The 57,671-nt window shown below is 62.4% G+C and carries 21 protein-coding genes (2 of these 21 cut by a window edge); 12 read left to right on the top strand and 9 right to left on the bottom strand.

The window, feature by feature from the left end; genetic code table 11:
- Nucleotides 1–162, top strand: the end of a protein-coding gene (gene paoC / locus ACM6IN_RS10535; RefSeq protein ID WP_414915942.1) for an aldehyde oxidoreductase molybdenum-binding subunit PaoC. It extends 2,049 nt beyond the left edge of the window; 162 of the gene's 2,211 nt are visible here — the last part of the coding sequence; the start codon falls outside the window, past its left edge; its stop codon occupies nucleotides 160–162.
- Nucleotides 163–174: 12 nt separating this feature from the next.
- On the opposite strand, the gene ACM6IN_RS10530 is transcribed toward paoC, so the two are convergent.
- Entirely contained in the window at nucleotides 175–885 is a 711-nt protein-coding gene (locus tag ACM6IN_RS10530) for a carboxymuconolactone decarboxylase family protein (RefSeq protein ID WP_414915941.1), read from the bottom strand.
- A 306-nt stretch (nucleotides 886–1,191) separates the two neighbouring features.
- On the opposite strand from ACM6IN_RS10530, the gene ACM6IN_RS10525 reads away from it, so the two are divergent.
- Both ACM6IN_RS10525 and ACM6IN_RS10520 read left to right on the top strand, forming a co-directional pair.
- Nucleotides 1,192–2,139: an NAD(P)-dependent alcohol dehydrogenase gene (locus ACM6IN_RS10525; protein WP_414915940.1), complete on the top strand. Its 948-nt coding sequence runs from the start codon at nucleotides 1,192–1,194 to the stop codon at nucleotides 2,137–2,139.
- Nucleotides 2,139–2,843, top strand: a complete 705-nt coding sequence (locus ACM6IN_RS10520) for a helix-turn-helix transcriptional regulator (RefSeq protein WP_102899148.1) — start codon at nucleotides 2,139–2,141, stop codon at nucleotides 2,841–2,843. Before ACM6IN_RS10525 ends, ACM6IN_RS10520 begins: the two co-directional genes overlap by 1 nt.
- 33 nt (nucleotides 2,844–2,876) lie before the next feature.
- Here the strand turns inward: ACM6IN_RS10520 and ACM6IN_RS10515 are convergent, their stop codons facing one another.
- Nucleotides 2,877–3,461 carry a TetR/AcrR family transcriptional regulator gene (locus tag ACM6IN_RS10515; protein ID WP_077572446.1) on the bottom strand — a complete coding sequence of 195 codons (585 nt, stop codon included), beginning with the start codon at nucleotides 3,459–3,461 and terminating at the stop codon, nucleotides 2,877–2,879.
- Between the two features lie 212 nt (nucleotides 3,462–3,673).
- Between ACM6IN_RS10515 and ACM6IN_RS10510 the strand changes: the two genes are divergently transcribed.
- The 4 genes from ACM6IN_RS10510 (at nucleotide 3,674) to ACM6IN_RS10495 (ending at nucleotide 9,991) form a co-directional block, all read left to right on the top strand.
- The gene (locus ACM6IN_RS10510) at nucleotides 3,674–4,351 is read left to right on the top strand and encodes a type 1 glutamine amidotransferase domain-containing protein (RefSeq protein ID WP_123376759.1); all 678 of its coding nucleotides are present in this window, start codon (nucleotides 3,674–3,676) and stop codon (nucleotides 4,349–4,351) included.
- A gap of 105 nt (nucleotides 4,352–4,456) precedes the next feature.
- Nucleotides 4,457–5,581, top strand: a complete 1,125-nt coding sequence (locus ACM6IN_RS10505; RefSeq protein ID WP_123376758.1) for an alkene reductase — start codon at nucleotides 4,457–4,459, stop codon at nucleotides 5,579–5,581.
- A 280-nt stretch (nucleotides 5,582–5,861) separates the two neighbouring features.
- A complete protein-coding gene (locus ACM6IN_RS10500; RefSeq protein ID WP_414915939.1) occupies nucleotides 5,862–7,400 on the top strand; it encodes a cryptochrome/photolyase family protein in 1,539 nt (512 codons plus the stop codon).
- A gap of 128 nt (nucleotides 7,401–7,528) precedes the next feature.
- Nucleotides 7,529–9,991 carry a PAS domain-containing protein gene (locus ACM6IN_RS10495; RefSeq protein ID WP_414915938.1) on the top strand — a complete coding sequence of 821 codons (2,463 nt, stop codon included), beginning with the start codon at nucleotides 7,529–7,531 and terminating at the stop codon, nucleotides 9,989–9,991.
- Here ACM6IN_RS10495 and ACM6IN_RS10490 read toward each other — a convergent pair.
- Nucleotides 9,953–11,500 carry a diguanylate cyclase gene (locus ACM6IN_RS10490; RefSeq protein WP_414915937.1) on the bottom strand — a complete coding sequence of 516 codons (1,548 nt, stop codon included), beginning with the start codon at nucleotides 11,498–11,500 and terminating at the stop codon, nucleotides 9,953–9,955. The two genes, ACM6IN_RS10495 and ACM6IN_RS10490, sit on opposite strands and share 39 nt — an antisense overlap.
- Before the next feature lie 265 nt (nucleotides 11,501–11,765).
- Here ACM6IN_RS10490 and ACM6IN_RS10485 point away from each other — a divergent pair, with 265 nt between their 5' ends.
- From ACM6IN_RS10485 to ACM6IN_RS10470, 4 genes are all read left to right on the top strand, one after another.
- Nucleotides 11,766–13,016, top strand: a complete 1,251-nt coding sequence (locus ACM6IN_RS10485) for an MFS transporter (protein ID WP_414915936.1) — start codon at nucleotides 11,766–11,768, stop codon at nucleotides 13,014–13,016.
- A 74-nt stretch (nucleotides 13,017–13,090) separates the two neighbouring features.
- Nucleotides 13,091–13,597: a sigma-70 family RNA polymerase sigma factor gene (locus ACM6IN_RS10480; RefSeq protein WP_134177817.1), complete on the top strand. Its 507-nt coding sequence runs from the start codon at nucleotides 13,091–13,093 to the stop codon at nucleotides 13,595–13,597.
- Complete coding sequence (locus tag ACM6IN_RS10475) at nucleotides 13,594–14,562, top strand: FecR family protein (protein ID WP_134177816.1); 969 nt, start codon at nucleotides 13,594–13,596, stop codon at nucleotides 14,560–14,562. The genes ACM6IN_RS10480 and ACM6IN_RS10475 overlap by 4 nt, the downstream gene beginning before the upstream one ends.
- A gap of 100 nt (nucleotides 14,563–14,662) precedes the next feature.
- Nucleotides 14,663–17,098 (top strand): TonB-dependent siderophore receptor, encoded by a 2,436-nt coding sequence (locus tag ACM6IN_RS10470; RefSeq protein ID WP_414915935.1) that lies wholly within the window; start codon nucleotides 14,663–14,665, stop codon nucleotides 17,096–17,098.
- A 70-nt stretch (nucleotides 17,099–17,168) separates the two neighbouring features.
- On the opposite strand, the gene ycaC is transcribed toward ACM6IN_RS10470, so the two are convergent.
- On the bottom strand, nucleotides 17,169–17,801 hold the full coding sequence (ycaC, locus tag ACM6IN_RS10465; RefSeq protein ID WP_007915995.1) for an isochorismate family cysteine hydrolase YcaC: 633 nt from the start codon (nucleotides 17,799–17,801) through the stop codon (nucleotides 17,169–17,171).
- Nucleotides 17,802–18,121: 320 nt separating this feature from the next.
- Here ycaC and ACM6IN_RS10460 point away from each other — a divergent pair, with 320 nt between their 5' ends.
- Entirely contained in the window at nucleotides 18,122–18,868 is a 747-nt protein-coding gene (locus ACM6IN_RS10460) for a response regulator transcription factor (RefSeq protein ID WP_414915934.1), read from the top strand.
- Between the two features lie 190 nt (nucleotides 18,869–19,058).
- Here ACM6IN_RS10460 and ACM6IN_RS10455 read toward each other — a convergent pair whose 3' ends face one another.
- The 5 genes from ACM6IN_RS10455 to ACM6IN_RS10435 form a co-directional block, all read right to left on the bottom strand.
- A complete protein-coding gene (locus tag ACM6IN_RS10455; protein WP_414915933.1) occupies nucleotides 19,059–21,017 on the bottom strand; it encodes a MacB family efflux pump subunit in 1,959 nt (652 codons plus the stop codon).
- Nucleotides 21,018–21,019: 2 nt separating this feature from the next.
- Nucleotides 21,020–22,168 carry a macrolide transporter subunit MacA gene (gene macA, locus ACM6IN_RS10450; protein ID WP_007915987.1) on the bottom strand — a complete coding sequence of 383 codons (1,149 nt, stop codon included), beginning with the start codon at nucleotides 22,166–22,168 and terminating at the stop codon, nucleotides 21,020–21,022.
- Nucleotides 22,169–22,234: 66 nt separating this feature from the next.
- The gene (locus tag ACM6IN_RS10445; RefSeq protein ID WP_414915932.1) at nucleotides 22,235–40,087 is read right to left on the bottom strand and encodes a non-ribosomal peptide synthase/polyketide synthase; all 17,853 of its coding nucleotides are present in this window, start codon (nucleotides 40,085–40,087) and stop codon (nucleotides 22,235–22,237) included.
- A complete protein-coding gene (locus tag ACM6IN_RS10440; RefSeq protein WP_414915931.1) occupies nucleotides 40,084–53,100 on the bottom strand; it encodes an amino acid adenylation domain-containing protein in 13,017 nt (4,338 codons plus the stop codon). Before ACM6IN_RS10440 ends, ACM6IN_RS10445 begins: the two co-directional genes overlap by 4 nt.
- Before the next feature lie 246 nt (nucleotides 53,101–53,346).
- Nucleotides 53,347–57,671: the 3' portion of an amino acid adenylation domain-containing protein gene (locus tag ACM6IN_RS10435; protein WP_414915930.1), read on the bottom strand. Its footprint extends 2,086 nt past the window's final position; 4,325 of the gene's 6,411 nt are visible here — the last part of the coding sequence; its start codon lies beyond the right edge, outside the window; it ends in the stop codon at nucleotides 53,347–53,349.

Raw genomic sequence — 57,671 nt, 5'->3', positions numbered from 1 at the left:
CCCTACGCCACGCCGCTCAAGGCCAAAGGCGTCGGCGAGTTGGGCATCAGTGGCGCCGCAGCGGCCATCGCCAATGCGATTTACAACGCCACCGGCGTGCGCGTGCGCGATTATCCGATCACGCTGGACAAACTTATCGCGCACTTGCCGGAGCAGATTTGACGCCCTGTTCAGTCAGCCCGGCGCGCGCTGGCTGAACACTTCCTTGAACACCGGCACGGCGGAAAACGCATTCGGCCATCCGGCATAGAAAGCCAGTTGGGTAATCATTTCCGCCGCTTCGGTCTGGCTCAAACCGTTGTCCATCGCCCGACCCAGGTGATAGCCGACCTGGCCGGTCTGCCCGTTGGCCACCAACGAACTGACCGTGATCAGGCTGCGATCGCGAGGCGCCAGACCTGGCCGCAACCACAGATCGCGGAACAGCGCTTTGGTGGTGAACTCGACCAGCCCCGGCGCCACTGATCCCACCGCCGCATTCACGCGTTCCACGCGATCAGCTTCGCGAGCCTGGTCCAGCGGCAACAACGACGGCGCAACCGGCGCCAGTTGCTCAGCACCGATGTTGCGCGCGGTGAACACCTCGCCGGCGATAGGCAGCGCCGCTGCCGCATTGCCCCAGCCGGAATAAAACGCCAGGTGATTGAGCGTTTCGGACAGTTCCAGCGGTGTGACACCGTTGTCCAGCGCAAGATTGAATTGCGCGGCCATCTCGGCGGTTTGTCCGCGTGCGATCAACACTGCAACGGTTACCAGACTGCGGTCACGGGGTGACAATCCGGGGCGCTTCCATACTTCGCCAAACAACATGGCATCGGTGTTATGAGCCAGTGCCGGGGATACGGCAGCCGCGGCATCGGAGGTCATTGCGGGTGAACGTTTCATGGAGGTCGAACCTTTTTCAGTTGAAGCACAGGCTGTCAGCAACAGTGCGATGGCCGTCAACAGAAGTCGGCGGGAATGGGTGACGTTTCGAACCGGGCGTGCTGCCATCGCTAAGCGCCTGCTGGCGGGATAATCAGCCGCTACGTTAAACCGACGAGGATCCTGCGACTATCGGCGCTGAGCTTCATGAAGTCATGAACACCGTTCATCAATCCGTCTTCTCGATAGAAAGCGAATGGTGCCAAAAACTGGCACTGCCCCGTTATAGAGTCGGCGTCATGTCCACTCTCGGAAGGCGAACCCGACATGTCAGCGAGCTATAAACGTATTCAGTACTCACGCTACGGCGGTCCGGAGGTGATGCACATTGAAGCATTCCCGTTGCCGGCACCCGGCAAGGATGAAGTGCTCGTGCAGGTCAAATGTGCAGCGATCAACCCCATCGACTGGAAGTTGCGCCAGGGCCGGATGAAGCTCATCACCGGCAGAACATTTCCGCGCGCGATGGGCATGGATTTCTCCGGCGTGGTTCTTGCGGTTGGGGCGAGCGTCAGCCGCTTCCGGGTCGGCGACGCGGTTTTCGGGCTATCCCGCTTCAAAGAAAGTGGCGCATTGGGCGAAGCCGTCGTGACCAGGGAGGACTTTCTGGCGAGCAAACCGGATACTCTTTCTTTCGCCGATGCGGCGTGCCTCGGCACACCGGGCATTACCGCGTGGAACGGGTTGATCGACAAGGCCAGGCTGCAAGCCGGTCAGCAGGTTTTCATCAATGGTTGCGCGGGGGCAGTCGGCGAAGCGGCGGTGCAGATCGCCCTGATGTCGGGGGCCACGGTATCGGGCAGTTGCAGCGCGTCGGACGTTGCCCGGGCACAGGCGCTGGGGGTATCAACCGTCTACGACTACCGGTTAACGGACCTGACAAGACTGCAGGCGCGCTTCGATGTGGTGTATGACACGGCCGCGACGATGACGGTCTCGACCGGTATCGGATTGCTGCGTCCGGGCGGCTGTTTGCTTGATCTCAATCCGGGTCCGGGTAAGTTCCTGCGTGGCTTGATTGATCGGCGACTGAAACTGGTCATTGGCACACCGCGACACGAAATCCTCGAAACACTGGCCAGTGCCGCCAGTGAGGCACGCTTGAAGATTCGGCTAGGAGAAGTGGTGCCGCTGGACGGCGCCATACAACTGATCCGCGAGCTCGAACAGGGCCGCAAACTCGGCGGCAAAGGTGTCGTCGCCATGGAGCGTTAATGGCCAGAAGTCATCGTCTGTTTGAGCTGATGCAAGCGCTGCGGCGTCATCGTCGTACGGTGTCCGGCAAAGCCTTGGCGGCTGAATTGGGCGTGTCGTTGCGCACGATTCGCCGCGACATCGTCACGCTGCAAGGCATGGGGGCCGAGATCGACGGCGAGCCGGGCCTTGGGTATGTGCTCAAGCCCGGTTTTGTCCTGCCGCCTTTATCGTTCAGCGCCGAGGAAATACAGGCCTTGGTCATCGGTGCGCAATGGGTCAGCCGGCAGACCGACAGCCAACTCGCGGGCGCCGTCAACAATGCCCTGGCGAAAATCAGTGCCGTGCTGCCCGCGCAGATGCGGCCGATCTTCGAAGACGAAACCTTTTACGTGGCCAAGCCGCACAAGCCCGGCACAACCATCGACCTCAGCGAGATTCGTCGGGCGCTGCGCGAGCAGAACAAGCTGCGCATCGCGCTAGCGCTCGAACATGCGGAGGCCGCCGAACACATCATCTGGCCGATCATGTTGGGCTTTATCGAAGGCAAGCGCTGCATCGCGGCGTGGTGCGAAGGCGACAGCCGGTTTCGCGTGATCGATATGGCTGACCTTGCGACGGTGCAGGTGCTTGTCGAACACTACGCGCCTGACCGCCGGCGCTTGATCAAACAATGGCGTGCCGAGGATGTGCGGCCCTGCAACAGTCAGGGCGAGGTGTGTTGAGTCATGTAACCTGGCCCACAACGGCCCCACCGCTCATACCGCCAGCAGTTGTCGGGTCATCGCCATCGAGGTCTGCAACGACTGCCCGGTACGCTGCAATTTGTTCAGCAAACTCGCGCCCAACCAAAGTTGATACAGGGTTTCCGCCAGATGCCGGGCATCGCCCTGGGGCAGGCTGTTTTCAGCCTGACCCTGCTCAATACACAGGGTGATGCGCGCCACCACTTGCTCGGCGCCATCGCGCAAGGTCAGGCGCATCGACTCCGACAGGTCGGCGACTTCGGCGCTGAGCTTGACTACCAGACACTCATCGCCATGCCCTTCGAGGGTGCAGCGGTTCTGCCAGCCCTGCCAGTAATCCATCAGCCGCTCATAGGCGCTCAGCCCCGGCAGCGTCAGGCGGCGTTCCATGTCGGCGAGGTAGCCGACGAAATAATCCGCGAGCAACGCCTGGCCGTACAACTCTTTGGATTTGAAGTAGTGATAGAACGAACCCTTGGGCACACCGGCGGTTTGCAGGATTTCGTTGAGGCCGACACTGGTGAAGCCCTTCTCGGCCATCATCCGGTGGCCGGTGTCGAGCAAGTGTTGGCGGGTGTCGTCGTAGGTCGCTTTCATGGGGCGCAAGTTACCAGGCAATAGACCAGTCGTATATTGGGAGGAACGGAAGTTTGCCACACCTGTCGATGAAAAACCGCAGGATAAAAAATTACTAGACGACTGGTCTAATTGGAATCTATGCTGCGCCCCGACAAACGTTTTCTGACCGGTGTGGCCGATGTGCGAATCCTTCGCTCAATCGAAGACACCTGATCGACTCAAGGTGCTCTATGAAAATCCTGATGGTTTTGACTTCCCACGATCAACTCGGCGACACCGGCAAGAAAACCGGTTTCTGGCTGGAAGAGTTCGCCGCGCCCTACTACGCCTTCAAGGACGCCGGCGCCGACGTCACGCTGGTCTCACCGGCCGGTGGCCAGCCGCCGCTGGACCCGAAAAGCGATGAGCCTGATGCCCAGACGGCCGAGACCGATCGCTTCCGCAAAGACTCTGCCGCGCAACAGGCACTCGCCAACACCGGTCGCTTGGCCGACGTCAGCGCAGATGATTTCGATGCGGTGTTTTACCCCGGCGGCCACGGCCCACTGTGGGACCTGGCCGAAGACAAGCAGTCGATCGCATTGATCGAAGCCTTCGACCGCGCCAACAAACCCCACGGTTTTGTCTGCCATGCACCGGGTGTGTTGCGTCACGCCCTCACCGCTGACGGCAAACCGCTGGTGCAGCACCGCCAGGTCACCGGTTTCACCAATGCCGAAGAAGCGGCCGTTGGCCTGACGGACGTGGTGCCGTTCCTGATCGAGGACGAGTTCCAGCGCCTCGGCGGCCATTATTCGAAAGTCGCTGACTGGCAGGTTCATGTAGTCGCCGACGGGCAACTGGTCACCGGCCAGAATCCAGCCAGCTCCGCCGCTGTCGCTGAAAAACTGCTGAAGATGCTGGGCTAAAACTTCGCTTCCAACCTTCCTAACGCCGAGTGCGTCTTGCTCGGCGTTATTTTTTCACCTAATCAATAGTCGACTGGTCTAATAAACACCAAGACAAGGTAATCCATGAATAGCAGCACGTTCTTCACACCCGCCAAACTCGGCAACCACACCCTGAAAAACCGTATCGTCCTGCCGCCTCTCACCCGCCAGCGCAGCACCCAACCGGGCAACATCGCCAATGAGTTGATGGCCGAGTATTACCAACAGCGCGCCGGCGCAGGTTTGCTGGTCACCGAAGGCACGCAGATCGAACCCCGTGGCCAGGGTTATGCGTGGACGCCGGGCATTCATACGCCTGAGCAAATCGCCGGTTGGCGCAAAGTCACCGAGGCCGTGCATGCCGTGGACGGGGTGATTTTCGCCCAACTGTGGCACGTCGGCCGCGTCTCCCACACCGCACTGCAGCCCGACGGCGCGGCGCCGGTTTCTGCCTCTGCCGTGGCCACCGACCGGGTCAGTGTGTTTATCGAAACTGCGCCCGGCGTCGGTGAACTGGTCACCCCGTCGGCACCTCGTGCGCTGAGCACCGATGAAGTTCAGGAGTTGGTTCAGCTGTACATTCAGGCGGCGCGCAACGCCATGGACGCCGGTTTCGACGGCATCGAATTGCACTGCGCCAACGGTTATCTGGTGAACCAGTTCATCTCTGCCCACAGCAATTTGCGCGAGGATCAGTACGGCGGTTCGCTGCAAAATCGTCTGCGCTTTCTCAAGGAAGTGGTCGCCGGTGTCGCCGAGTGCATCGGCAAGGAAAAAGTCGGCGTGCGGTTTGCGCCGCTGTTCACCACCACCGATGAAGCGCGGACCTATTTGGGCATGGTCGAAGAGGATCCGCACACCACTTACATCGAAGCGATCAAGGTGCTGCAGGACGTGGGCATCGCCTATCTGTCCATCGCCGAAGCCGACTGGGACAACGCGCCGGCGATGCCCCTCACGTTTCGTCAGGCCGTGCGCGACACCTTCAGCGGCGCGATCATTTATGCCGGGCGCTATACCGCAGAATCCGGTGCGCAACTGCTCGATTCCGGGCTGGCAGACTTGGTCGCTTTTGGCCGCCCGTTCATGGCCAACCCCGATCTGCCTGCGCGGATTGCCAATGACTGGCCGTTGAATGCGTTGAATCCGGCGACGGTGTATGGCGGCAACGCCGAGGGCTACACCGACTACCCCGTTTATCCCGGCTAAGCCTTTCCACGCGGCGGCAAGCGCTCCCGCAACAGCGGGAGCGTTCATCCGAGTCGGAGTGCAAGCCCTTGTGGGAGCGAGCCTGCTCGCGAATGCGGCGTGTCAGTCACTCACAATGTTGAATGTGACGACGCCTTCACGAGCAGGCTCGCTCCTACAGGGGGGATGTGAATATTCACCGCACAAAAACCTATACACAGACTACAATCTGTACAACTATCTGGACTTGAGTTTAAACGTCCACTCGGCAGCTTGCTGCTCATTACGCTGAATCCGTGAAATGAACAAAACCCATCGGCTGTGCCTCGTTCTGGGTGACCAGTTATCGTTTGATCTGGCTTCATTGGCAGGTCTGGATCGCGAACAGGATCGTGTGCTGCTGGTCGAGGTCATGGAGGAAGCCACCCATGTTGCCCATCATCCGCAGAAGATCGCGCTGATCTTCAGCGCCATGCGTCACTTCGCTAAAGCCCTGAAAGATCAGGGCATCCGTGTGCATTACGTGACCCTCGACGACCCGCAAAACAGCGGCTCGGTGCCCGGCGAGTTAAAGCGCTGGCAGGCACTGCTACAGGCCAACGAATTGCACCTGACCGAATGCGGCGACTGGCGTCTGGAGCAATCACTGAAGGATTGTGACTTGCCGATCCACTGGCATGCCGACAACCGGTTCCTGTGCAGCCGCGACGAATTCCGCGCGTGGGCCGCAGACAAAAAGCAACTGCGCATGGAATTTTTCTACCGCGAGATGCGCCGCAAAAGTCGCCTGTTGCTCAATGGCGATGGCACGCCCGTCGGCGGCGCGTGGAACTTTGATGCCGACAATCGCAAAGCCCTGCCCAAAACCGTCAAGGCGCCCTACCCGACGGGTTTTACCAACGATGCAATCACCCTCGATGTCCTCACACTGGTCAAGGATCGCTTCGCCAGTCACTACGGCAGCCTGGACGATTTCAACTATCCGGTGACGCACGCCGACGCCCAGGCATTGTGGGCCTACTTTCTCGACTATGGTCTGGCGGGCTTCGGCGATTATCAGGACGCCATGGCCCGCGACGAACCGTTTCTGTTCCATGCCCGCATCAGCGCTGCGCTCAATATTGGCTTGCTGGACCTGCGCCAACTCTGCAGTGATGTGGAGTCTGCCTACTGGTCCGGCAGCATTGCCCTGAACTCCGCCGAAGGTTTCATTCGCCAACTGATCGGCTGGCGCGAATACGTCCGTGGCGTTTACTGGCTGCACATGCCGGAGTACGCCGAGGGCAATGCCTTCGGTAATACGCGGCGGTTGCCAGAGTTTTACTGGACCGGCGCAACGCAGATGAACTGCATGCGCCAGGCCATCGGCCAAAGCCTCAAACACGCCTACGCCCATCACATTCAGCGCCTGATGGTGACAGGCAATTTCGCCCTGCTCGCCGGTATCGCGCCGAGCCAGATCTGTGAATGGTATCTGGCCATTTACATGGACGCGTTCGACTGGGTCGAGCTGCCCAACACCCTCGGCATGGTCATGCACGCCGATGGCGGTTACCTCGGCTCCAAGCCTTATTGCGCCAGCGGCCAGTACATCAACCGGATGTCCGACTACTGTCGCGACTGTGCCTACTCGGTGCGCGAAACCACGGCTGACAACGCGTGCCCGTTCAACGCGTTGTACTGGCATTTTCTGATGCGCCACGGCGACCTTCTGCGCGGCAATCAGCGCATGGGCATGATGTACAAAAACCTCGACCGCATGCCGCCGGAAAAGCAGCAGGCCTTGTGGCAGCGCGGGCAGAGCTTGCTCGACAGACTGGATCGCGGCGAATCGCTATGAAAACGCGGGCCCCCTTGGCTCGCGTGCAACTTAAACATGACACCCCGGGTCAATGGCTCACAAAGCTTGCAAAGTCGATGGCTTGAAACACGCCAATTAAACGCAGAGCAACAATAAAGGCATGAGGAGTGGATACCCTGAAACAGCTTACTCGCGAGGAGCTTGAGTCCGAAGTCACGCGCCTGCGTCTGGCCGTCAAAGCGACCTGCGACGCCGTCTGGGACTGGGATCTGAAAACCAATCAGGTCATCTGGAACGACTCGCTGCAACTGGCGTATGGCTACGCGTCAGCAGCCATCGAGCCGACGTGTGACTGGCGGTTTGCGCAGATTCACACGCAGGATCGCGCACGCGTGACGACCTCGATTCGCTCAGCAATTGACGGCTCCGGGACGACCTGGAGCGCTGAGTACCGCTTCCTCTGCCACGATGGTTCGTACGCCGAAGTGCTGGATCGCGGGCACCTGATTCGCAATGCCGATGGCCAGGCCGAACGCATGATCGGGGCGATGCTCGACCTGACCCGCTCGCGCAGTGCCGAAACTGCATTGCGTCGTAGCGAAGAACGTTTCAGCACCATTCTGGAAACCATCGAGGCCGCGTTCGCCATCGTCAAAGTCAAATTCGACGCCAACGACCACCCGATCGACTATTGCTTTGTCGAGGCCAACCCGGCGTTCGAGCGTCAGGCGGGGGTCAACCTGCGAGGCAAATGGGTCACCGAGTTTGCGCCCAACCTGGAGAAGTTCTGGTTCGAAACCTACGGCCATGTGGCCAAGACCGGCGAGCCGGCCAACTTCGAGAACTACGCCAATACCTTCGAACGCTGGTTCGATGTGCGTGCCGTGCGCGTCGGCGACCCGGCCGATCGGCAGATCGCGATCTTCTTCAGCGATGTCACCGAGCGCCGCGACGCGCAGGAGCGTTTGCGCATCAGCGAGGCGGTCGCTCGGGAGAACGTCGAACGCGTGCAACTGGCCCTCGCCGCTGGCGCCATTATCGGTACCTGGCATTGGCACCTGCCCAGCGATCGCTTCAGCGTCGATGAAGCCTTCGCGCGGGTGTTCGACCTCGATCCCGCCTGGGGGCTCGACGGTCTGAGCCTGGAACAAGTAGTGATGACCGTTCACCCGGACGACCGGGAGGGACTGATAACCGCCATCAACGAAGTCAAAGCCCGCGGCGGGGCCTATTCGCACCAGTACCGAGTGCGCGGCGCGGATGGCAAATACACCTGGATTGAAGCCAACGGCCGCGTCGAGTGCGCCGAAGACGGCACGCCTTTGCGCTTTCCCGGCGTGCTCATCGATGTCGAAGACCGGCGCAACGTCGAAGCCGAGCGCGACCGGGTCACCGCTGCGTTAAAGGCCCTCAATGACACACTGGAACAACGGGTCTCGGCGCGCACCGCAGAGCTGATGCAGGCCGAAGAAAAGTTGCGGCAATCGCAGAAAATGGAAGCGGTCGGGCAACTCACCGGCGGTCTGGCGCATGACTTCAACAACCTGCTGGCGGGTATCTGCGCATCCCTTGAGCTGATGGACAAACGCATCGCCCAAGGGCGTCTGAGCGACATCGACAAATACATGCTGATCGCACAAGACGCCGCCAAACGCGCAACGGCCCTGACCCATCGCCTGCTGGCCTTCTCCAGGCGGCAGACACTCGATCCCCGGCCAACGGAAGTCAACGCGCTGATTGCCGGCATGACCGAACTGATCCAGCGCACCGTCGGCCCGAGCATTCGCCTGAAGACGGTCGTCGCCGCCGACCTGTGGCCGGCGCTGGTCGATGCCAGTCAACTGGAAAACGCCCTGCTCAACCTGTGCATCAACGCTCGCGACGCGATGCCCGACGGCGGCAGCATCACCGTCGAAACCGCCAATCGCACCCTGGATGCTGAAGCGGCGCGCGTAAGGGAAATGCCCGAAGGGCAATACTTGTGCCTGTCTGTCGCCGACACCGGAACCGGTATGAGTGCGGAAGTGATGGCCAAGGCCTTCGACCCGTTTTTCACCACCAAACCGCTGGGCCAGGGCACGGGGCTCGGGCTGTCGATGATCTACGGTTTCACCAAGCAATCTGGCGGACAGGTGCGGGTGCAATCGACCGTGGGTCAAGGCACCACCATGTGCGTTTACCTGCCGCGCTACCTCGGCGAAACGCAGCGCAATCACGATGACGCGCAAAGCTTGGCAACGCCTCAAACCAAGGCCGGCGAGACCATCCTGATTGTCGACGACGAGCCCACCGTTCGCACGCTGCTCAAAGACGTGCTGAACGACCTTGGCTACAACCTGCTCGAAGCGTGCGACAGCGTTGAGGGCCTGGAAGTATTGCGCTCCAGCGCGCACATCGATTTGCTCATCACCGATGTCGGCTTGCCCGGCGGCATGAACGGCCGACAAATGGCCGATGCAGGCAGGCAGATCAGGCCGAAACTGAAGACGTTGTTTATCACCGGATATGCGGAAAGCTCAGTGATCGGCAACGGTCAACTCGGCCCGGGCATGCAGGTACTGACCAAACCCTTTGTCGTCGACACGCTGGTGTCACGCGTCAGTGGCCTGCTGTCCATCGACGTCGAGTAAGCGCTGCGCTCGGGATGCCATGAACCGGTTGCGCCCCGCTGTTTTCGCTTGATACAGCGCCTGATCGGCTGACTCGATCAAACCGTGCGCAGGGTCCAGGCGTGAAGCGCGCGCGGCGGCGATGCCGATGCTCAGGCTCACGCGGGCCACGGGACTGGAGGGGTGAGCAATGTTTGCTTGCTGTAAACGCTCAATGATCAACTGCGCTACCACGGCGGCACCGTCGATGTCGGTGGCGGGCATGATGACCGCGAACTCCTCGCCGCCGTAGCGCGCGACCAGGTCTGACGGTCGCCGCACACATTCATCCAGCACCCTGGCGACGGCTTGCAGACAGGCGTCGCCGGCAACGTGCCCGAGCGCATCATTGAAGCGCTTGAAATAGTCGATATCGATCATCAACAAGGCCAGCGACGAGCCGTCGCGCTGTGCCCGCCGCGCCTCTGTGGCCAGGGTCTGATCAAAGCAACGCCGATTCGCCAAACCGGTCAGCGCATCTTTCATGGCCAACAACTCCAACTGTCGGTTCGAGCCGAGCAATTGCTGCTGAGCGATGCGCAGTTCGCCTTCCACCTGGGTCCGGCGCCGGATATCGAGAATCAAGAACCAGCCAATCAGACCGGTAAGCCCCAACAGCCCCGCCACCACCACCGCCGACAGCAACGCCTCGGTTCGCCAGGCCGCGAGGGCTTCACGCTTGCCGATGGCGACCGTGGTGATCAGGGGCAATTTTTCACTTTTGCGGAAGGCGTAGAGGCGTTCGACGCCATCCAGGCTGGAGGTATAAGAGGCGGTGCCGACCGATTGATCGACCAGGTATTTGGCGTAGATCGGCGACTTGGAAAAGTTGCGGCCCATGTCCTGCTCGCGGAAGGGATAGCGCACCAGCAACGTACCGTCGGTATAGGACAGGCCGATGGCCCCGTCCTGGCCGATGTCGAGTTTGCCGAACAGACGCAGAAAGTTTTCCACGCCAAGGGTCACGGCCACGACCCCGGCAAACTCGCCGCGATCATCATTGAAACGGCGGCTGACGGTGATCACCCATTCCTGATTGGAACGGCTGCGGATCGGAGGCCCGATAAAGGGTTTGCGGCTCGGATCGTCGCGATGATGAATGAAGTAGGCTCGATCAACGCTGCTGGCACCCACCGGAATCGGCCGGTTCGACGACATCAGCCAATGACCATCGCGGTCATAGATAGTGATACCGCTCAGCTGTGGCATCAGCGGTTGCTGGCGGTTGACCAGCGCACTCAGGCGCTGGATCTGCGCGGGGCCACTGCCCTCGGTTTCCAGGCGCTCGACCAGCCCGAGCAACAGCAGCGAACTTTGCCGGACAATGCCTTCGGAATAGGTCTCGAGTGCCTGGGTCAGGTTCAACCCGTGCACGTTGACTTCCTCCAGCGCGCGATCGCGCGAAGACAGCACTTTCCAGATGGTCAGCGACGCCAGGGAGCAGCCGATGACCAGCAACAAGAGGATGACGAGGTGGGTATCACGCTTCACGAAAGTACCTAATGGAAAGTCCGGTTTCCGGTTCCGGCCGTTACTGATTCAAGGCAATAACAGCGGTCGTATGTCCTCGACCGGCGCAAGGATACAAGTAGCGCGTCGAACGTGCAGCAACCGTATGACGGAACGTCGTTTTCAGGCCTTAGGCGTTGTTTCGCAACGACACGGCAGCAGCTTGCAACTTATATTCACGGCCGCAGGTCATTAGGCTTGCTGAGGTTGAATCCATCCGCAAACCTCTAACATTGAAGACACCGCCGTGGCCGCTGACCTCGATCGCCGCAACAACCTGTCACTGGACAGCCTCAATTTTTTCCTCGCCGACGTGCGCGACGGTCTCGGTCCCTATCTGGCCATTTACTTACTGGCGGTGCATCACTGGGAGCCGGCCAGCATTGGCCTGGTGATGACCATTGCTGGGGTCGCTGCACTGATCACCCAGACGCCGGCCGGCGCCGGGGTCGACAACAGCCGGCGCAAACGTGCGTTGATTGCGATCGCCGCGCTGCTGGTGACCGGCAGTTGCCTGCTGCTGCCGTTCGTGACGTCCTTCACTTGGGTGGCGTTGACGCAAACCCTGAGTGCGATGGCCGCTTCGATATTCGCCCCGGCCATTTGCGCAATTACCCTGGGCATGACCGGGCCACGAGCGTTCACGCGGCGAACCGGGCGCAACGAAACCTTCAATCATGCCGGCAATGCCTGCGCCGCCCTGCTGGCCGGGGTGTTCGCGTATCTGTTCGGCCCGGTGGCGGTGTTTTATCTGATGGCGGCCATGGCCCTGGCCAGTGTCATTGCCATCGCCTGCGTTTCGCCAGCAGCCATCGACCATGATCTGGCCCGCGGACTGGATCCGGCCGACGCTGGGCATCGTCAGCCTTCCGGTTTGTCGGTGCTGCTGAGCAACCGGCCGCTGTTGCTGTTCGCCATTTGCTGTGCACTGTTCCATCTCGCCAATGCGGCGATGTTGCCGTTGGTGAGTCAAAAACTCGCGCAAGCCAATCTGCAGATGGCCACGCCGCTGACCTCGGCCTGCATCGTCGCGGCGCAACTGGTGATGGTGCCGGCGGCATTACTGGTCGGGGCCAAAGCCGACCTGTGGGGACGCAAACCGCTGCTGCTAGCCGGTTTTCTGATCCTGCCATTGCGCGGTGTGCTCTATACGCTGTCGGACGATGCTTATTGGCTGGTCGCGGTGCAAATGCTCGACGGCGTCGGCGCGGGTCTGTTCGGCGCTTTGTTTCCGATCATGGTCAAAGACCTCACGCAGGGCACCGGGCACTTCAACATTAGCCTTGGCGCACTGACCACGGCCTTCGGGCTGGGCGCGGCGTTGAGCAACGGCCTCGCCGGGTTCGTTGTGCAGGAGGCTGGTTACAGCGCGGCGTTTCTGACCCTGGCTGGGATTGCGGCGGTGGCGGTTGTGTTGCTTGGGGTCGGGGTGCCGGAAACCCAGCGCAATGGCCGTCAGCCTGAACGCGGCGCAGTCGTGGTCAATGCTGAATCCTGAGGCCCGATTGCACTGACTCTCTGCCCACGGGTACTATTGAGATGTATTCTCACTAACATCCGGAAAGCCCACCCGTGCACTCTCCTCCGTCCAGCAAGCTGGGATTCTTTTTCAGCGATCACCATCGTTGGCTGTTTCAGCACATCAATCGACATCTGCGCAACCACGCGGACGCCGAGGACACGGCTGCCGATACGTTTTGCCAGTTGCTGGTGGCGCGTGTCGATCCGGACAGCATCGAGCAACCGCGCGCTTATCTGTCGACCATTGCCCGACGGCTGATGTTCGATCGTCACCGCCGACGCAAGCTGGAACTGGCTTACCTCGAGCGCTTGTCGGCGCTGCCCGAGGCACTCGCGCCCTCGCCCGAGGAACAGCTGCAACTGATTGAAGCGCTGGTCGCCATCGACCGCGCCATCGACGGTTTGCCTTTGATCGTCAAAACCACCTTTCTCTACAGCCAGCTGGATGGCCTGAGCTATGTGGCGATTGCGCAGAAACTTGGGCTTTCGGAGCGCACGGTCAGCCGCTACATGAAACAGGCGTTGCGTCAGTGTTATCTGTGCGAGATGGCACCATGAGCAAGCCGCGCCTGGATGCGGTCAGCGAGCAAGCCATCGACTGGATGGTCAGACTTCGCGCCGGTACGCCTGATGCGGCGTTGCAAGAACGCTTCAATGCGTGGCTGGCGATGGACCGGGCGCACAGCCAGGCTTTCGAGAAATTGCAGGAACGTCTCGCTGGCTCGTTCAACACCGTACGCGCGCTGGATCGACGTTTGCCCGGGCAGGCCGGCGAAGCTCGCCAGGTGCTTTTGCAGCCACAGGCTTCGCGCCGCGACGCACTGCGCGCAATTGCCGGCCTCGGTCTGCTCGGTGGCAGCCTGTGGCTCGGTAGCAAAAGCCAGTTCGGCGAGTCGCTGCTGGCCGATCTGCATACCGGACGCGGCCAGCGGCAAAGCTTCAATCTGGCCGATGGCAGTCGCCTGAGCCTGAACGCTGACAGCGCCGTGGATCTGCGCTTCGATGGCCAGCAACGCGTGGTCATTCTGCGTCACGGTGAGTTGATCATCGATGTCGCCCCCGACCCGCGCCGGCCGCTGATCGTGCGCACCGCCGAGGGCGAATTGCGCGCGTTGGGCACACGCTTCCTCGTTGCTCAGGAACAACACGCCAGTCGTCTTGTAGTGTTGCAGCATTCGGTCGAAGCCCGACTGTTCGACGGCACCGCGCAAGTGGTCGGGGAAGGTCAGTCGGCGGTACTCTCTTCTCGCAGCATCACGTTTGCCAGCGCCGATGAGCAGCGCCGCGCCGACTGGTTGAACGGCCGATTGAACGTGCTCGATGAGTCGCTGGATCGTGTCGTTGACGCCCTACGCCCTTACAGTCGCGGTTTTGTGCGCGTCGCCCCCGAAGTACGGAACCTGCGCGTACAAGGTGTGTTCCCGCTCGACGACCCACAAAAAACCCTCGCGGCATTGGCCGAAACTCTACCGATTCGGGTTGATCACTACAGCCCGTGGCTGACGCTGATCGGCAAAAACTGATGCGCAAAAATTATTTTATGAAAACCATTCTTGTTTGTGTCCGGTTTTCATTTCTCATCCGACCTATCTCCTGACACTTTCACAAAAACAGGAGAACGTTGTGTTCAACTCGTGGCCCCGTACCCTTTCCGTCGCTGTTGCGCTGGCAACGCTGACGACCTCAGCGCTGGCGCAAGACCTCTTGTTCAACCTGCCGGCCGGCCCGCTCGCCAGCACACTCAACGCCATTGCCGGCCAGAGCGGGCAGATCATTTCGCTGGAGCCGGCGCTGGTGCAGGGCAAACGCGCGCCGGCGGTCATCGGGCAAATGCCGGCCGAGCAAGCGCTGCAAAAGGCGCTGGCGGGCAGTGGTTTGCAGCTACGCGTCACGGGGCAAGGCAACTTCAGTGTCGAGCCCGCCATCGACAGCAGTGCGGCGTTGCAACTGGATGCCACCAACATCGTTGAACGCAACTTCGACGCCACCACCGAAGGCTCCGGCTCTTACGCCGCGCGCGCCGTGACCATCGGCAAAGGCACGCACACGCTCAAGGAAATTCCGCAATCGGTCACGGTGATGACCCGCAAGCAGATGGACGACCAGGACCTCGTCGATCTCAAAGACGCGGTCAACAAGACCACCGGCCTGGTCGGCCTGCAGGGCGTGGGCAAAGGCATGATCATTACCTCGCGCGGTTTTCAGATCGACGACTGGCAGTACGACGGCGTGCCGATCCCGCGCAACACCTACGCGTTGGGCAACTGGGCCACACAGGACCTGATTTTCTTCGATCGCCTGGAAATTCTGCGCGGCGCCTCCGGCCTGCTGCAAGGCACTGGCAGCCCCGGCGGCGCGATCAATCTGGTGCGCAAGCGCGGCCAGAACAAGCCCACCGTGACCATCACCGGCAAGGCCGGCTCGTGGGATCACTACGGCCTGCAACTGGATGCCGGTGGCCCGCTGAACAGCAGCGGCACGGTACGTGGTCGTTTTGTCGCCGACGAAGACCAGAGCCAGTCGTTCGTCGATTACGAATGGAGTAAAACCCACTCGCTCTACGGCGCACTGGACTTCGATCTAAGCGACGACACCACCCTCGGTCTGGCCATCAGCAACTCCGATGGCGAGTCACGCCCGATGATTCGTGGCCTGCCCCGCTACGCCGACGGCAAGCCGCTGAATGTGCCGCGCTCGACCTACGGCGGCGCACGCTGGAACCATCTGGACATCGACGTCACCACGCTTTACGCCGATCTCGAGCACCGCTTCAACGACGATTGGGCGTTCAAGGTCGGCGCGGTGCGCATGGACGAAACCAACAAGGGCAAAAGCCAGCGCCTGCAAACCAGCGGCGACGGGATCAACGCCGATGGCAGCGGCATTCAGTACGCCGATTTCGTCACCGATTTCGACGCGACCAAGCTCGGTCTCGACATGAACGTCACCGGCCACTTCGAAGCCTTGTCCATGGCCCATGAAGTGATGCTCGGCGGCAACTACTCGAAATACACCAGCGACGACAAAATCGCCCGAACCTTCAATAACAACACCACCGATACCATTTTCGGCATCGATCACGATCGACCGGACATCAGCTACGAAGGGATTCTCAACACAGCGGGCGGTCAAGCCACGCCGAGCAGATACGAGATCCGCCAGAAAGGTTTGTATGGCAGTTGGCGGATCAAGCCGATCGATCCGCTGACCCTGGTGCTCGGCTCGCGCGTCAGCTGGTATGACTACAGCTATCAATACGCGACGCAAAGAGCCTTCAACGCGGCGATCCCACAACCGGAAAGCACCGTGACGGAAACCGGTGTGGTCACACCCTACGCCGGCATCGTCTACGACTTGAGCCGCGAGTGGGCGGTGTACGCCAGCTACACCGATGTGTTCGAGCCACAGACCAACCGTGACGCGAGCGGCGCCACGCTTAAGCCCGTGGTTGGCAGCAACTACGAGGTCGGCCTCAAGGGCGAATTGATGGATGGCCGGGTAAATACCTCGCTGGCGCTATTCCGCTATGACCAGGAAAACCGCGCCATCAACGACCTCGCGTCGGGCATGGTCTGCGACGGTTGGTATTGCTCCAACGCCGCCGGCAAAGTCCGCAGCCAGGGGATCGAAGCCGAGATCAGCGGCGAAGTCCTGAACAACCTGCAACTGTTCGCCGGCTACACCTACAACACCACCAAGTACCTCGATGACCCGGACAACGAAGGCAAGGTCTTCAGCACCTGGACGCCGAAACACATGCTGCGGGTCTGGGGCGATTACCAGTTCAGCGGCGACTGGGAACGCGTCAGCACAGGTTTGGGCTTCACCACCCAGAGCCATACGCTCGGTTATGAACACACATACGATGTCGGCGGTTACACCGTGTGGAGCGCCCGCCTCGGTTACCAGTTGAGCAAGGACATCGGCCTGGCGGTGAACGCCAACAACCTGTTCGACAAGCGCTACTACACCGCCGCGTACAACCAGCTCAACGGCAACAACAACTTCGGTGACCCGCGCAATGTGATGTTCAGTGTGAAGTACACGCCCGAATTTTGAGGACAGCGTTAAGTGCAAAAATAGAAAGCCTGCTTTTCAAAGCAGGCTTTCTGTTTTGGGTCGCGTCGGCTTACTTCTGCTGAGCCGTCAGCGCCGAGTAGCTGTTCATCAGGTTGCGGTAGTTAGGGATCCGCTGCGACAGCAGATTGCCCAAGCCTTCAATGTCGTTGCGCCAGTCGCGGTGCAGCTCACAGGCCACCGAGAACCAGTTCATCATCTGTGCACCGGCCTGGGTCATGCGACTCCACGCCGCTTGTTGCACGGTGGTGTTGAAGGTGCCGGAAGCGTCGGTGACCACAAACACCTCAAACCCTTCTGCCAGCGCCGACAAGGTCGGGAACGCTACGCAGACATCCGTGACCACACCGGCAATGATGATCTGCTTGCGGCCGGTGGCTTTGATCGCCTTGACGAAGTCTTCGTTGTCCCAGGCGTTGATCTGACCTGGGCGAGCGATGTACGGCGCATCCGGGAACATCTCTTTCAATTCCGGCACCAGCGGGCCGTTCGGGCCTTGTTCGAAACTGGTGGTGAGGATGGTCGGCAGTTCGAAGAACTTGGCCAGATCGGCCAGGGCCAGCACGTTATTCTTGAATTCGTTGGGCGAGAAGTCCTGCACCAGAGAAATCAGGCCGGTCTGGTGGTCGACCAGCAGCACGATAGCGTCATCTTTGTTCAGGCGGTTGTAGGTTGGAGTGGTCATGATGGGCGTCCCTTTTCAATGTTGGAAAGTTGTTGTTGCGTTCAAGTTGTGTACAGGTTACTGACGCATCGAAAGGGGATAAATCGGTTCAAACGCGTTTCACCGTCAACCTGAACAGGACAATTCAGCGACGGTGTTCTCTTCGCTCCCGCATTGAAGCCAGCAAAATCAGGGTTATTAGCTAATAACACCTTCATTAAACAGAAGCTCAAACGTTGTACTAGGATAGGATCCAAGTCTGCGGTATTTCGTCGACCAAGGAGATCGTCGACAGTGCTGCAGACGTTTTTGAATTAACGCCTCTCAGGGATGACACGCATATGAATTCACACTTGTTCCCCCACATCGGCAAGGTCATCGCCAGCACCGGCAGCCGGCACTTTCCGCGCATGCTGCATGACCTGATCCTGACGCAACTGGCGGTAGACGCCACGCACATCCGGCAGATGCGTGTCGAACCGGTGAGCCGCGCGTCGAGCCGCAGTGAGCCGGAGCCACTGAAAGAGCCGGCCCTGCTCGCCGAAACGGTGTTTTCCGAACACAGTGCGGCGGCCCACCACTTACAGAATCCGCCGGCTGCGACCAGCGCGGACGCCTCGCAACTGCACCTGACCCGGCGCAAGGATGGCTACCGCTACGTGATTTCGGTATACCGCAACGGCGAGTCGCAGCGCTTTTCCGCGCAGGAGCGCAGCCTGTTGCAGGACATCTCCCCGGTACTGCTGCCGATGGTGGAAAAACACATCAACGCCCTGCAACCGGCCACCCTTGAACCGCAAACCCCGTCCGAAGCAGCCGAAGGCAGCGGCCTGGAAACCTTGCGCCTGCGCTTTGACGAGCGCCTGGAGCAACTGGGGCTGAGCCTGTCGAATCGCGAAACCGAAGTGTGCGTCGGCCTGCTCGCCGGCCGCACGGCGCCGGAACTGGCCGAGCAGTTGGCGTTGAAGGTCAACACCGTGGAGAGCTATCTGAAACGCGCGGCGATCAAATTGGGCATCAGCGGGCGGCATTCGTTGATGCGCTGGATGTATTCGCCGTTGGAGACGTTGGGATCGAGTGCGGCGTGATAAACGTGGGTTTTGTGCACGGCTCTGGATCGCTACCCCCTCACCCCAGCCCTCTCCCCCAAGGGGGCGAGGGGGAAAGGGAGCAGATTTGTGTAGTTTTCGAGCCTGAGTTCGACGCGATATTCCAGGTCGGCGCACCTCGAAAGAACACCGCGGTCAGTCCCCTCTCCCTCTGGGAGAGGGTTCGCTTTTAATCCCGCGCCAACGCCTCAATCGGATCAAGCCGCGAAGCATTCCGCGCTGGCACAAACCCGAACACAATCCCGATCAACGTCGAGCACACCACCGCCGTCAGCACCGACGCCAGCGAAAACACCATCTCCCACTCCTTGATAAACACCGAAAACAAATGCCCGATCGCATACGACAAGGAAATCCCGATCGCCCCGCCCAACAAACACACCATCACCGCCTCCACCAGAAACTGCTGACGAATGTCCGACTGCCGCGCCCCCACCGCCATGCGAATACCAATCTCGCGAGTCCGCTCGGTCACCGACACCAGCATGATATTCATCACTCCGATGCCGCCGACCACCAGGGAAATCACTGCAATCAGCGACAGCAACAACGCCAGCGAACGGCTGGTTTTCTGCACGGTCTGCAAGACGCTGTCGAGGTTGTTGGTGAAGAAATCCTTGGTACCGTGGCGTTGCAGCAACAGTTGAGTAACGTGCTCTTCCACGACTTTGCTCGGCTGGCCGTCCTTCATGCGCACGCTGATGCTGTCCAGATAACGCTGGCCCAATACCCGTCCGGCCGCCGTTTCATAAGGCACCCAGACATTCAGGGTCTTGCCCGAGGCGAACAGGCTTTTATCCTGCGCCGCCACGCCGATCACCGTGCACGGCAGGTTGCCGATCAGGATCACCTGCCCCAACGGATCCACGTCTTGCCCGAACAAACGCTGGCGGGTGTTGTGATCGATGACCACCACCTGCGCCTGGCGCCGCGCATCGCTTTCGCTGAACGGGATGCCCGCAGCCATTTTGATCCCGCGCACTTTGAAGTACTGATCGCTGACGCCGTTGACTTGGGCGTCGAGGTCGATATTGCGATAGCGCAGCAATAGGCTGCGGCCGATCATTGGCGTGGCGCTGTCGACGTAATACAGCTGATTCAGCGCGGTGACATCGGCCGGCGTCAGGGTTTCGATGGCCGCTGCACGTTTGTCGCCGTAACTGCTGCCGGGATAGACATCAATGGTGTTGCTGCCGATGGCGGCGATGTCCTTGAGCACGTAGTTCTTCGCGCCCTCGCCGACCGCCGAGATCGACACCACGGAAGTAATGCCGATGACGATGCCGAGCATGGTCAGCAAGGTGCGCATGCGATGGGAAATCAACGCCACCCAGGCCATGGCGAACGCTTCTTTGAACAGCCCGAGGCTGGCGACCAGGCGCCGTGACGCAGCCGCTTTCGGTGCCACCGGTTCTTCGCTGAGCAGGTGCGTGGTGTCGCGTTCGTTGGCGCGGTCGCTGAGGATTTCGCCGTCGCTGACTTCGATGATGCGCTCGGCGTTGGCGGCGACTTTCGGGTCGTGGGTCACCAGAATCACCGTATGCCCCGCCGCGTGCAGCTCCAGCAGGATACGCATGACTTCCTTGCCGCTGGCCGTGTCGAGTGCGCCGGTCGGCTCGTCGGCGAGGATCACTTCGCCGCCGTTCATCAAGGCGCGGGCGATACTCACCCGCTGCTGCTGACCGCCGGAGAGCTGGCTCGGCCGATGCGTCAAATGCCCTTCCAGACCCAGTCGCGCCAACAACTCGCGGGCGCGGGCGTGGCGCTGAAGCTGCGGCGTCCCGGCGTAAATCGCCGGCATCTCGACGTTGTGCATCGCGCTCAAATGCGGCAGCAAGTGGTAGCGCTGGAAGATGAAACCGAAGTAGTCGCGGCGCAGTTCGGCCAGGGCCTGATTGTCCAGATCGCGGGTTTCCTGGCCGTTGATCTTGTAGCTGCCGGCAGTGGCGTAATCGAGGCAACCGAGGATGTTCATCAGGGTCGATTTGCCCGAGCCCGAGGCGCCAATGATCGCGACCATTTCCCCGGCATTGATCGTCAGATTGATGTTGTTCAGCGCGAGAAATTCGCGGTCACCGGCGGTGAAACTGCGGGTGATACCGGTGAGCTGTAGCAGTGGCTCGGTCATGCTCAGGCCCCCGCCACATTCGTCAGCGGATCACCGATGACTACGCGATCGCCTTCCGCCAGCCCGGCATTGATCTGCACTTTGACGTTGTTGTTGATCCCGGTTTGCACATTGCGCGATTGCGCGTGGCCCTTGGCGTCGAGCACCCGTACCGGAAAACTGCCATCGGCGTTGCGCGGCCCGAGCGCCGCCACCGGCACGGTCAGCACAGCCTTGGCGGTGTCGAGGATAATGCGCACCTGCGCGGTCATCGATATGCGCAAACGATGGTCGGGATTGGGCACCTCGAACAAGGCGTTGTAGAACACCGCGCTGCTTTGCTTTGGCGTGCCGGCGGGCGGTGTTTCAAGAAAGTTCTGTGGCGCCGGGTCGGTGCCGCGCAGTTTCGCGTAGTAGCGTTTGTCCTCACCGAGAATGGTGAAATACACCTCCTGCCCCGGGGCAATGTGAATCACATCGGCTTCGGACACCTGCGCCTTGACCGTCATGGTGTCCAGATCAGCCAGTTTCAGCAGGACCGGCGCCAGTTGGCTGGCGATCACCGTCTGGCCTTCCTGCGTCACCACCCCGACCACATCGCCATCGATCGGCGCGACAATCCGCGTATACGCCAGATTGACCTTGGCCGTGTCGATCTGGATGTGCGCGCTTTTGATCTGCGCGTCCAGCGACATCAGGTTGGCCTGTTGTACCTGATAGTTCGACTCGGCATTTTCGAAATCCTGGCGCGAGATCGACGCGTCGTCCTGCAGGTTCTTGTAGCGCTCGTAAATCGCTTTGGTCTGCCTCAGTTGAGCCTGCGTGGCGCGCTTTTGCGCTTGCAGGTTTTCCTCATCGACCTGAGCCTGACGCAGGGTGTTCTGCAGCACCAGCGGATCGATTTCCGCCAGCCACTGCCCCTTCTTTACCTTGTCGCCAACCTTGACCTTGAGCGACTTCAATTGCCCGGACACCTGCGCACCGACGTCCACTTGTTTGATGCCTTCGAGCAACCCGGTGGCCAGCACCGCGTTTTCAATATCACCGCGCTCCACAGGCGCGGTCAGGTATTGCGGCGCCTCGGCCGGCGCCTGCACCGCGTAGAACGCCAATCCCGCCACCGCAACCAACGCCAGACCCATACCGACTTTGCGCAACTTCGACTTTTCCATAAATGACCACAAGTCCGTTCAGGGGTGAGCCCGGCCAGCGGCCGGGCTCTGGTAGATAAACAACAATCAGGAAACCACTTGGCCGGCCGGCACTTTCAGGCCGTCATGCCACCACGCCGCGAGACTGAAGACGTTGGGCGCCTTGAGAATCGTGAAGTGGTTGCCCGGCCCGTACCACACCGCCAGATCCGTCACCTGACGCTGCCAGCCTTCGACCATCGCCGCTTGCTCGCGCTGATTGCCCCACGCATCCAGCGTCGGGTCATCGACCAGCGCCAGCCGCACCGCCCCGCTGTAGGCCAGTTGCGGTTGATAGACCGTGCGCAAGGCTGTGGCGAAGGTGCGCACCGGGCCGTGCATGGCCTGCGCTGACGAACGCGCAGACAACACACCGGCGCGCACCATGCCCTCATGCAACAGGCGCATTTGCGTGGTGTCGTCAGCCTCGGCGAACGCCAGCGGATCGATGCCCAACGACTTGCCGCTGGACAGTTGCAGCGTCTCGATCAAGCGTTCCAGCGCGGCGGTCGTCGTATACGGTTTGCCCGCCGTGCGATTGCCACCGGGGGCTTCGCTGTCGATCAGGGTCAACGACGCTACCTCACGCCCGGTCGCCTGCAACTGCGCGGCCATGGCATGCGCGACCCAACCGCCGAACGAATGGCCGATCAAGTGCACCGCACCTTGCGGATACAACTGCTCGACGGCTTGCAGATAACACCTCGCCGCCGCTTCCACCTGGCTGTGCGGTACGCCGCTGCCATCAAGCCCGCGCGGCTGCAGACCGAAAATCGGCCATTCCGGACCGAGCGCTTCGGTCAGGTGAATGAACCCGGTGACACTGTCGCCCGCCCCCGGCACGCAAAAGATCGGCGCATGCCCGGCGTGCCCGCTCTGGATCGTCAACACGGGTTGATAAACCTGTGGTTGCGGGGCCTGCGCAGCGGCCATAGCCTGAGTCAGGGCCTGGCCGAGTGCCTGGATATCCGGGTTTTTCATCATGCTGCGGTGATCCCCCGGCACATCGATGCAGCGCAGCAAACCTGCACCGACCTTGTTCTCCCAGCCACGGCTCGGACTCGGCTGTGCCTGCCCTGGCATCAGTGCCTGAGCGCGGAACAAGTGCACCGGCTGGCTGGCCGGGCTGACCCGGTAATGCGCCAGCGCCAGGCCATGAGCGGCCTCACGATCAAAGTAACTCCAGGCATCCGCTGCGCTCAGTGCGGCCAGTTCCGGGTCAGGCAATTGCTGTTCGCAGCAGCGCTGGAACAGTTCATCGAAGGCGATGAGCTCGACTTCAGCCTCCAGCCGCTCGACCTCAGCCATCGCTGGCAGCCCTTCTGCCCCCCGCATCTGCGAACGCGCGCGACAGTGTTCAAGCAATTGACGCTTGTCGCGATGCGCGCCGCTCCAGCGGGTTTTATCCTGACTCGCAGGATGTGGCGCGTAGGTATCGAGCAGGCCGACAAACGCTACCGCCTCATCGAGACCGAGCAATTGCTGCGCGATTTCATACGCCAGCAAGCCACCAAACGACCACCCGGCCAGACGATACGGCCCATGCGGCTGCACCGAGCGGATGATCCCGACCATCCGCGCGGCCATGCATTCAAGGGTCCGCAGTTGCGGCTGCCCCAGCGGCACACCGGGCAAACCGTAAATCGGAAACTGCCCCTCGATATGCAGGCCCAATGCCGGGAAATACACGTCCCGACCGCTGAATTCATGGATCAGGAACAGCGCATTGCCGCCTTCGCCCGGTCGCACCACGACCAGTCCTTCCGGCTGTGCGGGCACGGCATGGTGCTGACTGAGCAGCGCCGCCAGCGACTCGACACTCGGCCGCTGGAACAACTGCGCCAGCGTCACCTGCTGCCCCGCACGTTGCAGCAGGTTGACCAGACGAATCGCCAACAGCGAATGCCCGCCCAACTCAAAGAAGTTGTCGTGACGTCCGACCCGCTCGACATTCAGCACTTCACCCCAGACCTGCGCGAGCAAGCTTTCGACCTCGCCTTGCGGCGCTTCGTAGTGGCGGCTGAGCACCGCGTCGATGCCCGGTGCCGGCAGCGCCTGACGGTCGATCTTGCCGTTGGGACTCAACGGTAAAACGTCGAGCGCAACAAAGGCGCCCGGCACCATGTACTCGGGTAATTGTTCGAGGATGAACGCGCGCAGCGTGTCGATCGTGGGCGCTGCACTGCCCTCGCGCACCGTGAAATACGCGACCAGACGCTCGTCGCGCATCAGCACGACCACCTCGCGCACATCCGGGTGCTGGATCAACCGCGCTTCGATTTCACCGAGTTCCAGACGCAAGCCATGCAGCTTGACCTGGAAGTCGTCGCGCCCGAGGAATTCGAGGTTGCCGTCAGCGCGGTATCGCACCAGATCGCCGGTGCGGTACAGGCGATCACCGGCCACAAACGGACTGTCGATAAAGCGCTCGGCCTGCATCTGCGGCAGCCCCATGTAACCGCGCGCCACGCCGATGCCGCCGATGTGCAACTGGCCAATGACGCCGAGCGGCACCGGTTGGTCATGGGCATCGAGTACATACAGACGCGTGTTGCAGATGGCTTTGCCGATCGGCAATTCAGACGTTGGCACCGGCATGTGCGGTTCCAGGGTCCACGCCGTGCTGTCAACCGTGGCTTCGGTCGGGCCATACACGTTATGCAGGCGCACCCACGGCAGGTGCTGGCGCACAGCAGCGGCCAGCGCCGCGGTGAGTTCGCCGCCACCGCAGAACACATCGGTGAGGCTGGTGCATTCACTGACATCCTGCAGTTCAACAAACTGCTGCAACAGCGCCGGCACAAACTTGACCACCGTCACACGTTGCTGACGAATCACTTGCGCCAGATACGCCGGTTCCCGATGGCCGCCCGGCCGTGCCAGCACCAGACGCACACCGGCGGTCAGCGGCCAGAAGAACTCCCACACCGAACCATCGAAACTGAACGGCGCTTTTTGCAACAGCGCGCCGTCCGTGCTCGGCGGGCAAATCTGCGAGCCCCAATGCACCAGATTGCACAGGCCGCGATGCTCGAGCATTACGCCTTTCGGTGTGCCGGTCGAACCTGAGGTGTAGATCATGTACGCCAGATTCGAGGCGTTCAGACCGGGCACTTGCGGATTGCTTGCCGATTGTTCGTGCCAGCTGCATTGGTCAAAGTCGATCACGGCCACGTCGGTCCCGGCAAACAGCACACGGGTGGCCGTCTGCACCAGCACCGCCACCGGCGCGCAGTCCCTGAGCATAAAGTCCAGGCGCTCCGCCGGATAAGCCGGATCCAACGGCACATAAGCACCACCGGCCTTGAGAATGCCGAGCAACCCCACCATCAGATCAAGCCCGCGCTCGACGCACAGCGCCACTCGCGCATCCGGCCCCACGCCCTGCTCGCGCAAATGATGTGCGAGGCGGTTGGCGCGGGCATTCAGCTCGCGATAGGTCAGGCTGTGTTCGCCAGCCTGCACGGCGATGGCGTCCGGCTGACGCTGCACCTGTGCTTCAAACAGGCTCTGGATCGGTTGCTCGACCGGGCAATCAACCGCCGTTGCGTTGAAATCGCCGAGCAAGCGCTGCTGCTCTTCCGCCGCAAGCAGGTTGACCTGCGCCAACAGCGCCTGATCATCACTGACCAACGCCGCCAGCAAGCGCTGCAAGTAACCGACAAAACGCCGCACGGTCGACTCATCGAACAACGCCGTGGCGTAGCGCAGCGCGCCACGGATGCCTTGCGGGTTCTCACCGAGGCTCAGCGACAGGTCGAACTTCACAAAGTGATTTTCCCCGGCCACGCCTTCCAGCGTGAGACCGTCCAGTGCCAGGGCGGGCGCCACGCTGCTGTCCCAGCTCACCAGGGTCTGGAACAACGGTGTGTGGGAAAGGCTGCGCAGCGGTCGGGTGATTTCCACCACGTGTTCGAACGGCAGATCCTGATGCGCCTGCGCGGCCAGAGTCTGCACCTTGACCCGCGCCAGCAGCGCCGCACCGGTCAGATCGCCCGAGGTATCGATGCGCAGCGCCAAGGTGTTGACGAACATGCCGATCAGCCCTTCGATCTCGGCGCGGGTACGGTTGGCTACCGGCGAGCCAATGACCACATCGGACTGCCCGGACAGGCGCGCGAGCAACATTGCCCAGGCGCTCATTAGCACCATGTACGGTGTCACGGCATGACGCTGACACAACGCCCTCAGGCCGGCGCTGGTCTGCTCGTCCAGCACGATCTCGACACTGCCGCCGTGGTGATCCTGTTGCGCCGGACGTGGACGGTCGGTTGGCAGGCTCAGCAACGCCGGAGCGCCGGCCAAGGTCTGCTGCCAGTAATCGCCTTGACGCTGCAGCACCTCACCGCTGAGCCAGCGCCGTTGCCATACCGCGTAGTCGGCGTATTGCAAGGCCAGCGGCGGCAGCGGATCGTCCTCGCCGTGACTGAACGCCTGATACAGCGCCATCAATTCACGGGTCAGCACGCCCATCGACCAGCCATCGGAGATGATGTGGTGCATCGTCAACAACAGCACATGGTGCTCATCGGCCAGACGCAGCAACCGTCCGCGAATCAACGGACCGTCCTGCAAATTGAACGGTCCGCGTGCTTCAGTTTCGATCAGCGCGCGCAAGGCCTCGTCGGTCTGCGGCTGTTGTCGCCAATCCTCCTCAATCAGCGACAGGCCACTGTCGACCGGGGCAATCAGCACCTGTGCTTCGTCGTTCAATTGCGCGAATCGACTGCGCAGGCTTTCGTGACGCGCGACGATCCGCACCAATGCCCGGTGCAGCGCCTCTGCGTCGAGTCGTCCACGCAAATGCAGGCCCAAGGGAATGTTGTAAGCGGTATTACCGCCGCCCATCTGCGCGAGGAACCACAAGCGTTGCTGGGCGAACGACAGCGGCAGCGCCTGATCGCGCGGCGCCGGCAGAATCGGCGGCAAGCTGCTGCGTTCGGCCTGACTCAATACGTTGGCGACCGCCGCCAGTTCCGGATTGGCAAACAGATCGGCCAGCGCCAGCTCCACGCCCAATTGCTGGCGCACCTGAGAGAGCATGCGCATGGCCAGCAATGAATGGCCGCCGAGTTCGAAGAAGTTGTCGTGACGGCCGACCTGTTCGACCTGCAACACCTCGGCCCAGACCTGTGCGAGGCTGATTTCCAGTGGATTGGCCGGCGCCTCGTAGACCCGACTGAGCAGCGCCTCTTGGGTCGGTGCCGGCAGTGCCTTGCGGTCAACCTTGCCGTTGTTATTCAGTGGTAACACATCGAGTTGCACCCACGCGGTGGGCACCATGTATTCCGGCAGGCGTGCGTGCAACTGAGCGTGCAGTTCAGCGCTGTCCAAATGCTCATCGTGCACGGTGTAATACGCCACCAGACGCGTGGCGTCCTGGCCGTCGCGGCGCGCCAGCACCACGGCTTCCCTGATCCCCGCGCAGTTCAGCAGGCGACTCTCGATTTCTCCCAGCTCGATGCGGAAACCACGAATCTTCACCTGATCATCGTTGCGGCCGATGCAATCGAGTTGTCCCGGCGCCAGCCAGCGCGCGAGGTCACCGGTGCGATAAAGCAACGCGCCCGGCGTCTCGCTGAACGGATCGCGGAGGAATTTCTCGGCGGTCAGATCCGGCCGGTTCAGGTAACCCAGCGCCACGCCCTGCCCGCCGATGTACAGCTCGCCGGTCACGCCCATCGGCACCGGTTGCTGATACGCGTCGAGCACGTACACCTGCGTGTTGCCAATCGGTCCGCCAATCGGCACGCTCTCGGCGTTTTCCGCCACTTCACGCACTTCGAATGTCGTGGCGTACGTGGTGGTTTCGGTCGGGCCGTAGCAATGCACGATGCGCAATGCCGGGGCCTCGGCCAGCAGTCGCCGGAACGCCGCCGGATCGCCACGCTCACCGCCACACAGCAGCATCCGCAGGCCCTTGAGCGCCTGCGGGATCAGTTGCACGTATTGGTTGAACAGCGCGGTGGTGACGAACAGGATCGTCGCGCCACTGGCACTCAGTTCACGGCCGAAGGCATTCGGATCGAGCAGCGTTTGATGGTCGATGATCACCACGCGACCGCCATTGAGCAGCGGCCCCCAGATGTCCATGGTGCTCGCATCGAACGCCGGGTTCGAGGCGAAGACCACACGATCCTGCGCATTGAAATCGGCATAACCGTTGTTGAGCACCAAGCGGCCGATGCCCCGGTGCGGCACCATCACCCCTTTCGGCGTGCCGGTAGAGCCGGAGGTGTACATGATGTACGCCAGCGCCTCGGAAGACTGCAGCAGGTTCGGGTTATGCGTCGGCTGGCCGTTGAGGGTCAGCATGTCCAGATCGATACGCGGCGCGGCGTAGTCGATGACTTCGCTGCTGAGGGTCAACAGCGCCACCGCCTGGCAATCCTCAACCATGAACGCCTGGCGCTCGCTGGGTGCGTTGATGTCCAGCGGCACGTAGGCCGCCGCGCATTTGGCAATGGCCAGTTGCGCGACCAGCAACTCCAGCGAACGTGGCAGCAGGATCGCCACGTGATCGCCCGGCTGCACGCCGTGGGCGATCAGATGATGGGCCAGGCGGTTGGCTTGGGCATTCAGCTCAAAGTAACTCAGCGAATGCGCGCCATGCACCGCCGCCACCGCTTTGGGATGCGCAGCCGCCTGCTGCTGGAAAATCCCGTGCACGGTCAGTGTTTGCGGGTAGTCACGCACCGTGGCGTTGAAGTCGTACAGCAAACGCTGGCGCTCATCCGCCGCCAGCAACGGTACCTGTTCCAGTACCGTTTGCTCACCGCCAATCATCGCTTCGAGCAGACGTTCGAAGTAGCCGATATAACGCTTGATCGTCAGCGCATCGAACAGCGCCGTGGCGTAGTTCAGCGTGCCGCGAATCGCTCCATTGACCTCGCCCAGTGTCAGCGTCAGGTCAAACTTGGCGACATCGCCCGGCCCGGCCACGCCCTCCAGCGTCAGATCAGCCAACGCCAGTTGCGGGCCGACGCTGCTGTCCCAGTTCAGCGTGGTCTGGAACAGCGGGCTGTGCGCCAGGCTGCGCAGCGGCCGGGCGATTTCCACCACTTGCTCGAACGGCAGATCCTGATGCGCCTGCGCCGCCAGTGTCTGCGCCTTGACCCGCGCCAGCAGCGCTTCGACGTCCACCGCGCCCGAGGTGTCGATGCGCAAGGCCAGCGTATTGACGAACATGCCAATCAGGCCTTCGACTTCTGTGCGAGTGCGATTGGCCACCGGCGTACCGATCACCACATCGGTTTGCCCGGACAGACGACTCATCAACAGCGCCCAGGCGCTCATCATGGTCATGAACAGGGTCACGCCGTGACGTTGGCTCAAGGCCTTGAGCCCCGCGCTCAGGCGCGGGTCCAGCAGCACGTCGACGTTGCCGCCGGTGTAATCCTGTTGTGCCGGACGCGGGCGATCGGTGGGCAGCGTCAACACGGCCGGCGCACCGTCGAGGGTTTGCTGCCAGTACTCGCTTTGCCGCTGCAGCACCTCCCCGCTGAGCCAGCGGCGCTGCCACACGGCGTAGTCGCCATATTGCAGCGTCAGCGCTGGCAGCGGATCAGGCTGACCCTGGCTGAACGCTTGATACAACGCCATCAACTCAGCCGTCAGCACGCCCATCGACCAGCCATCGGCGACGATGTGGTGCACGGTCAGCAACAGCACATGATGATCGTCGGCCAAGCGCACCAGTCGCCCACGAATCAGCGAATCATTCTGCAGATCAAACGCGGTCGAGGCTTCCTGCGCCATCAATCCCTGCAAGGTGAGCTCGGCTTGCAAGGCTTGGCGCAGATCGTCCACGCGCAAAAGCAAACCGCTGTCGACCGGGGCAATCGATACCTGCGCAGTGTCGTCGAGGCGGATGAAACGGCTGCGCAGGGTTTCGTGACGAGCGACAATCCGTGCCAGCGCCGCTTGCAGGGCGTCGCCGTCGAGGTGACCGCGCAGGCGCAGGCCGAGAGGAATGTTGTACGCCGAGTTGCCACCGGCCATTTGCGCGAGGAACCACAGACGTTGCTGGGCGAAGGACATCGGCAGCGGTTGATCACGCGGTGCCGGCACAATGTCCGCTAGCGCGCTACGCCCGGCGCGGCTCAATACTTCAGCAACCGCACTCAATTGCGCATCGGCAAACAGATCACTCAGCGCCAGTTCGACGCCGAGGCGCTGACGGATCAGCGAAACCATGCGCATCGCCAACAGCGAATGACCGCCGAGTTCGAAGAAATGATCGTGACGGCCGACCTGCTCGACTTGCAGCACTTCGGCCCAGATCTGCGCCAGTGCGGTTTCCAGCTCACCTTGTGGTGCTGTGTATTCGCGGCTGAGTAACGTAGCGTCGTCAGGCTTGGGCAAGGCTTTGCGATCAACCTTGCCATTGTTGTTCAGCGGCAACCTATCCAGTTGCACCCACGCTGACGGCACCATGTATTCCGGCAGTCGTGCTTGCAACTGCTTGTGTAGCTCGGCGCTGTCCAGCTGTTCAGCGTGAGCGGTGTAATACGCCACCAGACGCGTGGTTTGTTGACTGTCCTGGCGAGCCAGCACAACCGCTTCCTTGACCCCGGCACAGCTGAGCAGGTGGTTTTCGATTTCGCCCAGCTCGATACGGAAGCCGCGAATCTTCACCTGATCGTCGTTCCGTCCGATGCAATCGAGTTGCCCCGGCGCCAGCCAACGCGCGAGGTCGCCCGTACGGTACAGAAGCGCGCCGGGTTTATCGCTGAATGGATCGCGAAGGAATTTCTCGGCAGTCAGATCCGGCCGGTTCAGATAGCCCAGCGCCACACCCTCACCGCCGATATACAACTCACCGGTCACGCCCATCGGCACCGGTTGTTGATGGGCATCCAACAGGTAAACCTGCGTGTTGCCGATCGGCCCGCCAATCGGCACGCTCTCGGCGTTTTCCGAGACTTCGCGCACCTCAAAGGTGGTCGCGTATGTGGTGGTTTCGGTCGGGCCGTAGCAGTGCACGATACGCAGCGCTGGCGCCTCGGCCAGTAACTGTCGGAACGCCGCTGGATCGCCCCGCTCGCCGCCACACAACAGCATACGCAAGCCTTTGAGCGCCTGCGGAATCAGTTGCACGTACTGGTTGAACAGCGCGGTGGTGACGAACAGGATCGTCGCCCCGCGAGCACTCAATTCACGGCCGAAAGCGTTCGGGTCGAGCAGCGTCTGATGGTCGATGACCACGACGCGACCGCCATTGAGCAATGGCCCCCAGATGTCCATGGTGCTGGCGTCGAACGCTGGATTGGAGGCAAACACCACCCGATCCTGCGGGTTGAAATCGGCATAACCGTTGTTGATCACCAACCGGCCGATGCCTCGGTGCGGCACCATCACGCCTTTCGGTGTGCCCGTGGAACCGGAGGTGTACATGATGTACGCCAGCGATTCCGAGGTTTGCGAAAGGTTCGGGTTTTGCGTTGATTGCTCATCCAGCGACAACGTATCCAGATCGATGCGCCGGACGGCGTAGTCGATGACTTCACCGCTCAAGGTCAACAGTGCCACAGCCTGGCAGTCATCGACCATGAACGACTGCCGCTCGCTCGGCGCATGGATGTCCAGCGGCACATAGGCCGCCGCGCACTTGGCGATTGCCAGTTGTGCGACCAGCAGCGTCAGCGAACGTGGCAACAATATAGCCACGTGGTCGCCCGGCTGGACGCCTTGCGCGATCAACTGATGGGCCAGACGGTTGGCCTGCGCATTGAGTTCAAAGTAACTCAACGATTGCTCACCGTGCACCGCGGCCACCGCTTGCGGTTGCGCCGCCACTTGCCCCTCAAACAACGCGTGCACTGTCAGCGCCTGCGGATACTCGCGTTGTGTGGCGTTGAACTCGACCAGTAACTGATGACGTTCTTCGGCGCTGACTACCGACAACCGATCAAACCCCGCGTGCGGCGTGTGCTCCAGCGCGTTCAGCAAAGTCATCAATGCACCCTGCATGTACCCGCAGATTCGCTGTGCATCAATCCCCGCCCCGGCCAATACCTTCAAGCCGAAATCTTCGCCAAGATCGTCAACGCTGAGGGTCAGGCGATAGTTGGTGTGTTCCTCGGCATCGAGCAATTGCATCCCGTGCCACGCCGCTTGCACCTCCGCGGATATCGGCCCGACCGGGGCGCTGTGACGATAGTTGAGCAGCGTGCTGAACAGCGGCGTACCCGCCGGCATCGCGCTGCACTGCTGCACCTGCGCCAGTTGCGCGTGCTCGTGAGCAAGCAACTGACTCAAGCGTTGATGGGTCGCCAGCGCCGCCCCTTTAACGCTGTGCGCATTGAGCTCGATGCACAGCGGCAAGGTGTTGATGAACACACCCAGCGCCCGCTCCGCTCCTTCGCCGCCCTGCAATCTGCCAAGCAAAACCGTGCCAAAAACCACGGCGTCGCGCCCGGACAATTGCCCCAGCACCTGCGCCCAGGCGAGGTGCATCAGGCTGGCGGCGCTGACACCCAAGCGCCGCGCCTGTTGCCTTACGCTGTGGCTGAGTGTGTTTTCCAGCGTCAACTGCGCTTCCTGCGCGGGGCCGTCATGGGCCAGATTCTGACCATAGGGCAAGGTCGGCTCATCGATCGCGCCGAGCATTTCGCGGAAGAAGCTTTCGTGCTCTTGCGCGCTCAGCCCGGCGCGGGTGTGCGCCACGTAGTTGCGATACGGCACTGGCTCGCTCAGTTGCCCGGCGTTGCCCAGCAGAAACGCCTGCATCTCGTGCTGCAACACCTCGAGCGCCACGTGATCCATGACCAAATGATGGAACAGCAGCAACGCCACCACCCGTTGATTGACGGCATCACGGCTGTACACCACGCGCATCAGCGGCGCCTCGGTGACGGGCATGCGGTAGTTATCGATGGTGAAGCATCTGTGCAACTGGCTCAGCGCATCGCCCGCCTCGGCGTCCAGCTGCAAGGCCTCACAGCTCAGCGAAGCCTCACGCCAGACCACTTGCACCGGCTCTTCCAGCCCCTCCCAGAACAGCGAGGTGCGCAGAATGTCATGGCGCTCGATCACTTGTTGCAGTGCGTCGGTGAAGGCTTGCAAACGCTGTTCATCGGCGAAGGCAAACTGCGCCTGCAGCACATACGGATCACCCTGCGCAGCCGAAAGATGATGGAACAGAATGCCGGTCTGCAAAGGTGCCAGCGGGTAGATGTCCTGAACATTGCGCGCGCCGCCGGGGACACTCGCGACGATGCGGTCGATCGTCGCTTGATCCAGCGTCACCAGTGGCAGCAGTTCGGGCGTGATGCGCGGGCAATCGGCTGGAATAAGATTCGCCGGCACCGCTGCTTCGGGTTCCCCGCCTACTGCCGCCGCCAGTGCGGCCAGCGTCGGTTGGCCGAACAGCACGCGAATGTCCGCCGACAGCCCGGCCCGGCGCATGCGCGCAACCAGATTGACCGCCAGCAATGAATGGCCGCCCAGTTCGAAGAAGTGATCAAAGCGCCCTACTCGCTCGACTTTCAGCAACTCGGCCCAGATACCGGCAATGACGGCTTCGACTTCACCGACCGGGGCTTCGTACTCGCGGGTCAGCAGCGCCGACTGGTCAGGGGCCGGCAAGGCCTGACGATCCAGCTTGCCGTTGGGACTCAGTGGCAAGGCCGGCAAATGCACAAACACGGCAGGCACCATGTAATCCGGCAAGTGTTTGAGCAGTTGGCTACGCAGTTGATCGATGTCCAGCGGTTCGCCGCTGTAGTACGCCACCAGGCGCTGATCGCCCGGCACGTCTTCGCGAGCGAGCACGGCAGCTTCACGCACGCCGTCGATGTGCGCCAGATGCGCCTGGATCTCGCCCAGTTCGATGCGCAGGCCACGAATCTTGACCTGATCGTCGTTGCGCCCCAGGTACTCGATATTGCCATCGGCGAGATACCGCGCGACGTCGCCGGTGCGGTACAAACGCGCGCCTGGCTGATCATTGAACGGATCGTCGAGGAAGCGTTCGGCTGTCAGCTCAGGCCGATTCAGATAACCCCGCGCCACCTGCACACCTCCCAGATACATCTCGCCGACTACGCCGAATGGCACCGGTTGCTGATGAGCGTCGAGGATATACACACGGGTATTGCACAGCGGTTTGCCAATCGGCGGCGCACCTTGCGGCACCGGCGAATCCGCCTCCAGCGTCCACACGGTGCTGTCGACGGTGGCTTCGGTCGGGCCATACACGTTGTGCAGGCGCACCTGCGGCAGACGCTCGCGGACGCTGCGCACCAACGCGGCGGTCAGCTCACCGCCACCACAGAACACATCGCTGAGGCTGCTGCACTCGCCGACCTCTGCCACTTCAAGGAATTGCTGCAACAGTGCCGGCACAAACTGCACGACGTTGACCTGTTGCTCACGAATCAGCTGCACCAGCGCCGCCGGATCACGATGATCGTCCGGGCCGACGAGCACCAGGCGCATGCCGCAGCTCAACGGCCAGAACAGCTCCCACACCGAGGCGTCGAAACTGAACGGGGTTTTCTGCAGCAGCGCGGCGCCGCTAGAAAGCGGGCACAGCCCGGCGCTCCAGTGCAGCAGATTGCCCAGGTTACGGTGCTCGACCATTACGCCTTTCGGCGTGCCGGTGGAGCCGGAGGTGTAAATCACATAGGCCAGATTCGCCGCGCTCAAGTCCGGCACCTGCGGATTGCTCTGCGCAAGGTCTTGCCAGTTGCACTCGTCGAAATCGACCAACACGCCGGCCCACTCGCCGATCAGCGCACGCGTCGGCGCATGCACCAGCACCGCGACGGGCGCGCTGTCCTCAAGCATGTAGGCCAGACGTTCGGCGGGATAACCGGGATCGAGCGGTACATAAGCGCCGCCGGCCTTGAGAATCGCCAGCAGACCGACCAACAACTGCGGCCCGCGCTCGACGCAGATCGCCACCCGCGAATCGCGATCGACACCGCACTGGCGCAGGTGATGGGCGAATTGGTTGGCGCGGCGGTTCAACTCGGCGTAACTCAAACGCAGCTCACCGGCGACCACGGCGTCAGCGTCTGGCGTGCGCAACACCTGCGCTTCGAAGCGGCCATGAACGGTCTGTTCGAGATCGTGGGCGACGGCGGTGGCGTTCAGATCGACCAGCAGGTGCTGACGCTCGTCGTCCGCCAACAACGCCACGTGTTCAAGCACCGCTTGATCGTTGCTGACCATCGCCTGCAACAGGCGCTGGAAGTAGCCGACGTACCGTTGAATAGTCGACTCATCGAACAAGGCAACGGCGTACTCCAGCACACCGCGAATCCCGCCCGGCGCCTCTGCCAGCGTCAGTGACAGATCGAATTTGGCAAAGTGGCTCGGCTCGGCGACGCTTTCCAGCGTCAGCTCGCCCAGACTCAGGCTGGCGCCATGGCCGCTGTCCCAACTGAACATCGCCTGGAACAACGGGCTGTGCGCCATGCTCCGCGCCGGTTTGGTGATTTCCACCACTTGTTCGAACGGCAGGTCCTGGTGCGCCTGCGCGTCCAGCGTCCGCGCCTTGACCCGCGCCAGCAGCGCTTCGCAGCTCAACTCGCCCGAGGTATCGATACGCAAGGCCAGGGTGTTGACGAACATGCCGATCAAGCCTTCGATCTCGGCGCGGGTACGGTTGGCGACCGGCGAACCGATGACCACTTCGGCTTGCCCGGACAAACGACTCAACAGACTCGCCCAGGCACTGAGCATGAGCATGTACATCGTCACGCCGTGACGCTGGGCCAAAGCCTTGAGCCCGGCACTCAGGCGTTCGTCGAGCACCACGTCGACGGTGCTGCCGGCGTAATCCTGCTGTGCCGGGCGCACGCGGTCAGTCGGCAGCGTCAACAGCGCCGGAGCGCCGGCCAAAGTCTGTTGCCAGTATTCACTTTGGCGCTGCAGCACCTCACCACTGAGCCAGCGCCGCTGCCACACCGCGTAATCGGTGTATTGCAGCGCCAGCGGTGGCAGTGGATCCGGCTGGCCATGACTGAAGGCCTGATACAACGCCATCAGTTCGCGGGTCAGAACGCCCATCGACCAGCCATCGGAGATGATGTGGTGCAGGGTCAGCAACAACACGTGATGATCGTCGGCGAGGCGCACCAACCGACCGCGAATCAGCGCATCGTCCTGCAAGTCGAATGGCCCGGACGCTTCGCCCTGAATCAGCGCCTGCAAGGTTTCGTCGGCTTGCGGATGCTGGCGCAAATCTTCGACGCGCAGCAGCAGACCGCTGTCGACCGGGGCGATCAGCACTTGCGCCTCGTCGTTGAACTGGGTGAAACGGCTGCGCAGGGTTTCGTGACGGGCGACGATGCGCGCCAAGGCCTGTTGCAGCGCTTGTTCATTCAATTGCCCACGCAGGCGCAGGCCGATGGGGATGTTGTACGCGGTGTTGGCGCCTTCCATTTGTGCGAGAAACCACAAGCGTTGCTGAGCGAACGACAGCGGCAAGGCGCCGTCACGGGCCACCGCGACAATCTCCGGTTGCGTGCTGCGCCCGGCTTGGGCCACCGCCTCGGCAACCGCGGCCAACTCGGCATTGGCAAACAGATCGCCCAGTGCTAGCTCCACGCCAAGGCGCTGGCGAACCTGGGACACCATGCGCATGGCCAACAGCGAATGGCCGCCGAGTTCAAAGAAATGATCCTGACGCCCTACTCGCTCGAGCTGCAACACCTGCGCCCAGATCTGCGCCAAGGCGCTTTCCAGTTCGTTGTGCGGCGCCTCGTATTCGCGGGTGAACAGCGCCGCACGCTCAGGTTTCGGCAAGGCCTTGCGGTCGACCTTGCCATTGGCGGTCAACGGCAGTGCGTCGAGTCTGACGAAGGCCACCGGCACCATGTAATCCGGTAATTGGGTCAACAGGTGCGCGCGCAACTCGGCCACCGCCAGCGGTTCAACCTGACTCTGCTCGGTGAAATACGCCACCAGGCGCGGTTGGCCCGGTTCATCTTCGCGGGCCAGCAGCACGGCTTCCTGAATGCCGGGCAACTGATTGAGGCGGGTTTCGATTTCGCCGAGTTCGATACGCACACCACGGATTTTCACCTGATCGTCGTTACGCCCCAGGTACTCGATCGTACCGTCGGCACGCCAGCGCGCGAGGTCGCCGCTGCGATACATGCGCGCATTCGGCACGGAACTGAACGGGTCATGCAGGAAGCGCTCGGCGCTCAGATCGGCACGGTTCAAATAACCGCGAGCGACCCCGGCTCCGCCAACATACAATTCGCCCATGACGCCAATCGGCACCGGACGCTGCTGTTCATCGAGCAAGTACACCGTGGCGTTGGCCACCGGTTTACCGATGTGCAAGGCGTCGCCCGCCTCGATGCGGCCAGAGGTGGCGACCACGGTGGCTTCGGTCGGGCCGTAGTTGTTGATCACCTCGAATTGCTGGTTGCGGCTGAACTGGCGCAAGCGGTCGCCACCGATCAGCAGCGTGCGCAGCGTCGGGTGTTCAAGGTTCTGGCTGAAGGCGTATTCGGCGACCGGTGTCGGCAGGAAACTCACGTCCAGTGGCTGCGCGCGCCACCACTCGAGCAACGCATCGATGTCCTCGGTTCCCTCGTGCGTCGGTGCCAGATGCAAAGTCGCGCCAGCACACAACGCCGGCCAGACTTCCCAGGCCATGGCGTCAAAACCGAACCCGGCAAGACTGGACGTATGGCGACCGGCGCACAGATCAAACGCGCTGCAATGCCAGTCGACCAGATTCGACAAGGTGCGGTGTTCGACCATCACGCCTTTGGGCAGGCCGGTGGAACCGGAGGTGTAGATCACGTAGGCCAGATGTGCGGTGGTCAGGCCCGGCACCTGCGGATCAAAGGTCTCGCTCAATGGCCAGGTGCGCGGGTCGAGATCGATCACCGGCACCGCCAGCGCCGGCAGGCGATCCCGCAGAGTGTTTTGGATCAGCACGGCAACGGGGGCGCTGTCGCTGAGCAAGTAGTGCAGACGCTCGGCCGGGTGCGCCGGGTCGACCGGCACATAACCGGCGCCCGCCTTCAAAATGGCGACCAGCCCGACCAGCGTATCGAGGCCACGGCGGGCGACGATGGCGACGCGATCATCAGGCTTCACTCCCAGCGCAATCAAATGATGGGCCAGCGCGTTGGCATGCCGGTTGAGCTCGGCATAACTCAGTTGCTCACCGAGGTATTGCGCGGCCACGGCTTCGGGCCGCTGCACCACTTGCGCTTCGAAACGTTGGCCAATGGTCAACGTCGCCGGGAAGTCGGCGTGAGTGCCGTTGAACGCCAACAACAGCTGCTCGCGCTCCGCCGCCGGAAGAATGGGCAATTGGTTGAGCGCGGTGTCCGGCGCCTGCTCCAGCGCCAGCACCAGACTTTCCAGGGCGCACTGCAGGTAATCGCAGATGCGCTGTGGATCGACCTCGGTGGTGGCCAGCAACGTCAGGCTGAAGGCATCGCCGAAATCATCGACGCTCAGGGTCAGCGGATAGTTGGTGCGTTCTTCGGAGCTGATCGTGCTGATGCCTTCCCAAGCGGCCAGGGTCTCGGCACTCGCCGTCGCCGCCGTGTGGCTGTGACGGTAATTGAGCAAGACACTGAACAACGGCGTCGGCGCGACCACGCCGCTGCAACGCTGGGCCAGTGCCAGCGGCGCGTGTTCGTGGCGCATCAATGTGGTCAGACGTTTGTGCGTCGCCTCCACCGCCGCACGCACGCCCTGCGCATCGACATCGACCCGCAGCGGCAAGGTGTTGATGAAAATCCCCAGCGCCCGTTCGGTGGCTTCGGCGCCTTGCATACGGCCCATCAGCACCGTACCGAAGACCACATTCTGCTTGCTGGTGAGCACCGCCAGTACCTGCGCCCAGCCCAGATGAAACAGGCTCGCGGCACTCACGCCGAGCTGCCGCGCCTGCGCCCGCAGACGCTGACCGAGCAGCGCATTGATCGGCAGGCTCAGCTCGGCGATGCCGAGGCCGTCACCCTGCACGTCCTGCAAACCGTAGGGCAGCGTTGGCTCGGCGATGTCGGCGAGCATGTCGCGGAAAAACGTCTCGTGTTCGGCTTCGCTGATGCCCAGCCGCGCCTGCGCCACGTAATTGCGAAACGGCACCGGCCGGCCGAGCGATTGATCCTCGCCGGTGAGGCAGGCGAGCAGTTCGTGACGCACCACATCGAGCGCCGAGTGATCCAGCGCCATGTGATGGAACAACAACGTCGCGACCACGCGCTGACCGGCCCCGTCCCACGCGTAGGCCAGCCGCATCATCGGTGCGTGCTTGACGTCGAGACGGAAATGCCGCGCATCGAAACGCTCGTGCAATTGCTGCAGCACAGCGCTTTCGCCGTCGTGCACCACAACTTCTTCCATCGGCAACTGCGCCTGACGCCAGACCACTTGCAGTGGCACGTCGAGCCCCTCCCAATGCACGGCAGTGCGCAGGATGTCGTGGCGATCAATGACCTTTTGCAACGCCTGGGCGAAATCCTGCAAACGCTCACGGCTGCTGAACGCAAAGTACGATTGCATGACGTACGGATCGCCCTGCTCGTTGCTCGCGTGGTGATAGAGAATGCCTTCCTGCAACGGCGCCAGTGGATAGATGTCCTGCACATTGGCGGCGCCGCCCGGTACCTCGGTAAGCAAGCGGTCGAGGGTCGACTGATCCACTTCAGCGAGGGTCACCATCGCTGGCGTGATGTGGGTGCTGCCGGGGAGAATGCCGTTGGCCGGAACATCGATCTGGCCGACGCGGGTGGCCGAGTATTGGCCGGCCTTGATCAGTTCAATCAGCGCCGGTTTGTGCTCGCGCAGCGCGGCCAGCAGCGCCGGATCGCTCAACGCCTGCTTGTTGCCATTGACGCGCAATTGCTCATCGGTCACCGCCAACTGAATGTCTTTTGCCTTCAGGGTTGCCAACAGTTCGAGCACATTCACAGGACGATCTCCATTCTTTCCGTAATTGCGGCGTAGCCGGCCAGGGTCGGTTGTTCGAACAACGCCCTGACATCGGCTTCCATGCCTTCCTGACGTAACCGGCCGATCAGACTGACCGCCAGTAATGAGTGACCACCCAATTCAAAGAAGTGATCGTGGCGCCCTACCCGTTCGACGTTGAGCAGCTCGGCCCAGAGCCGTGCGAGGGTGATTTCCACTTCGCCGACCGGGGCTTCGTATTCGCGGGTTTTCAGCGATTGCTGATCCGGCGCCGGCAGTGCTTTGCGGTCGAGTTTGCCGTTGGGACTTAGCGGCAAAGCAGCGAGATGCACGAACACGGCGGGCACCATGTAGTCCGGCAAGTGCTCGAGCAAATGACTGCGCAGCAGGTCGATGTCCAAGCGCTCGCCGGTGTAATACGCGACCAGACGCTTGTCGCCCGGCACGTCTTCGCGGGCCAGCACCACGGCTTCCTGCACACCTTCGATCCGGGCCAGGCGTGCCTGAATTTCGCCCAGTTCAATACGCAGACCGCGGATCTTCACCTGATCATCGTTACGCCCCAGGTACTCGATATTGTCGTCCGGCCGATACCGCGCGACGTCGCCGGTGCGGTACATGCGCCCACCAGGCTGGAACGGATCGTCGAGGAAGCGCTCGGCACTCAGCTCAGGCCGATTCAGATACCCGCGCGCCACCTGCACACCAGCGATGTACAGCTCGCCGACTACGCCTTGCGGCACCGGCTGTTGTTGCGCATCGAGGATGTACATGCGGGTGTTGGCAATCGGTTTGCCGATTGGCGTGTTGTCCGGCGTCTGCTCGATGGAACCGGTGCAATCCCACGCGGTGACGTCGACGGCCGCTTCGGTCGGGCCATACAGGTTGTGCAAACCGCTGCCCGGCAGTTGCAGCTTGAAGCGCCGCACCAGACTGCCCGGCAACGCCTCACCGCTGCACATCACCTGGCGCACGCTGTCGCAGCGTGTGGTATCGCTGTTGGCGAGAAACACATCGAGCATCGATGGCACAAAGTGCAGCGTAGTGATGTGCTCGCGCTCGATCACTTCGCTCAGATACTGCGTATCCTTGTGCCCGCCGGGCTGCGCCATGACCAGTCGCGCGCCGGTCATCAGCGGCCAGAAGAACTCCCACACCGACACATCGAAACTGAACGGGGTTTTCTGCAGCACCGAATCGGCCGCCGTCAGCTGATAGGCGTCCTGCATCCATAGCAAGCGGTTGACCACACCGGCGTGTTCGTTGACCACGCCTTTCGGTTGGCCGGTCGAACCGGAGGTGTAGATCACGTACGCGCTGTGTTGAGGTGTCAGCGCCGGGATTTGCGGATTGTCGGCAGACAGCGATTGCCAAGTGATCTGATCGAGATCGACCATCGCTGCCGAGATCTCACCCAGCAACGCACGGGTCGCGCCGTGCACCAGCACCACGGCTGGCGCGCTGTCCTCGAGCATGTAGGTCAGGCGCTCCGGCGGATAGGCCGGGTCCAGCGGCACATACGCGGCACCGGCCTTGTTGATCGCCAGCAGACCGATGACCATTTCCAGGCTGCGTTCGACGCAGATCGCCACCCGTGAATCCACTTGCACGCCGAGGCTGATCAAGTACCGGGCCAGGCGGTTGGCGCGCTCGTTCAGCTGCGTGTAGCTCAATGCCTGATCGCCGGCGACGACGGCCACAGCCTCTGGCGTACGTCGCACCTGCGCCTCGAACGAGCCGTGCAGCGTCTGCTGCAAATCGTAATCGACGTCGGTGGCGTTGAGGCCGAACAACAACGCCTGTCGCTCCTCGTCCGGCAACACCGTCAAACGATTCAACGGTTGCTGTGGTGTCTGCTCCAACGCCTCGGCCAGCGCAACCAGCGCGTTCTGCATGAACTGGCCGATGCGTGCTGCGCCGATGCGCGACGGGGTCATCACCGTCAGTTGGAAGCCACTGCCGAGATCGTCGACGTTGAGGGTCAACGGGTAATTGGTGCGCTCCTCGCCGGCCAGGGATTCGATGCCCTGCAAGGATTCACGCTTGGCGTTCTGACGGGCCTCACTGTCGCTATGCCGGTAGTTGAGCATTGCACTGAACAGCGGCGACGGCGCCGCGACACCGCTGCAACGCTGGGCCAGCGCCAGCGAAGCATGTTCGTGCGCCAACAGCGCACTGAGCCGCGCATGCGTGGCCTTGACCCCGGCGCGCACGTTACTTTCGTCAACATCCACACGCAATGGCAAGGTGTTGATGAACATGCCCAACCCGCGATCCGCGCCCGCCCCGCCCTGCATCCGGCCAAGCAGCACGGTGCCAAAGACCACGCGTTCCTGACCGGACGTTGCCGCCAGCACCCGCGCCCAGGCGAGATGAAAAAGACTGGCGACACTGACACCGAGCAAGCGCGCCTGACTGCGCAGTCGCTGCGCCACCACGGCGGGCAGCGGCTGGCAGACCTCCTCGATGTCATTACCGTCGCCATGCACATCGTGCAGGCCGAACGGCAGAGTCGGTTCGTCGATGTCGCCGAGCATTTCGCGGAAAAACACTTCGTGCTCTTGTTCGCTGACACCAAGACGAGTCTGCGCAACATAATTGCGGTACGGCACAGCGGCCACCGGCAGTTGCTCATCGCCCTGCAAAATCGCCTGCATTTCCGCGCTGACCACCGCCAGCGCGGTGTGGTCCATGGCGATGTGGTGGAACAACAGCATAGCGACGACGCGCTGATGTTCCGGATCGAGGGCATACACCAGACGCAACAGCGGTGCCTGACCCAAGTCCAGACGCCAGTGCCGCGCATCGAAGCGCGCCCGTAGTTGATCGATGGCTTCACCCTGCGCAGGCTCCAGCGCCACGGCTTGGACCGGTAGCTCCGCATGCCGCCAGACCACTTGCACCGGCGCCGGCAGGCCTTGCCAGACAATCGCAGTGCGCAGGATGTCGTGGCGGGTCATGACCTGGCGCAGCGCCGCCGCGAACGCTTGAACACGCTCGACGCTGTCGAACGCCAGACACGATTGCAGCAGGTACGGATCGCCTTTCACGGCGCTGAGGTGGTGATAAAGAATCCCTTCCTGCAACGGCGCCAGCGGATAAATGTCCTGCACGTTGGCAGCGCCACCCGGCACCGTGGCGACGATGCGTTCGATACTGGCCTGATCCAGTTGCACCAGCGGCAGCATGTCAGGGGTGATCTGTGTGCAATCGGCGGGAATCAGATTGTCCGGCACTGCAACCTCGCGGCCGCTGCCCACCGCCGCCGCCAGCGCGGCCAGAGTCGGTTGGCTGAACAGCACGCGCACGTCGGTGCTCAGATCGACCTGACGCATGCGTTCGATCAGCGTCACCGCCAGCAGGGAATGCCCGCCCAGTTCGAAGAAGTTGTCGTGACGGCCGACCTGCTCGACATTGAGGACTTCGGACCAGATCTGTGCCAGCACGATTTCCACCGAACCTTGTGGCGCGGCATACTCGCGACTCAGCCACGCTGTTTGATCCGGCGCCGGCAACGCCTTGCGGTCGAGTTTGCCGTTGGCGGTCAGCGGCAGTGCTTGCAGGCGCACGTAAGCGGCAGGCACCAGAGCTTGCGGCAACTGCGCTTGCAGATGACTGCGCAAATCCTCGATGTCGACGCTCAGGCGTTCGGTAAACCAGGCCAGCAACTGGCCGTCGCGCACCAGCACCACGCAATCCTGCACGGCCGCGTGAGCGCTCAACGCCGCTTCGATTTCGCCCAGCTCGATGCGCACGCCGCGCAGTTTGATCTGATCATCGTTACGCCCCAGGTATTCGATGCTGCCGTCGGCGAGCCAGCGTGCGAGGTCGCCGGTGCGATACATACGCGCCTGCGGTTCGTCGCTGAACGGGTCGTCGAGGAAGCGTTCGGCAGTCAGCTCGGGCCGATGCAGATAACCACGCGCCACACCGGCACCGCCGACATACAACTCGCCTGCAACACCGACCGGTACGGGGCGCTGCTGGTCGTCGAGCAAATAAATCTTCGCGTTGGCCATCGGCTGACCGATGTGCAGCATCTGCCCGGCCTCGACCGCGCCGGAGGTGGCAACCACCGTGGCTTCAGTCGGGCCGTAGTTATTGATCACCGCGAAGGTCTGCTCGCGGGGGAACTGGCGCAGCTTGTCACCACCGATCAACAGCGTGCGCAAAGTCGGATGGCCGAGGTCGCGACTGAACGCATATTCGGCAACCGGCGTCGGCAGGAAACTCACCTGTAACGGTTGCGCGCGCCACCATTCCAGCAACTCATCGAGGTGCTCGTTGCTCACCGACTCCGGCGGCAGGTGCAGGGTCGCACCCACGCAAAGCGCCGGCCAGACCTCCCACGCCATGGCGTCGAAGCCGAAACCGGCGACACTCGACGTGTGGCTGCCGGCGCGCAGGTCAAAGGCCTCGCAGTGCCAGTGCACCAGGTTCTCCAGCGTCGCGTGTTCGACCATCACGCCCTTCGGCTGGCCGGTGGAGCCAGAGGTGTAGATCACGTAGGCAAGATGCGCCGGAGTCAGCGCGGACAGTTGCGGATTGCTCTCGGACAACTGTTGCCAGGTGGGATTGTCCAGATCAATCAGCGGCACGGCGCCGAGCAAATCAACCGTCGCAGCCTGCGCCAGCACCGCCATCGGCGCGCTGTCCTGCAACAGATAGGCGATGCGTTCCGCCGGATACGCTGGATCGACCGGCACATAAGCGGCGCCGGCCTTGAGGATCGCCAGCAACGCGACGAGCATGTCCGGGCCACGGCGCAGACACACGGCAATGCGGTCATCGGGCTGCACGCCGAGCCCGAGCAAGTGATGGGCCAGGCGATTGGCGCGCTGATTGAGCTCAGCGTAGGTCAGGTGCTGCGCGCCCTGCACCACGGCCAGTGCATTCGGCTGCTGCTCAGCCTGAACCTCGACCAAGCGTTGAATCGTCGCGCCACGCGGATAGGCCGCTGAATGTTGGTTGAAGCCGACCAGCAAGTGTTCGTATTCCGCCACCGAAAGCACCGGCAAACGGTTGAGCGGACGCTGCGGCGTCTCTTCCAGTGCCGTCACCAGATGTTCCAGTGCGGTGTGCATGTAACTGCAAATCCGTTGCGCACCGATCTCTGCAACCGCCAGCACATCCAAGGCAAAACCTTCGCCCAGATCATCCACCGACAAGGTCAACGGATAATTGCTGCGCTCCTCACCGCCAAGCATGCGCACGCCCTGCCAGATGCCCTGGCCGTCGTGCGGCTGCTGCTCGGCGGCACTGTGTCGATAGTTGAGCAAGGCGCTGAACAGCGGTGCGGAACCGCCCATTGCAGTGCAACGCTGGGCCAGCGCCAGTGACGCGTGTTCATGGCCGAGCAGCGCCGTCAGCCGCGCATGGATGGTTTTCACCCCGGCGCGCACGCCTTCAGCGAGATCGACGCGCAGCGGCAAGGTGTTGATGAACACCCCCAGCGTGCGGTCGGCGCCCTCACCACCCTGCATGCGCCCCATCAACACCGTGCCGAACACCACGTCACGGCGCCCGGAGACCACGCCCAGCACCTGCGCCCAGGCCATGTGCATCAGGCTCGCCGGGCTGACGCCCAACTGCCGGGCCTGTTCCCGCAAACGCAGATTGAGCGCGGCATCCACCGGGTGCAGCGCTTCTTCGATGCCGCGCCCGTCGCCCTGCACATCCTGCAGCCCGAACGGCAAGGTTGGCTCGTCGATATCGCCGAGCATCTCGCGGAAGAACGCTTCGTGCGCCTGCTCATCGGCGCCCAGGCGGGCCTGCGCCACGTAATTGCGGTAAGGCATCGGTGGCGTCAGCGTGTCGAGTTGATCGAACATCAACGCGTGCATTTCCCGACCGATCACGTCCATGGCGGTGTGGTCGAGAATCGAGTGATGGAACAGCACGATGGCGACGACTTGCTGTTGCGCCGGATCCTCGGCGTAGACCATGCGGATCAACGGCGCGAGGGTCAGATCGAGGCGGTAATGCCGCGCATCGAAGCGCGCGTGCAACTGTTCGAGAATATCGCCGTCCTGCGCATCCAGCGGCACCTGCTGCACAACCATCTGCGCCTCGCGCCAGACCACTTGCTGCGGGCTCGGCAAGCCTTCCCAGATCACGCTGGTGCGCAGAATGTCGTGGCGCGCGATGACCTGCTGCAAGTGTGCGGCGAAGGTCTGTAAACGTTCGAGACTGTCGAAAGCCAGACGCGATTGCAGCAGGTACGGATCGCCCTGTTCGGCGCTCAGATGGTGATAAAGAATGCCTTCCTGCAACGGTGCCAGCGGATAGATATCCTGCACGTTTGCAGCGCCGCCCGGCACCGTGGCGACGATGCGCTCGATGCTGGCCTGATCCAGTGTGGTCAGGGTCAGCATGTCGGGAGTGATGTGCGTGCAATCGGCCGCAATCAGATTGGCCGGCACCGCGATTTCCCGGCCACTGCCCAAGGCCCGCGCCAGCGCGGCCAGGCTCGGTTGATTGAACAGCACGCGCACATCGGCGCTCAGACCGGCCTGACGCATGCGTTCGATCAGGCTCACCGCCAACAGCGAATGGCCGCCGAGTTCGAAGAAGTTGTCGTGACGGCCGATCTGTTCGATGTTCAGAACGTCGGCCCAGATCTGCGCCAACGCCGTTTCGACCGGGCCTTGTGGTGCTTCGTATTCACGGCTGAGCCACGCATCCTGATCCGGCTCGGGCAAGGCCTTGCGGTCGAGTTTGCCGTGGGCGGTCAGCGGCAGGCTGGCCAGGCGTACGTATGCAGCCGGCACCAACGTGTCCGGCAGTCGGGCTTGCAGATGCTGGTGCAAGTCGCCGATTTCGACCGATTTGATTTCGGTGAACCAGGCGACCAGACGCCCGTCACGCACCAGCACCACGCATTCGCGAACCGCCTCGTGAGCACTCAGCGCCGCTTCGATTTCCCCGAGTTCTATACGCACGCCGCGCAGTTTCACCTGATCGTCGTTGCGTCCCAGGTATTCGATATTGCCGTCGTCCAGCCAGCGCGCAAGGTCACCGGTGCGGTACATCCGCGCGTGCGGCTCGTCGCTGAACGGGTCGTCGAGAAATTGTGCAGCCGTCAGTTCCGGGCGATTCAGATAACCGCGTGCAACCCCGGCGCCGCCGACATACAACTCGCCCTGCACACCGGTCGGCACGGGCTGTTGCTGACGGTCCAGCAGATAGATCTTGGCATTGGCAATCGGCCGGCCAATGTGCAGAACCCGTCCGGGTTCGATGCGCCCGGAAGTCGCGACCACCGTGGCTTCGGTCGGGCCGTAGTTATTGATCACAGCGAACGTCTGCTCACATGGGAACTGGCGCAACTTGTCGCCCCCAATCAGCAGCGTGCGCAGGGTCGGATGGCCCAGCTCGCGACTGAATGCGTATTCGGCCACCGGGGTCGGCAGGAAACTCACTTGCAACGGCTGCGCACGCCACCACTCGAGCAATTCATCGAGGTGTTCGTTGCCGATTGAAGGCGGTGGCAGGTGCAAAGTCGCGCCGACGCACAACGCCGGCCAGACTTCCCAGGCCATGGCATCGAAACCGCAACCGGCGACGCTGGCGGTGTGGCTGCCGGCGTGCAGATCGAAGGCTTCGGCGTGCCAGTGCACGAGGTTTTCCAGAGTGCGGTGCTCGACCATCACGCCTTTCGGCTGCCCGGTAGAACCCGACGTGTAGATCACGTAGGCCAGATTTTCCGGGGTCAGTCCCGGCCGTTGCGGATTGTCGTCAGGCAGGTGCCGCCAGTCGCTGGCGTCCAGATCAATGACCGGGACAGCGCCGAGCAGGTCGCGCGTCGACGCCTGCGCCAGCACCGCGATCGGGTCGCTGTCCTGCAACAGGTAGGCAATTCGTTCTGCGGGATAATCCGCATCAATCGGCACGTAACCCGCGCCGGCCTTGAGAATCGCCAGCAGTGCGACGAGCATGTCCGGGCCGCGACGCAGGCACAGCGCGACACGGTCATCGACTTGCACGCCGAGGCCAATCAAGTGATGGGCGAGGCGATTGGCGCGCTGATTCAGTTCGCGGTAGCTGAGCTGTTGCTCGCCCTGCACCACCGCCAGCGCCTCGGGATGCGCCGCCACTTGTGCTTCGAACAGACGCGGCACTGTTTGCGCGGGCGGGTATTCACGACCGCTGATGTTGAAGCCGACCAGCACCCGTTGCCGCTCGCCCGGCGACACGATCGACAGCTGCTGCAACGGCGCCTGCGGTGTGTACTCCAGCGCCGTGACCAGGCTGTGCAACGCGGTTTGCAAGAAATCGCAGACTCGCGCACCGTCCACCTGCGGCACGGCTTGCACGTTCAGGCGGAACCCCTCGCCGAGATCGTCGACACTGACCACCAACGGATAGTTACTGCGCTCGCGGGAGCTGAGAATCTGCACGCCATCCCACGCTACAGCGGCCGAATCCGCCGCACTGTGGCGGTAGTTGAGCAAGGTGCTGAACAGCGCCTGCGACCCGGCGACACCACTGCAACGCTGAGCCAGTGCCAGCGAGGCTTGCTCATGGCCGAGCAATTGCGCCAAACGTGCATGGGTACTCCGCACGCCGCTTTCTACCGAGTCCGCCCCGACACTGACGCGCAACGGCAAGGTGTTGATGAACATGCCCAGCGCCCGATCAGCGCCCTCTCCACCTTGCATGCGCCCAAGCAAAACAGTGCCGAACACTACGTCTTGCTGGCCGGAAACCTGTGCCAGCACCTGAGCCCAGGCCTGATGCACCAGACTGGCCACGCTGACACCCAGTCGCCGTGCCTGCTCGCGCAGACGTTGGCCAAGGCCGGCATCGAGGTCTGAATGGCTGTCGAGGATGTCGCTGCCGTCGCCGTGCACGTCCTGCAAACCGAAGGCCACGGTCGGCTCGTCGATATCGCCAAGCATCTCGCGGAAGAAAGCTTCGTGGACCCGATCATCGGCGCCGAGCCGCGCCTGCGCGACAAAGTGGCGGTACTGCACCGGCAGCGGCAGATCGACGCTATGGCCGAGCATCACATCGCTCATTTCCGCGACCAGCACTTCCAGTGCGGTGTGGTCGAGGACGATATGGTGCATCAGGAGGATACCGATCCAACGGTTGTGCGGCTGATCTTCGGTGTAGACAAAGCGCATCAGCGGCGCGCGATTGAGGTCCAGACGATAGTGGCGTGGATCGAAACGCGCCTGCATCTGCTCCAGCACGTCGCCGTCGAGTTCATCGGCATCAACGCGTTCCAGCGCCAGTGGTGCCTCACGCCAGACCACTTGTACCGCCTCTTCCAGCCCTTCCCAGACAATGCCGGTGCGCAGAATGTCATGGCGTTTGATCACGCCGTTCAAGGCGCGGACGAAGGTTTTGATCTGCGCCAGACCGTCGAAGGCAAATTGCGCCTGCAACACATACGGATCACCGGCGCTGGTCGCCAGATGGTGATAGAGAATCCCCGCCTGCAACGGCGCCAGAGCATAGATGTCCTGCACATTGGCGACGCCACCCGGCACAGTTGCAACGACACGATCGATCGCGGCCTGATCGAGATTGGACAGCGGCAGCATCGCCGGGTTAATGCGCGTGCACCCCGGCTCGATCAGGTTGTCTGGAACGACAATGCCGCGTTCGCTGCTCAAGGTCGCCGCCAGCGCTGCTACGCTCGGCTGACCGAACAGCACGCGCACGTCACAGTGCAGATCCTGTTGGCGCATGCGTTCGATCAGCTTCACCGCCAGCAGCGAATGACCGCCGAGTTCGAAGAAATTGTCGTGGCGACCGACCTGCTCGACACCGAGTAACGTCTGCCAGAGTTCGGCAATCAGATTTTCCACGGCACCGACCGGCGCTTGGAAACCCCGTCGGGCAAACGCTTCGCTGTCCGGTGCCGGCAAGGCTTTGCGGTCGAGCTTGCCATTGGCGGTCAGCGGGAAATTCTCGAGACGCACGAAGGCGCTCGGCACCATGTACTCAGCCAGCGAAACCAGCAGTTGATCGCGCAATTGCGCCACATCCGGCGCGGCGCCTTCGTCGGCCAGCCAGTAGGCAACCAGACGCTGATCACCGGGGCTGTCCTCACGGGCGATGACCACGGCTTCGCGCACGCCTTCGCAAGCGCACAGGCGTGCTTCGATTTCGCCCAGTTCGATGCGGAAACCGCGAATCTTCACCTGATCGTCATTGCGCCCCAGGTATTCGAGGCTGCCATCGGCGGCCCAGCGCGCGAGGTCACCGGTTTTATACAACCGCGCCTGGGCGTTTTCGCTGAACGGATCATTGATAAAACGCTCGGCGGTCAGTGCTTCGCGATTCAGATAACCGCGCGCCACACCCGCGCCACCGACGTACAACTCGCCAATCACGCCGACCGGAACCGGTTCGCGCTGCGCATCGAGAACATACAGTTGCAGGTCGGGAATGCGCACGCCAATCGGGCTGACGCCGAGCAACTGCGCGTCGGCAGCCTGCAACGGCCGATAGGTCACGTGCACCGTGGTTTCGGTGATGCCGTACATGTTCACCAGCCGCGTGCCGGCATTGCCGACCCGCGCATACCACGGCTTGAGCAAGCCCGGCTCCAGCGCTTCGCCGCCGAAAATCACTTCCCGCAACGAGTGTTGAAGCTGGCTGCGGCCCTGCGCGGCGATCAGTTGGCGGAATGCGCTCGGCGTCTGGTTGAGCACGGTCACGCCGGTTTCGCAGAGCAATGCATAGCAGTCGTCCGGCGAGCGGCTGACGGCTTGCGGGATCAACAGCAATTGCCCGCCGAACGCCAGCGCGCCCCAGATCTCCCACACCGAAAAGTCGAAGGCGAAGGAATGGAACAGCACGCCGATGTCTTGCTGGTTGAACTGGAACCAGTCGTGGGTGGCAGAAAACAGCCGCGCCACGTTGCGGTGCTCGACCATCACGCCTTTGGGCAGACCGGTGGAGCCGGAGGTGTAGATCACGTACGCCAGATGCGCCGGGGTCAGTTCGGGGATCTGCGGATTGCTGTCGAGTTCGGCCTTGAGGTGAGCGCTGTCGAGGTCGATCTGCGGCACCTCGAGATCGGCCATGCGATCGCGGGTCGCCGCCTGCATCAGCACCGCCACCGGTGCGCTGTCCTGTAAGGTGAAGCTGATTCGGTCCAGCGGATAGGCCGGATCGATCGGCACATAACCGGCGCCCGCCTTGAGCACGCCAAGCAGACCGATGATCATTTGTGGGCCGCGCTCGACGCAGATGGCGACACGGTCGTCAGGGCGAATGTTCAGCGCCAGCAAATGGTGGGCGACCTGATTGGCGCGATGATTGAGTTCGCCGTAACTGAGCGTTTGCCCTTCGAAGATCAGCGCCGTAGCGTCCGGGCGGGCCTGTGCCCGGGCTTCGAATTGCTGGTGGATCAGCGGGGTGTCGGGGAACTGCGACAGCGGCAAATTGCTGTCGTGTAGCAGGTGTTCGCGTTCGCTGGCGGGGAGGATTTTCAGCTCTTGCAGCGCCACATCGGCACTGGATTGCAGGGCCGCCGCCAGACTCTCCAGCGCGGTGTTCAAATAAGCCGCCATGCGCTCGGCGCCCAGTGCTGCATCCGCCAGCGCGGTGATGCGCAAGTCCACACCGAGGTCATCAATGTTGATCGTCAGCGGATAGTTGGTCCGCTCGCGCGCACCGAGCACCTGCACACCGGGGGCAATGTCGACCACGTCAGCGACTTCTTCGACGCTGCTGTGCCGGTAGTTGAGAATCGCGCTGAACAGCGGCGTCGGCACCGCGACGGCGCTGCAGCGTTGGGCCAGGGCCAGCGAAGCTTGCTCGTGCGCCAGCAACGCCGTCAGGCGCTGATGGGTCGCCCGCACGCCGGCACGCACGCTTTGTGCACCGACATCAACGCGCAGCGGCAAGGTGTTGATGAACATCCCCAACGCCTGCTCACCGCCCTCGCCCGCGTCCATCCGCCCGAGCAATACGGTGCCGAACACCACCGCCGTGCGCCCCGACAATTGCCCCAGTACACGCGCCAGCGCCAGGTGCGTCAGGCTCGCGACACTCACGCCCAACTGCCGCGCCTGCTCGCGCAACTGCCGGCTCAAGCGGCTGTCGAGCATCAACGCGGCTTCCTCGATGGCGTGGCCGTCGCCCTGCACATCCTGCAAACCGCAGGGCAGCGTCGGCTCGTCGATGTCGGTGAGCATGTCGCGGAAAAACGCCTCCTGCGCCGGTTCATTGCCGGCACTGCGCGCCTTGGCCAAGTGATCGCGATACGGCACCGGCGCGGCCACTTGCGCGGTCTGCCCGAGCAGGCAGGCCTGAATTTCCCGACGCAGTACATCCAGCGCCACGTGATCCATGATCATGTGATGAAACAGCAACAGCGCAACGACGCGACCCTGAGCAGGATCCTGCGCATAGACCATGCGCAGCAACGGCGCTTGCTGCATGTCGAGACGGAAGTGCTGCGGGTCGTGGCGTTCGAGCAGTTGCGTCAGCACATCGGCGCCGCTGTCGACACTGACTTCTTCACACACCAGCGGCGCCTCGCGCCAGACCACTTGCACCGCTTCGTCGAGGTATTCCCAAACGAACGAGGTGCGCAGAATGTCGTGACGTTTGACCACCCAACGCAGCGCGTCGGCGAAAGCGTCCAGCCGTTGCTGGCTGTCGAACACGAAGCGCGCTTGCGAGATGTAAGGGTCACCGGCAGCAGCCGAGAGATGGTGATAGAGCATGCCTTCCTGCAACGCGGACAGCGGATAAATGTCCTGTACGTTGGCGGCGCCACCCGGCACCGTGGCGACGATGCGGTCAAGGGTGTCCTGCTGCAGATTCACCAGCGGCAGCATGTCCGGAGTGATGCGAAACGCAGGACTCAGCCAGTCGCCGCCGTGTTGGGCAACCAATTCCAGCAATTGCGCCTTGTGCGCCGCGAGGCTGTCCCACAACGCGTCATCCAGCGCGTCGTCGCTGCCCAGAATGACCAGGTCTTCATCTTCCTGTTGAAGGCGGATCGCATGGGTGGAAATAACAGCCATCAGTTCGCTGAAATGCATGAGGTAACCTGCTGTAAATACGGAAAAAAGGAGCGCGCAGCAGCGAGTCCGTGCACGCGGCGCGCAGCCTGGAAAAACTAAAACATCGGGGCGTGGGTGTCTGACATGGGAAGCGGGGACAAGCCGCCCTGCTCGCTGTTCGTCTCTGTAGGAGCTGCCGAAGGCTGCGATCTTTTGATTTTGCTTTTAAAAACAAGATCAACAGATCGCAGCCTTCGGCAGCTCCTACAGGGATTGTGGTCGCCGTCAGAGGCGGCGTTTGCGGTTGAGGCTCGGGATGGTGGTCTGGGCGATTTCCACCTGCTTGGCCTGCCGCGAGGTCTGTGCCGCCAGCGCGGCCAACGTCGGCTGGCTGAACAGCGTGCGCGCGTCGACATGCAGCCCGGCCAGACGCATGCGCGCCACCAGACTGACCGCCAACAGCGAATGCCCGCCCAGCTCGAAGAAGTTGTCGTGCCGGCCCACCTGCTCGACCTTGAGCACCTGCGCCCAGATCTGCGCCAAGGCCGTTTCCACGTCACCTTCGGGTGCCTCGTAAGGACGGCTGAGCAGCGCCTCGGCCCCCGGTTCCGACAAGGCCTTGCGGTCGATTTTGTCGTTAGGCGTCAACGGCAATGCGGCCAGCATCACGTAGGCACCGGGCACCATGAATTCCGGTAACTGCGCCAGTACATGCGCTCGCAAGGCCTCAAGCGTCGGTGCAGTCAGCCCGGTACGCACGCTGTAATACGCCACCAGTCGCTCATCGCGCACCAGCACCACGGCCTCGCGAATGGCCGGGTGTTCCAGCAGGCGCGCTTCAATCTCGCCCAGCTCAAGGCGCACCCCGCGCAGCTTGACCTGAAAGTCATTGCGACCGAGGAATTCGAGGTTGCCATCGGCGCCGTAACGCACCAGATCGCCGGTGCGATACAAGCGATCAGCGGCCACGAACGGGCTGTCGATAAAGCGCTCGGCCTGCAATTGCGGCAGTCCCAAATAGCCCCGCGCCACGCCCACCCCGCCAATGTGCAAATGCCCGCTCACGCCAAACGGCACCGGTTGATCGCAGGCGTCGAGCACATAGAGCCGCGTATTGCTCAGGGCTTTGCCGATCGGCACCAGCGTCGGCGGCACCGGTTCGCCGGGCTCCAGGGTCCAGCCGCTGCTGTCGACCGTGGTTTCGGTCGGCCCATAGACGTTGTGCAGGCGCACCCACGGCAGGCGCTCGCGCACTTGCCGAGCCAGCGCAACGGTCAACTCGCCGCCACCGTTAAGCACGTCGGTGAGGCTGGTGCACTGGCTGACATCGTCCTGTTCGATGAACTGCTGCAACAACGCCGGCACGAACTTGACCACGGTAATGTTCTGCTCGCGAATCACTCGCGTGACATAAGCCGAATCGCGGTTGCCATCGGCCCGCGCCAGCACCAGGCGCATGCCCGAGCAGAGCGGCCAGAAGATTTCCCATACCGAACTGTCGAAACTGTACGGGGCCTTTTGCAGCAACGCCCCGTGCTCAGTTGGCGGCGACAACTGCGAGCCCCAGTGCACCATGTTGCAGGCGCTGCGGTGCTCGATCATCACACCCTTCGGCGTGCCGGTAGAGCCGGAGGTGTAGATCATGTAGGCCAGATTCGCCGCGCCGAGATCCGGCACCTGCAGATTGTCGTGCGACTGGTTCTGCCAGGCGCCGAGGTCGAGATCGATCAGCGGCACGCCGGGTTCGCCAAGCAGGTCGCGCGTCGCGGCGTGCACCAGCAGCGCGACCGGTGCGCTGTCCTGCAACATGTAATTCAGCCGTTGCAGCGGGTAATCCGGATCGAGCGGCACATAAGCACCGCCAGCCTTGAGTATGCCCAGCAGGCCGATCACCAGTTCAGGCCCGCGCTCGACACAAATCGCTACCCGCGAATCCGGCTGCACGCCCAGCCCGCGCAGATGATGAGCCAAGCGGTTGGCCTGCTCGTTCAGCTCGCGATAAGTCAGGCGCTGTTCGGCGAATTGCACGGCGACGGCATTCGGTTTGCGCTGCACCTGTTGTTCGAACAGTGTGTGAAGCGGCTGGTCCAGCGGGCAGTCGACCACCGTATCGTTGAACTCGATCAGCAGCCGTTGCAGTTCTTCCTGCGGTAACAGCAGCAGGCTATTCAGCGGCCGCTGAGGCTCGGTCTCCAGCGCCGCGACCAAGCCATTCAGGGCCGCTTGCACGTAAGCGCCAATCCGCTGCGCGCCGATGTTCGACAAGGTTCTGGTGGTCAGACGCAAGCCTGTGCCGAAGTCATCGACACTCAGGGTAAACGGGTAATTGGTGCGCTCCTCGTTGGCCAGGGTTTCGATGCCTTGCCAGATTTGCCGGGAGGTTTTTTGCTCGACATCATCGCTGTGCCGATAGTTGAGCAAGGCGCTGAACAGCGGCGCTGGCGCAGCAACGCCACTGCACCGTTGAGCCAGTGCCAAAGAGGCGTGTTCATGGGCGAGCAAAGCGGTCAGGCGCGCATGAGTGGATTTCACCGCTGCGCGCGCGCCTTCGCCGACATCGACGCGCAGCGGCAAGGTGTTGATGAACACCCCCAACGCCCGGTCGGCACCCGCGCCGCCCTGCATGCGCCCCATCAACACTGTGCCGAACACCACGCTTTGCTGGCCGGATGTCGCCGCCAGCACCTGCGCCCAGGCGAGGTGAATCAGGCTGGCGACACTCACGCCGGCCAGACGTGCCTGCTGCTGCAAACGCTGATAGAGATCGCTCGCCAAGGCTTGCTCGGCCTCTTCGATGTTGCTGCCGTCGCCCTGTACGTTCTGCAAAGCGAACGGCAAGGTCGGCTCGTCGATGTCGCCGAGCATCTGCCGGAAGAACGCTTCATGCTCCTGCTCGCTGACGCCGAATCGCGTCTGCGCCACATAGTTGCGGTACGGCACCGGTGCCGCCAGCGGTTCGCCGTGCCCGGACAGGCTGGCGTGAATTTCTTCGCGCATCGCCTCCAGCGCAATGTGATCCATCGCCAAATGATGGAACAACAAGATGCCGACCACCCGGTTATGCGCCGGGTCTCGGGCATACATCAGGCGCAGCAGCGGCGCCTGACTGACATCGAGGCGATAACGCCGCGCGTCGAAGCGCTCGTGCAACTGATCGATGATTGCGCCGCCAGCAGGGTCAAGTTCGACTTCCTGCACCGGCAAAATGGCCTCGCGCCAAACGACCTGAACCGGTGACGTCAGCCCCTCCCAGACCACCGCCGTGCGCAAGATGTCATGCCGCGCCATGACCTGACGCAGCGCAACGGCGAAGGCCTCGACCCGCTCGAGGCTGTCGAATGCCAGCAGCGATTGCAGCAGATACGGATCGCCCTGCGCGGCAGTGATGTGGTGGTAGAGAATGCCTTCCTGCAACGGCGCCAAGGGGTAGATATCCTGCACATTGGCGGCACCACCCGGCACCGTCGCAACGATACGCTCGATCATCGCCTGATCCAGTTGCACCAGTGGCAACAGGTCCGGCGTGATGTGCGTACAATCGGCGGCAATGCGGTTGGCCGGCACTTCGACTTCGCGGCCACTGCCCTCCGCCGCCGCCAACGCGGCCAGGGTCGGTTGGCTGAACAGCACGCGAACATCGCTGCTCATACCGATCTGGCGCATGCGTTCGATCAGGCCCACAGCCAACAAGGAGTGGCCGCCCAGTTCGAAAAAGTGGTCGTGACGCCCGACCCGTTCGACTTGCAAGACCTCGGCCCAGATCTGCGCCAAAGCGATTTCGACGTCACCTTGTGGCGCCTCGTATTGACGACGGATCAACGCGTCCGGCCCCGGCGCCGGCAACGCCTGGCGATCGAGCTTGCCGTTGGCCGTCAGCGGCAGACTCGCCAGACGGACGTAAGCGGCGGGCAACAGGGCGGCCGGCAAACGCGCTGTCAGGTGCGCGTGCAGTTGCAGGATGTCCAGCGCTTCGCGCTCGGTGAACCATGCCAGCAGTTGACCGTCGCGCACCAGCACCACGGCTTCCTGCACCGCATCATGGCTGGCCAGTGCCGCTTCGATTTCGCCCAACTCGACGCGCACACCACGGACTTTCACCTGGTCATCATTACGACCGATGTACTCAAGATTGCCGTCGGTGCGCCACCGTGCGAGATCGCCGGTGCGATACATGCGCGCATCCGGCTGCGCACTGAACGGGTCGTCGAGGAAGCGTTCTGCGGTCAATTCCGGGCGATTCAGATAGCCCCGGGCAACCCCGGCGCCGCCGACATACAACTCGCCGATGATGCCGATCGGCACCGGGCGCTGCTGATCATCGAGCAGGTAAGCCGTGGCATTGCTCACCGGTTTGCCGATGTGCAACGCCTGCCCCGGAAGGATCAAACCTGAGGTGGCGACCACCGTGGCTTCGGTCGGGCCGTAGTTGTTGATCACCGCAAAACTCTGCGCACGATTGAACTGGCGCAGACGATCACCGCCGATCAGCAAGGTGCGCAAGGTCGGGTGATCGAGTTGTTGGCTGAAGGCGTATTCGGCAATCGGTGTTGGCAGAAAGCTGACGTCCAGCGGCTGCGCCCGCCACCACGTCAGCAGCGCATCGATGTCTT

The sequence above is a fragment of the Pseudomonas sp. IT-P395 genome (assembly GCF_949767675.1).
Lineage (GTDB): Bacteria > Pseudomonadota > Gammaproteobacteria > Pseudomonadales > Pseudomonadaceae > Aquipseudomonas.
Note: the sequence above shows the minus strand (reverse complement) of the source record. Positions and strands in the feature narration are given on the sequence as shown.

What these genes read in the sequence shown, in the direction of transcription:
- ACM6IN_RS10530 (WP_414915941.1), bottom strand. Translation starts at nt 885, where the DNA reads ATGAAACGTTCACCCGCAATGACCTCCGATGCCGCGGCTGCCGTATCC.
- ACM6IN_RS10525 (WP_414915940.1), top strand. Translation starts at nt 1,192, where the DNA reads ATGTCAGCGAGCTATAAACGTATTCAGTACTCACGCTACGGCGGTCCG.
- ACM6IN_RS10520 (WP_102899148.1), top strand. Translation starts at nt 2,139, where the DNA reads ATGGCCAGAAGTCATCGTCTGTTTGAGCTGATGCAAGCGCTGCGGCGT.
- ACM6IN_RS10515 (WP_077572446.1), bottom strand. Translation starts at nt 3,461, where the DNA reads ATGAAAGCGACCTACGACGACACCCGCCAACACTTGCTCGACACCGGC.
- ACM6IN_RS10510 (WP_123376759.1), top strand. Translation starts at nt 3,674, where the DNA reads ATGAAAATCCTGATGGTTTTGACTTCCCACGATCAACTCGGCGACACC.
- ACM6IN_RS10505 (WP_123376758.1), top strand. Translation starts at nt 4,457, where the DNA reads ATGAATAGCAGCACGTTCTTCACACCCGCCAAACTCGGCAACCACACC.
- ACM6IN_RS10500 (WP_414915939.1), top strand. Translation starts at nt 5,862, where the DNA reads ATGAACAAAACCCATCGGCTGTGCCTCGTTCTGGGTGACCAGTTATCG.
- ACM6IN_RS10475 (WP_134177816.1), top strand. Translation starts at nt 13,594, where the DNA reads ATGAGCAAGCCGCGCCTGGATGCGGTCAGCGAGCAAGCCATCGACTGG.
- ycaC (WP_007915995.1), bottom strand. Translation starts at nt 17,801, where the DNA reads ATGACCACTCCAACCTACAACCGCCTGAACAAAGATGACGCTATCGTG.
- ACM6IN_RS10460 (WP_414915934.1), top strand. Translation starts at nt 18,122, where the DNA reads ATGAATTCACACTTGTTCCCCCACATCGGCAAGGTCATCGCCAGCACC.
- ACM6IN_RS10455 (WP_414915933.1), bottom strand. Translation starts at nt 21,017, where the DNA reads ATGACCGAGCCACTGCTACAGCTCACCGGTATCACCCGCAGTTTCACC.
- macA (WP_007915987.1), bottom strand. Translation starts at nt 22,168, where the DNA reads ATGGAAAAGTCGAAGTTGCGCAAAGTCGGTATGGGTCTGGCGTTGGTT.
- ACM6IN_RS10440 (WP_414915931.1), bottom strand. Translation starts at nt 53,100, where the DNA reads ATGCATTTCAGCGAACTGATGGCTGTTATTTCCACCCATGCGATCCGC.